This window comes from Escherichia sp. MOD1-EC5990 (assembly GCF_002965285.1).
In the GTDB taxonomy this organism is placed as follows: Bacteria; Pseudomonadota; Gammaproteobacteria; order Enterobacterales; family Enterobacteriaceae; genus Escherichia; species Escherichia coli_F.
Window position 1 is genome coordinate 1 of record NZ_PTRV01000018.1, and the last position, 57671, is coordinate 57671.

52 protein-coding genes and 3 pseudogenes (1 of these 55 running past the window's edge) are annotated in these 57671 nt (G+C 49.3%); 31 read left to right on the forward strand and 24 right to left on the reverse strand.

Annotated elements, in window-relative coordinates; translation table 11 throughout:
- Nucleotides 1–173: 173 nt before the first annotated feature.
- Nucleotides 174–701 carry a molybdopterin-guanine dinucleotide biosynthesis protein MobB gene (gene mobB, locus BEB42_RS18505; RefSeq protein WP_000101975.1) on the reverse strand — a complete coding sequence of 176 codons (528 nt, stop codon included), beginning with the start codon at nucleotides 699–701 and terminating at the stop codon, nucleotides 174–176.
- A complete protein-coding gene (gene mobA / locus BEB42_RS18510; RefSeq protein ID WP_105267490.1) occupies nucleotides 686–1267 on the reverse strand; it encodes a molybdenum cofactor guanylyltransferase MobA in 582 nt (193 codons plus the stop codon). Before mobA ends, mobB begins: the two co-directional genes overlap by 16 nt.
- 69 nt (nucleotides 1268–1336) lie before the next feature.
- Here mobA and BEB42_RS18515 point away from each other — a divergent pair, with 69 nt between their 5' ends.
- The 4 genes from BEB42_RS18515 (at nucleotide 1337) to BEB42_RS18530 (ending at nucleotide 4897) form a co-directional block, all read left to right on the forward strand.
- Nucleotides 1337–1606 carry a YihD family protein gene (locus BEB42_RS18515; protein ID WP_001295263.1) on the forward strand — a complete coding sequence of 90 codons (270 nt, stop codon included), beginning with the start codon at nucleotides 1337–1339 and terminating at the stop codon, nucleotides 1604–1606.
- Nucleotides 1607–1682: 76 nt separating this feature from the next.
- Nucleotides 1683–2669 (forward strand): stress response kinase SrkA, encoded by a 987-nt coding sequence (gene srkA, locus BEB42_RS18520; protein ID WP_001065499.1) that lies wholly within the window; start codon nucleotides 1683–1685, stop codon nucleotides 2667–2669.
- A 16-nt stretch (nucleotides 2670–2685) separates the two neighbouring features.
- A complete protein-coding gene (gene dsbA / locus BEB42_RS18525; protein ID WP_000725344.1) occupies nucleotides 2686–3312 on the forward strand; it encodes a thiol:disulfide interchange protein DsbA in 627 nt (208 codons plus the stop codon).
- 154 nt (nucleotides 3313–3466) lie between these two features.
- Nucleotides 3467–4897, forward strand: a complete 1431-nt coding sequence (locus BEB42_RS18530; protein ID WP_001353707.1) for a YdgA family protein — start codon at nucleotides 3467–3469, stop codon at nucleotides 4895–4897.
- A 40-nt stretch (nucleotides 4898–4937) separates the two neighbouring features.
- Here BEB42_RS18530 and BEB42_RS18535 read toward each other — a convergent pair whose 3' ends face one another.
- Entirely contained in the window at nucleotides 4938–5870 is a 933-nt protein-coding gene (locus BEB42_RS18535) for an acyltransferase (protein WP_001353708.1), read from the reverse strand.
- A gap of 363 nt (nucleotides 5871–6233) precedes the next feature.
- On the opposite strand from BEB42_RS18535, the gene polA reads away from it, so the two are divergent.
- Both polA and BEB42_RS27220 read left to right on the forward strand, forming a co-directional pair.
- Nucleotides 6234–9020, forward strand: coding sequence for a DNA polymerase I (polA, locus tag BEB42_RS18545; protein ID WP_000250000.1), 2787 nt, complete (start codon nucleotides 6234–6236; stop codon nucleotides 9018–9020).
- Between the two features lie 165 nt (nucleotides 9021–9185).
- Nucleotides 9186–9233 carry a spot 42 RNA, inhibition of DNA synthesis gene (locus BEB42_RS27220; RefSeq protein ID WP_071892919.1) on the forward strand — a complete coding sequence of 16 codons (48 nt, stop codon included), beginning with the start codon at nucleotides 9186–9188 and terminating at the stop codon, nucleotides 9231–9233.
- Between the two features lie 168 nt (nucleotides 9234–9401).
- On the opposite strand, the gene yihA is transcribed toward BEB42_RS27220, so the two are convergent.
- Nucleotides 9402–10034, reverse strand: a complete 633-nt coding sequence (yihA, locus tag BEB42_RS18550) for a ribosome biogenesis GTP-binding protein YihA/YsxC (protein WP_000183349.1) — start codon at nucleotides 10032–10034, stop codon at nucleotides 9402–9404.
- A 296-nt stretch (nucleotides 10035–10330) separates the two neighbouring features.
- Between yihA and BEB42_RS26785 the strand changes: the two are divergent.
- The 3 genes and pseudogenes from BEB42_RS26785 to hemN all read left to right on the forward strand — a co-directional run bounded on the left by BEB42_RS26785 (nucleotide 10331) and on the right by hemN (nucleotide 12687).
- Nucleotides 10331–10497, forward strand: a pseudogene (locus tag BEB42_RS26785) (hypothetical protein).
- A 118-nt stretch (nucleotides 10498–10615) separates the two neighbouring features.
- On the forward strand, nucleotides 10616–11125 hold the full coding sequence (gene yihI, locus BEB42_RS18555; protein ID WP_001295266.1) for a Der GTPase-activating protein YihI: 510 nt from the start codon (nucleotides 10616–10618) through the stop codon (nucleotides 11123–11125).
- 188 nt (nucleotides 11126–11313) lie between these two features.
- Nucleotides 11314–12687: an oxygen-independent coproporphyrinogen III oxidase gene (gene hemN / locus BEB42_RS18560; protein WP_000116076.1), complete on the forward strand. Its 1374-nt coding sequence runs from the start codon at nucleotides 11314–11316 to the stop codon at nucleotides 12685–12687.
- 228 nt (nucleotides 12688–12915) lie between these two features.
- Here hemN and BEB42_RS18565 read toward each other — a convergent pair whose 3' ends face one another.
- The 4 genes from BEB42_RS18565 to glnA form a co-directional block, all read right to left on the reverse strand.
- Nucleotides 12916–13026 (reverse strand): YshB family small membrane protein, encoded by a 111-nt coding sequence (locus tag BEB42_RS18565; protein ID WP_000893994.1) that lies wholly within the window; start codon nucleotides 13024–13026, stop codon nucleotides 12916–12918.
- Nucleotides 13027–13137: 111 nt separating this feature from the next.
- Nucleotides 13138–14547 carry a nitrogen regulation protein NR(I) gene (gene glnG / locus BEB42_RS18570; RefSeq protein ID WP_001353709.1) on the reverse strand — a complete coding sequence of 470 codons (1410 nt, stop codon included), beginning with the start codon at nucleotides 14545–14547 and terminating at the stop codon, nucleotides 13138–13140.
- 11 nt (nucleotides 14548–14558) lie between these two features.
- Entirely contained in the window at nucleotides 14559–15608 is a 1050-nt protein-coding gene (gene glnL / locus BEB42_RS18575; protein WP_000190577.1) for a nitrogen regulation protein NR(II), read from the reverse strand.
- A 174-nt stretch (nucleotides 15609–15782) separates the two neighbouring features.
- Nucleotides 15783–17192: a glutamate--ammonia ligase gene (gene glnA / locus BEB42_RS18580; protein WP_001271718.1), complete on the reverse strand. Its 1410-nt coding sequence runs from the start codon at nucleotides 17190–17192 to the stop codon at nucleotides 15783–15785.
- A 372-nt stretch (nucleotides 17193–17564) separates the two neighbouring features.
- Here glnA and typA point away from each other — a divergent pair, with 372 nt between their 5' ends.
- From typA to BEB42_RS18605, 4 genes are all read left to right on the forward strand, one after another.
- Complete coding sequence (gene typA / locus BEB42_RS18590; RefSeq protein ID WP_000570668.1) at nucleotides 17565–19388, forward strand: ribosome-dependent GTPase TypA; 1824 nt, start codon at nucleotides 17565–17567, stop codon at nucleotides 19386–19388.
- Between the two features lie 216 nt (nucleotides 19389–19604).
- Nucleotides 19605–20315, forward strand: a complete 711-nt coding sequence (locus tag BEB42_RS18595; protein ID WP_000829805.1) for a GntR family transcriptional regulator — start codon at nucleotides 19605–19607, stop codon at nucleotides 20313–20315.
- Between the two features lie 7 nt (nucleotides 20316–20322).
- Nucleotides 20323–21303 (forward strand): sugar phosphate isomerase/epimerase family protein, encoded by a 981-nt coding sequence (locus BEB42_RS18600; RefSeq protein ID WP_000256382.1) that lies wholly within the window; start codon nucleotides 20323–20325, stop codon nucleotides 21301–21303.
- A 102-nt stretch (nucleotides 21304–21405) separates the two neighbouring features.
- Entirely contained in the window at nucleotides 21406–22671 is a 1266-nt protein-coding gene (locus tag BEB42_RS18605; protein WP_000956330.1) for an MFS transporter, read from the forward strand.
- Between the two features lie 90 nt (nucleotides 22672–22761).
- Here the strand turns inward: BEB42_RS18605 and ompL are convergent, their stop codons facing one another.
- The 9 genes from ompL to yihU form a co-directional block, all read right to left on the reverse strand.
- The gene (ompL, locus tag BEB42_RS18610; protein WP_001353710.1) at nucleotides 22762–23454 is read right to left on the reverse strand and encodes a porin OmpL; all 693 of its coding nucleotides are present in this window, start codon (nucleotides 23452–23454) and stop codon (nucleotides 22762–22764) included.
- Between the two features lie 66 nt (nucleotides 23455–23520).
- Nucleotides 23521–24924 (reverse strand): MFS transporter, encoded by a 1404-nt coding sequence (locus BEB42_RS18615; RefSeq protein WP_001279684.1) that lies wholly within the window; start codon nucleotides 24922–24924, stop codon nucleotides 23521–23523.
- 40 nt (nucleotides 24925–24964) lie between these two features.
- Nucleotides 24965–26350 carry an MFS transporter gene (locus tag BEB42_RS18620; RefSeq protein WP_000018387.1) on the reverse strand — a complete coding sequence of 462 codons (1386 nt, stop codon included), beginning with the start codon at nucleotides 26348–26350 and terminating at the stop codon, nucleotides 24965–24967.
- Between the two features lie 45 nt (nucleotides 26351–26395).
- Nucleotides 26396–28432, reverse strand: a complete 2037-nt coding sequence (yihQ, locus tag BEB42_RS18625; RefSeq protein ID WP_000380850.1) for a sulfoquinovosidase — start codon at nucleotides 28430–28432, stop codon at nucleotides 26396–26398.
- Nucleotides 28433–28539: 107 nt separating this feature from the next.
- Nucleotides 28540–29415 (reverse strand): sulfite exporter TauE/SafE family protein, encoded by an 876-nt coding sequence (locus BEB42_RS18630; protein ID WP_000345431.1) that lies wholly within the window; start codon nucleotides 29413–29415, stop codon nucleotides 28540–28542.
- Between the two features lie 60 nt (nucleotides 29416–29475).
- Nucleotides 29476–30378, reverse strand: a complete 903-nt coding sequence (locus tag BEB42_RS18635) for an aldose-1-epimerase (protein WP_001167556.1) — start codon at nucleotides 30376–30378, stop codon at nucleotides 29476–29478.
- Between the two features lie 118 nt (nucleotides 30379–30496).
- Nucleotides 30497–31738, reverse strand: a complete 1242-nt coding sequence (yihS, locus tag BEB42_RS18640) for a sulfoquinovose isomerase (protein ID WP_000870914.1) — start codon at nucleotides 31736–31738, stop codon at nucleotides 30497–30499.
- Between the two features lie 15 nt (nucleotides 31739–31753).
- A complete protein-coding gene (gene yihT, locus BEB42_RS18645) occupies nucleotides 31754–32632 on the reverse strand; it encodes a sulfofructosephosphate aldolase (protein ID WP_001046456.1) in 879 nt (292 codons plus the stop codon).
- A 23-nt stretch (nucleotides 32633–32655) separates the two neighbouring features.
- Nucleotides 32656–33552, reverse strand: coding sequence for a sulfolactaldehyde 3-reductase (gene yihU / locus BEB42_RS18650; protein ID WP_000718879.1), 897 nt, complete (start codon nucleotides 33550–33552; stop codon nucleotides 32656–32658).
- 167 nt (nucleotides 33553–33719) lie between these two features.
- On the opposite strand from yihU, the gene yihV reads away from it, so the two are divergent.
- The 8 genes and pseudogenes from yihV to BEB42_RS26795 all read left to right on the forward strand — a co-directional run bounded on the left by yihV (nucleotide 33720) and on the right by BEB42_RS26795 (nucleotide 40648).
- Nucleotides 33720–34616: a sulfofructose kinase gene (gene yihV / locus BEB42_RS18655; RefSeq protein ID WP_000621624.1), complete on the forward strand. Its 897-nt coding sequence runs from the start codon at nucleotides 33720–33722 to the stop codon at nucleotides 34614–34616.
- A 33-nt stretch (nucleotides 34617–34649) separates the two neighbouring features.
- Entirely contained in the window at nucleotides 34650–35435 is a 786-nt protein-coding gene (locus tag BEB42_RS18660; RefSeq protein WP_000059678.1) for a DeoR/GlpR family DNA-binding transcription regulator, read from the forward strand.
- 98 nt (nucleotides 35436–35533) lie between these two features.
- The gene (gene yihX, locus BEB42_RS18665) at nucleotides 35534–36133 is read left to right on the forward strand and encodes a glucose-1-phosphatase (RefSeq protein WP_001315111.1); all 600 of its coding nucleotides are present in this window, start codon (nucleotides 35534–35536) and stop codon (nucleotides 36131–36133) included.
- Nucleotides 36127–36999, forward strand: a complete 873-nt coding sequence (locus tag BEB42_RS18670) for a virulence factor BrkB family protein (protein WP_000920762.1) — start codon at nucleotides 36127–36129, stop codon at nucleotides 36997–36999. Before yihX ends, BEB42_RS18670 begins: the two co-directional genes overlap by 7 nt.
- Entirely contained in the window at nucleotides 36996–37433 is a 438-nt protein-coding gene (gene dtd / locus BEB42_RS18675; RefSeq protein ID WP_000560983.1) for a D-aminoacyl-tRNA deacylase, read from the forward strand. Before BEB42_RS18670 ends, dtd begins: the two co-directional genes overlap by 4 nt.
- 44 nt (nucleotides 37434–37477) lie before the next feature.
- The gene (fabY, locus tag BEB42_RS18680) at nucleotides 37478–38419 is read left to right on the forward strand and encodes a fatty acid biosynthesis protein FabY (protein ID WP_001297068.1); all 942 of its coding nucleotides are present in this window, start codon (nucleotides 37478–37480) and stop codon (nucleotides 38417–38419) included.
- A 414-nt stretch (nucleotides 38420–38833) separates the two neighbouring features.
- Nucleotides 38834–39721, forward strand: a pseudogene (locus tag BEB42_RS26790) (hypothetical protein); the annotation flags it as partial.
- A 12-nt stretch (nucleotides 39722–39733) separates the two neighbouring features.
- Nucleotides 39734–40648 (forward strand): transposase, encoded by a 915-nt coding sequence (locus tag BEB42_RS26795; RefSeq protein WP_227456976.1) that lies wholly within the window; start codon nucleotides 39734–39736, stop codon nucleotides 40646–40648.
- Nucleotides 40649–40816: 168 nt separating this feature from the next.
- Here BEB42_RS26795 and BEB42_RS18695 read toward each other — a convergent pair whose 3' ends face one another.
- On the reverse strand, nucleotides 40817–41725 hold the full coding sequence (locus BEB42_RS18695; RefSeq protein ID WP_001353711.1) for an alpha/beta hydrolase: 909 nt from the start codon (nucleotides 41723–41725) through the stop codon (nucleotides 40817–40819).
- Nucleotides 41726–41953: 228 nt separating this feature from the next.
- Here BEB42_RS18695 and BEB42_RS18700 point away from each other — a divergent pair, with 228 nt between their 5' ends.
- The 4 genes from BEB42_RS18700 (at nucleotide 41954) to BEB42_RS18715 (ending at nucleotide 43193) form a co-directional block, all read left to right on the forward strand.
- On the forward strand, nucleotides 41954–42265 hold the full coding sequence (locus BEB42_RS18700; RefSeq protein ID WP_032269392.1) for a hypothetical protein: 312 nt from the start codon (nucleotides 41954–41956) through the stop codon (nucleotides 42263–42265).
- Complete coding sequence (nadS, locus tag BEB42_RS18705; protein WP_000356397.1) at nucleotides 42266–42556, forward strand: NadS family protein; 291 nt, start codon at nucleotides 42266–42268, stop codon at nucleotides 42554–42556.
- A gap of 84 nt (nucleotides 42557–42640) precedes the next feature.
- Nucleotides 42641–42853: a hypothetical protein gene (locus tag BEB42_RS18710; protein WP_000197771.1), complete on the forward strand. Its 213-nt coding sequence runs from the start codon at nucleotides 42641–42643 to the stop codon at nucleotides 42851–42853.
- Between the two features lie 61 nt (nucleotides 42854–42914).
- Nucleotides 42915–43193: a hypothetical protein gene (locus tag BEB42_RS18715; RefSeq protein ID WP_000102977.1), complete on the forward strand. Its 279-nt coding sequence runs from the start codon at nucleotides 42915–42917 to the stop codon at nucleotides 43191–43193.
- Nucleotides 43194–43260: 67 nt separating this feature from the next.
- Here BEB42_RS18715 and BEB42_RS18720 read toward each other — a convergent pair whose 3' ends face one another.
- Entirely contained in the window at nucleotides 43261–43800 is a 540-nt protein-coding gene (locus tag BEB42_RS18720; protein WP_000339828.1) for a hypothetical protein, read from the reverse strand.
- A gap of 248 nt (nucleotides 43801–44048) precedes the next feature.
- Between BEB42_RS18720 and BEB42_RS18725 the strand changes: the two genes are divergently transcribed.
- Complete coding sequence (locus tag BEB42_RS18725) at nucleotides 44049–44267, forward strand: CopG family transcriptional regulator (protein WP_000245495.1); 219 nt, start codon at nucleotides 44049–44051, stop codon at nucleotides 44265–44267.
- 216 nt (nucleotides 44268–44483) lie between these two features.
- Entirely contained in the window at nucleotides 44484–44726 is a 243-nt protein-coding gene (gene yiiF / locus BEB42_RS18730; RefSeq protein ID WP_001086392.1) for a protein YiiF, read from the forward strand.
- Between the two features lie 330 nt (nucleotides 44727–45056).
- Here yiiF and fdhE read toward each other — a convergent pair whose 3' ends face one another.
- From fdhE to fdnG, 4 genes are read right to left on the reverse strand one after another with little or no spacing between them, the layout of a single operon-like run.
- Nucleotides 45057–45986 carry a formate dehydrogenase accessory protein FdhE gene (fdhE, locus tag BEB42_RS18740; RefSeq protein WP_000027715.1) on the reverse strand — a complete coding sequence of 310 codons (930 nt, stop codon included), beginning with the start codon at nucleotides 45984–45986 and terminating at the stop codon, nucleotides 45057–45059.
- Nucleotides 45983–46618 carry a formate dehydrogenase cytochrome b556 subunit gene (gene fdoI / locus BEB42_RS18745; protein WP_000829013.1) on the reverse strand — a complete coding sequence of 212 codons (636 nt, stop codon included), beginning with the start codon at nucleotides 46616–46618 and terminating at the stop codon, nucleotides 45983–45985. The genes fdhE and fdoI overlap by 4 nt, the downstream gene beginning before the upstream one ends.
- On the reverse strand, nucleotides 46615–47517 hold the full coding sequence (gene fdoH / locus BEB42_RS18750; RefSeq protein WP_000331377.1) for a formate dehydrogenase O subunit beta: 903 nt from the start codon (nucleotides 47515–47517) through the stop codon (nucleotides 46615–46617). The genes fdoI and fdoH overlap by 4 nt, the downstream gene beginning before the upstream one ends.
- A 12-nt stretch (nucleotides 47518–47529) precedes the next feature.
- On the reverse strand, nucleotides 47530–50580 hold the full coding sequence (gene fdnG / locus BEB42_RS18755) for a formate dehydrogenase-N subunit alpha (RefSeq protein ID WP_015953878.1): 3051 nt from the start codon (nucleotides 50578–50580) through the stop codon (nucleotides 47530–47532).
- Nucleotides 50581–50773: 193 nt separating this feature from the next.
- Between fdnG and fdhD the strand changes: the two genes are divergently transcribed.
- The 4 genes from fdhD (at nucleotide 50774) to BEB42_RS18780 (ending at nucleotide 57331) form a co-directional block, all read left to right on the forward strand.
- A complete protein-coding gene (fdhD, locus tag BEB42_RS18765; protein ID WP_000753610.1) occupies nucleotides 50774–51610 on the forward strand; it encodes a formate dehydrogenase accessory sulfurtransferase FdhD in 837 nt (278 codons plus the stop codon).
- Nucleotides 51611–51921: 311 nt separating this feature from the next.
- Entirely contained in the window at nucleotides 51922–53757 is a 1836-nt protein-coding gene (locus BEB42_RS18770) for an ATP-binding protein (protein WP_000105777.1), read from the forward strand.
- 1 nt (nucleotide 53758) lies between these two features.
- Nucleotides 53759–56065, forward strand: coding sequence for a hypothetical protein (locus tag BEB42_RS18775; protein WP_000355936.1), 2307 nt, complete (start codon nucleotides 53759–53761; stop codon nucleotides 56063–56065).
- A gap of 210 nt (nucleotides 56066–56275) precedes the next feature.
- Entirely contained in the window at nucleotides 56276–57331 is a 1056-nt protein-coding gene (locus tag BEB42_RS18780) for a YiiG family protein (RefSeq protein ID WP_001353713.1), read from the forward strand.
- 101 nt (nucleotides 57332–57432) lie between these two features.
- Here the strand turns inward: BEB42_RS18780 and BEB42_RS26505 are convergent.
- Nucleotides 57433–57671 (reverse strand): annotated as a pseudogene (locus BEB42_RS26505) (putative frv operon regulatory protein) (its annotated part continues 34 nt past the right edge of the window); the annotation flags it as partial.

The window sequence follows — 57671 nt, forward strand, 5'->3', positions numbered from 1 at the left end:
CAGAAGTGAAACGCCGTAGCGCCGATGGTAGTGTGGGGTCTCCCCATGCGAGAGTAGGGAACTGCCAGGCATCAAATCAAGCAGAAGGCCATCCTGACGGATGGCCTTTTTGCGTTGGTGCAGAAAAAAAGGTCGGATGCGACGCTGGCGCGTCTGATCCAGACTACTCTTGCTTATCCGTCCTGATTTTGCATCCACTCCACCACAAAATCAGCCAGCCCCTCAACATCATTAATATCCAGTAATGTGGTATTAAGCTTAAGCGGCACATCACTGGCTACAGCAATAACATGTCTGTCTATCACTAATTCTTCCGGTCGATGTCCAGCCCCTTCACGAAAAAGCACAATCTTTGCGATCTCTTCATGCTTAAACCCTTCGACCAGAATCAAATCCAGCTTTGAGGTATCCATCCGGCTTGCGAGAAAATGTAGACCCAGCTCTTCTTCGTCTGGCGTTTCCGTCATCAAAGCCCATCGTTGCTGGCTGGCAACGATGGTTTGCGCCGCGCCAGCCTTGCGCAGTTCATAGCTATCTTTGCCTGGCTTATCAACATCCATATCATGATGCGTATGCTTAATCAGTCCCGGACGGATCCCTCTGGCGCATAATGCCGGGATCAGTTTTTTCAGCAGCGTAGTTTTTCCAGTGCCACTCCACGCGGCAAAGGCGAGTAGCGGTATCATTACTTTTCTTGCCATCGGGCAAGCTCCTCTGGCGTATTCACGTTCACAAATGCCTCTTTATGATCGCTGAAATCAACCGCATGACCGCCAGCCAGACGCATAAATGCCATTACCCGGCGTTCTCCTGCTTGCAGATATTCCAGTAATAAAGGCTCAATTGCGCGGTTTACCAGAGCAATAGTCGGGTGATCGCGTTCACCGTCGTGGACCCACACGACAGGCGCATCTTTGCGCTGATGATTAAGCCGGGCAGCTAAATCAGGGGGAATGTAAGGCGTATCGCATGGGCAAAACAAAAACCACTCCCCCGCTTCCTGCTGCATTACTGAAAGCATTCCTGCCAGAGGGCCTGGGTAATCCGCCAGTGTATCTTCAATCACTTTCAGACCGCTTGCCTGATAGATTTCCTGATGACGAGTAGCATTAACCACGACGTGAGAGAGCTGCGTCATAAGCGCGTCAGCGACATGTTGCCATAATGGTTTGCCGTTTAATTCAAGCAATCCTTTATCTACGCCGCCCATTCGTCTGGCTTTACCGCCCGCCAGCACAACGCCTGTTATCGTCGTCATCAGATTCACCGATATCGCCTCTTTTATTGTGGGATTGACCCTGCTAACGTGTCTGTCTCAAGAGTAAGGAGCATTACTATGAAATGTAAACGTCTGAATGAAGTTATTGAACTCCTCCAGCCAGCCTGGCAAAAAGAGCCAGACCTTAACCTGCTGCAATTTTTGCAGAAACTGGCGAAAGAGTCAGGTTTTGACGGCGAACTGGCGGATTTGACGGATGACATTCTGATCTATCACCTGAAAATGCGTGATTCCGCGAAAGATGCGGTGATCCCGGGTTTGCAGAAAGATTATGAAGAAGATTTCAAAACGGCGCTGTTACGCGCTCGCGGCGTAATTAAAGAGTAAAAGCTTGTAAGCGGTGCCACCAAAATCATCGTGAAATGATATCCTTCATCATTCGTAATGTTTTCCGGATGATGGGATGAACAACAGCGCTTTTACTTTCCAGACACTACACCCGGATACCATCATGGACGCTCTGTTTGAGCATGGGATCCGGGTGGATTCCGGTCTTACCCCGCTTAACAGCTATGAAAACCGTGTCTATCAATTTCAGGACGAAGATCGTCGACGTTTTGTCGTCAAATTTTATCGCCCTGAACGTTGGACAGCCGATCAAATCCTCGAAGAACATCAATTTGCGTTGCAGCTGGTTAACGATGAGGTTCCGGTCGCAGCGCCTGTGGCCTTTAACGGTCAGACTTTATTGAATCATCAGGGATTTTATTTCGCTGTTTTTCCAAGCGTCGGTGGTCGCCAGTTCGAAGCTGATAATATCGATCAGATGGAAGCTGTTGGGCGTTATTTAGGGCGTATGCACCAGACGGGGCGCAAACAGCTTTTTATCCATCGCCCGACCATCGGTCTGAATGAATATCTCATTGAGCCACGCAAGCTGTTTGAGGACGCTACACTGATACCTTCCGGGTTGAAAGCGGCATTCCTGAAAGCGACAGATGAGCTGATCGCCGCCGTTACAGCACATTGGCGGGAAGATTTCACCGTTCTGCGGCTACATGGAGACTGCCACGCCGGGAATATTCTCTGGCGTGATGGTCCAATGTTCGTTGATCTGGATGATGCACGTAATGGTCCAGCCGTTCAGGATTTGTGGATGTTGCTCAATGGCGATAAATCCGAGCAGCGGATGCAACTGGAAACTATTATTGAAGCTTATGAAGAATTTAGCGAGTTCGATACCGCTGAAATCGGACTGATTGAACCTTTACGCGCCATGCGTTTGGTTTATTATCTTGCCTGGCTAATGCGGCGTTGGGCTGATCCCGCGTTCCCGAAAAATTTCCCGTGGTTAACCGGGGAAGATTACTGGCTGCGACAGACGGCGACTTTTATAGAACAGGCAAAAGTTCTACAAGAACCCCCTTTGCAATTAACACCTATGTATTAATCGGAGAGAGTAGATCATGAAAAAGATTTGGCTGGCGCTGGCTGGTTTAGTTTTAGCGTTTAGCGCATCGGCGGCGCAGTATGAAGATGGTAAACAGTACACTACCCTGGAAAAACCGGTAGCTGGCGCGCCGCAAGTGCTGGAGTTTTTCTCTTTCTTCTGCCCGCACTGCTATCAGTTTGAAGAAGTTCTGCATATTTCTGATAACGTGAAGAAAAAACTGCCGGAAGGCGTGAAAATGACTAAATACCACGTCAACTTCATGGGCGGGGATCTGGGCAAAGAACTGACTCAGGCATGGGCAGTGGCGATGGCGCTGGGCGTGGAAGACAAAGTGACTGTTCCGCTGTTTGAAGGCGTACAGAAAACCCAGACCATTCGTTCTGCATCTGATATCCGCGATGTATTTATCAACGCAGGTATTAAAGGTGAAGAGTACGACGCGGCCTGGAACAGCTTCGTGGTGAAATCTCTGGTGGCTCAGCAGGAAAAAGCCGCAGCCGACGTGCAATTGCGTGGCGTTCCGGCGATGTTTGTTAACGGTAAATATCAGCTGAATCCGCAGGGTATGGATACCAGCAATATGGATGTTTTTGTTCAGCAGTATGCTGATACTGTGAAATATCTGTCCGAGAAAAAATAATTCAATGTAAATTACATAAAGCCCGTGAATATTCACGGGCTTTTTTTATTATTTAATAAATATAAATACATTCTGATAATGCGTCCTGCCGCTGGACATTATTTCAGCATAAGTGGATATTCAAAGTTTTGCTGTTTTATCAGGGAATATTTATATGATACGTAAGTCAGCTACAGGTATTATTGTTGCGTTAGCCGTAATCTGGGGTGGTGGCACATGGTACACAGGTACGCAAATTCAGCCTGGTGTCGAAAAGTTCATTAAAGATTTTAACGATGCTAAAAAGAAAGGTGAACATGCCTACGATATGACGTTAAGTTATAAAAACTTTGACAAAGGCTTTTTTAATTCTCATTTTCAAATGCAAATGACATTTGATAACGGTGCACCCGATCTCAATATCAAGCCAGGCCAGAAAGTTGCATTTGATGTGGATGTTGAGCACGGTCCGTTGCCCATCACAATGTTAATGCGTGGTAATGTCATCCCCGCACTGGCAGCGGCAAAAGTGAACTTAGTGAATAATGAACTGACACAACCGCTATTTATCGCCGCAAAAAATAAATCGCCCGTGGAAGCGACATTGCGATTCGCGTTTGGTGGCTCATTCTCCACGACATTAGATGTTGCCCCTGCAAAATATGGAAAGTTTTCTTTTGGTGAAGGCCAGTTTACTTTTAATGGTGATGGTAGCTCATTGTCTAACCTGGATATTGAAGGCAAAGTCGAAGATATTGTTCTGGAATTATCGCCATTGAACAAAGTAACGGCGAAAAGTTTTACCATTGATTCTCTGACGCGATTAGAAGAAAAGAAATTTCCGGTTGGCGAAAGCGAGTCGAAATTCAATCAGATTAACATTATCAATCAGGGAGAAGACGTTGCCCAAATCGATGCTTTCGTTGCAAAAACCAGGCTGGATCGCGTTAAAGACAAAGATTATATCAATGTCAATCTGACCTACGAACTTGATAAGTTAACAAAAGGGAATCAGCAACTCGGTAGTGGAGAGTGGTCCTTGATTGCGGAATCTATTGATCCCTCAGCGGTGCGCCAATTTATCATTCAGTATAACATTGCGATGCAGAAGCAGCTTGCTGCACACCCTGAGTTAGCAAACGATGAAGTTGCTCTGCAAGAAGTGAATGCTGCATTGTTCAAAGAGTATTTACCGTTATTACAAAAAAGTGAGCCGACCATTAAACAACCGGTAAGATGGAAGAACGCACTCGGCGAACTAAATGCCAATCTGGATATCAGTATTGCCGACCCAGCCAAATCTTCATCATCCACAAACAAAGATATTAAATCGCTCAATTTTGACGTGAAGTTACCGCTTAATGTTGTCACAGAAACCGCAAAACAGCTTAATTTATCTGAAGGCATGGATGCGGAAAAAGCGCAAAAGCAGGCTGATAAACAAATCAGCGGGATGATGACATTAGGTCAGATGTTTCAGTTAATCACGATTGACAACAATACCGCCTCGCTGCAACTGCGTTATACACCGGGTAAAGTTGTTTTTAACGGACAGGAAATGAGCGAAGAAGAATTTATGTCTCGTGCCGGACGTTTTGTTCATTAAAATACTCACTCGCCTCTGCTCATTCAGAGGCGAGTAAAACTTACTTATTCTGACGCTGTGATGACATCAACGACGTCAGAAGTCGGTCTTTTTCCTGCCACAGTGAGTTCAGCCATTGCTGAAAATGGCGCTTAAAGCTTTTGTCATTGATGTAGTCGCCATGTAAATCATCGGCAATAGGCTGTAAATCCACATGTACGACAATTCGCGTCAGTTTACCGCTTAACATATCGAAGAACGGCTGACGGTTATTGTCCGGATAACACAGCGTAACATTAAGCAGTTTATCGAATTGTTTACCCAGTACATTTAGCGCCATCGCAATGCCTGCCGCCTTTGGTGGCAACAAGTTTTGAAAAGTGGAGTGGGTTTGCTGATGTTTTTCTTGCGTGAAACGGGAGCCTTCAACGAAATTGACAATGGTGGTGGGGTGCAGGCGAAACTTTTCACAAGAACGCCGGGTGGTTTCAACATCTTTACCACGTCGTTCCGGATGACGTAATAAATAAGCGCGGGAATAACGCTTCATAAACGGCATATCCAGCGCCCAGCATGCCAGGCCAAGAAATGGCACCCAGGCAAGCTGCTGCTTGAGGAAATATTTATTCATCGGAATGTGCTTACGAAACAGCACGCACAGTACGACAATATCTGCCCAACTACGGTGGTTACAAATAAGCAGATACCAGTTCTTCTTACTTAACCCTTCCAGCCCGTGAACTTCCCATTGCAGGTGTGGGTTCAGATGCAGTAATACCGCCAGACTTTCACACCAGCAATACATCATAAAATCACAAAAACGCGAAACCTTTCGCCAAATGACTGGCACAGGTAGCAATAGTTTTACAATCCCGGCAATGATGATCGGGACGGAGCAAAAAATAGTGACCAAAATGGTCAATACGATACTCAGCAAAAGGGTTATCGCAGCGAGTATTCTCGTCATAATGAATTTATTCAAAAGGTTAGCCATAGACAGTGCGCTAAAGAAGCGCAAGGCGCCGATTTTAGCAGAAAACGCCCCAAATAACGGATGATCCTTAAGGAGAAAAATAATTCATATCTATCCACATTAGAAAAAATCCCATTATCACAATTATTAGGGATGGCTTTATATTTAACTGTATGAAAAGCAAAGACAAACATCATGCTGTAAAAAGCATGATAATAAATTAAAAGTGATGTAAATAATTTATGCACAAAGTTATCCACATGACGATTTGCGAGCGATCCAGAAGATCTACAAAAGATTTTCACGAAAAGCGGTGAAAAACTCATGTTTTCATCCTGTCTGTGGCATCCTTTACCCATAATCTGATAAACAGGCACGGACATTATGGTTCAGATCCCCCAAAATCCACTTATCCTTGTAGATGGTTCATCTTATCTTTATCGCGCATATCACGCGTTTCCCCCGCTGACTAACAGCGCAGGCGAGCCGACCGGTGCGATGTATGGTGTCCTCAACATGCTGCGCAGTCTAATCATGCAATATAAACCGACGCATGCAGCGGTGGTCTTTGACGCCAAGGGAAAAACCTTTCGTGATGAACTGTTTGAACATTACAAATCACATCGCCCGCCAATGCCGGACGATCTGCGAGCACAAATCGAACCTCTGCACGCGATGGTCAAAGCGATGGGACTGCCGCTGCTGGCGGTTTCTGGCGTAGAAGCGGACGACGTTATCGGTACTCTGGCGCGCGAAGCCGAAAAAGCCGGGCGTCCGGTGCTGATCAGCACTGGCGATAAAGATATGGCGCAGCTGGTGACGCCAAATATTACGCTTATCAATACCATGACGAATACCATCCTCGGACCGGAAGAGGTGGTGAATAAGTACGGCGTGCCGCCAGAACTGATCATCGATTTCCTGGCGCTGATGGGTGACTCCTCCGATAACATCCCTGGCGTACCGGGCGTTGGTGAAAAAACCGCGCAGGCATTGCTGCAAGGTCTTGGCGGACTGGATACGCTGTATGCCGAGCCAGAAAAAATTGCTGGGTTGAGCTTCCGTGGCGCGAAAACAATGGCAGCGAAGCTCGAGCAAAACAAAGAAGTTGCTTATCTCTCATACCAGCTGGCGACGATTAAAACCGACGTTGAACTGGAGCTGACCTGTGAACAACTGGAAGTGCAGCAACCGGCGGCGGAAGAGTTGTTGGGGCTGTTCAAAAAGTATGAGTTCAAACGCTGGACTGCTGATGTCGAAGCGGGCAAATGGTTACAGGCCAAAGGGGCAAAACCAGCCGCGAAGCCGCAGGAAACCAGTGTTGCAGACGACGCGCCAGAAGTGACGGCAACGGTGATTTCTTATGACAACTACGTCACCATCCTTGATGAAGAAACACTGAAAGCGTGGATTGCGAAGCTGGAAAAAGCGCCGGTATTTGCATTTGATACCGAAACCGACAGCCTCGATAACATCTCTGCTAACCTGGTCGGGCTTTCTTTTGCTATCGAGCCAGGCGTAGCGGCATATATTCCAGTTGCTCATGATTATCTTGATGCGCCCGATCAAATCTCTCGCGAGCGTGCACTCGAGTTGCTAAAACCGCTGCTGGAAGATGAAAAGGCGCTGAAGGTCGGGCAAAACCTGAAATACGATCGCGGTATTCTGGCGAACTACGGCATTGAACTACGTGGGATTGCGTTTGATACCATGCTGGAGTCCTACATTCTCAATAGCGTTGCCGGGCGTCACGATATGGACAGCCTCGCGGAACGTTGGTTGAAGCACAAAACCATCACTTTTGAAGAGATTGCCGGTAAAGGCAAAAATCAACTGACCTTTAACCAGATTGCCCTCGAAGAGGCCGGACGTTACGCCGCCGAAGATGCAGATGTCACCTTGCAGTTGCATCTGAAAATGTGGCCGGATCTGCAAAAACACAAAGGGCCGTTGAACGTCTTCGAGAATATCGAAATGCCTTTGGTGCCGGTGCTTTCACGCATTGAACGTAACGGTGTGAAGATCGATCCGAAAGTGCTTCATAATCATTCTGAAGAGCTCACTCTACGTCTGGCTGAGCTGGAAAAGAAAGCGCATGAAATTGCAGGTGAAGAATTTAACCTTTCTTCCACCAAGCAGTTACAAACCATTCTGTTTGAAAAACAGGGCATTAAACCGCTGAAGAAAACGCCGGGTGGTGCGCCGTCAACGTCGGAAGAGGTACTGGAAGAACTGGCGCTGGACTATCCGTTGCCAAAAGTGATTCTGGAGTATCGTGGTCTGGCGAAGCTGAAATCGACCTACACCGACAAGCTGCCGCTGATGATCAACCCGAAAACCGGGCGTGTACATACCTCTTATCACCAGGCAGTAACCGCAACGGGACGTTTATCGTCAACCGATCCTAACCTGCAAAACATTCCGGTGCGTAACGAAGAAGGTCGTCGTATCCGCCAGGCGTTTATTGCGCCAGAGGATTATGTGATTGTCTCGGCGGACTACTCGCAGATTGAACTGCGCATTATGGCGCATCTCTCGCGTGACAAAGGCTTGCTGACCGCATTCGCGGAAGGAAAAGATATCCACCGGGCTACGGCGGCAGAAGTGTTTGGTTTGCCACTGGAAACCGTCACCAGCGAGCAACGTCGTAGCGCGAAAGCGATCAACTTTGGTCTGATTTATGGCATGAGTGCTTTCGGTCTGGCGCGACAATTGAACATTCCACGTAAAGAAGCGCAGAAGTACATGGACCTTTACTTCGAACGCTACCCAGGCGTGCTGGAGTATATGGAGCGCACCCGTGCGCAGGCGAAAGAACAGGGCTACGTTGAAACGCTGGACGGACGCCGTCTGTATCTGCCGGATATCAAATCCAGCAATGGTGCTCGTCGTGCAGCGGCTGAACGTGCAGCCATTAACGCGCCAATGCAGGGAACCGCCGCCGACATTATCAAACGAGCGATGATTGCCGTTGATGCGTGGTTACAAGCTGAGCAACCGCGTGTGCGTATGATTATGCAGGTACACGATGAACTGGTATTTGAAGTTCATAAAGATGATGTCGATGCCGTCGCGAAACAGATTCATCAACTGATGGAAAACTGTACCCGTCTGGATGTGCCGTTGCTGGTGGAAGTGGGGAGTGGCGAAAACTGGGATCAGGCGCACTAAGATTCGCCTGAACATGCCCTTTTTTCGTAAGTAAGCAACATAAGCTGTCACGTTTTGTGATGGCTATTAGAAATTCCTATGCAACAACTGAAAAAAAATTACAAAAAATGCTTTCTGAACTGAACAAAAAAGAGTAAAGTTAGTCGCGTAGGGTACAGAGGTAAGATGTTCTATCTTTCAGACCTTTTACTTCACGTAATCGGATTTGGCTGAATATTTTAGCCGCCCCAGTCAGTAATGACTGGGGCGTTTTTTATTGGGCGAAAGAAAAGATCTGTAATGCCTGATGCGCCATGTTTATCAGGCCAACGGTAGAATCGTAATCTATTGAATTTACCGGCCGGATACGCCACATCCGGCACAAGCATTAAGGCAAGAAAATTATTCGCCGTCCTGCGTTTCTTCGACAGGCTGCATCTCGCTAAACCAGGTATCCAGTTTCTGCCGCAGCTTGTCCACGCCTTGCTTCTTCAGCGAAGAGAACGTTTCAACCTGCACATCACCGTTAAACGCCAGCACTGCTTCACGCACCATATTCAATTGTGCTTTACGTGCGCCGCTTGCCAGTTTGTCCGCTTTGGTCAGCAGCACCAGTACGGCGATATTACTGTCTACCGCCCACTCAATCATCTGCTGATCGAGGTCTTTCAACGGATGGCGAATATCCATGAGTACCACCAGGCCTTGCAGGCTCTGACGTTTTTCGAGGTATTCGCCGAGCGCGCGTTGCCATTTGCGCTTCATCTCTTCCGGGACTTCCGCGTAGCCATAGCCGGGCAGGTCAACCAGACGCTTGCCGTCAGCCACTTCAAACAGGTTGATAAGCTGGGTGCGCCCTGGGGTTTTTGAGGTCCGCGCCAGGCTTTTCTGGTTAGTCAGCGTGTTCAGCGCGCTGGATTTACCTGCGTTGGAACGGCCTGCAAAAGCCACTTCAATTCCGGTATCGGAAGGTAGGTGGCGAATATCAGGCGCACTCATCACAAAATGCGTCTGTTGATAATTCAAATTAGTCAAAGCGGTCGTCTCCGTCAGTCAAAGCTTTGCGGCGATTATACCTGAACCATAATAAAAGGCGGATTTTTCGGCGTGAGCGTTGTAAGTAAAAGCCATACGCTTTGTGAGACATTGCCGATAGTCTTTATGCGAAATAGCAGAGAAAATTCTGCGATGCATGTCAAATAAGCTATATAAATCAGTTAATTGCTTTTATATAAAACTCTGAAAATGTGCAAATACTGATGGCGGTTGATTGTTTGTTTAAAGCAAAGGCGTAAAGTAGCACCCATAGAGCGAGGACGCTAACAGGAACAATGACTCAGGATGAGGGTCAGGAGCGCCAGGAGGCGAAGACAGAGGATTGTCAGGAAGACAAACGTCCGGAGACGTAATTAAACGGAAATGGAATCAACACGGATTGTTCCGGCTAATGGAAAAACAGGGTGTGTTGGCGGCCTGCAAGGATTGTAAGACCCGTTAAGGGTTATGAGTCAGGAAAAAAGGCGACAGAGTAATCTGTCGCCTTTTTTCTTTGCTTGCTTTCTGTTAGATTCCGCCGCAAATCTATACTGAATAAAACGGCTAAAAGACGAACCATTATGAAACCATCATCTTCAAACTCACGCAGCAAAGGTCATGCAAAAGCGCGTCGAAAAACACGCGAGGAGCTGGATCAGGAAGCTCGTGACCGTAAGCGTCAGAAAAAACGTCGTGGTCATGCGCCGGGCAGCCGCGCAGCGGGCGGTAACACCACGTCAGGCAGCAAAGGCCAGAACGCACCGAAAGATCCACGTATTGGCAGTAAAACCCCTATTCCATTGGGCGTGACTGAAAAAGTCACCAAACAGCACAAACCGAAGAGTGAGAAACCTATGCTTTCACCGCAGGCGGAGTTGGAGTTACTGGAAACGGATGAGCGTCTGGATGCGCTGCTGGAACGTCTGGAGGCAGGCGAAACCCTGAGCGCCGAAGAGCAATCCTGGGTGGATGCCAAACTGGATCGTATTGATGAGTTGATGCAGAAACTCGGCCTCTCTTATGACGATGACGAAGAAGAGGAAGAAGACGAGAAGCAAGAAGACATGATGCGTCTGCTGCGGGGCAACTAACGGATTGCCGCCGTGGGCCTTCCCGTTCTGCTGATAACCCTTCCGGTTATATGTTATCTGGTGTGGTTATTCGTTAAACTACAGCGGTTGTCGCGGCGACAAAAGTGGCTGCGCAACCGGCTGATGACCCGAAACGGGCATCCGCCGGTACGCCGTAGCCGCCAGAGACGCCATCGGAAGGAGTGAGCATGTCTGTACAGCAAATCGACTGGGATCTGGCCCTGATCCAGAAATATAACTATTCCGGGCCACGATACACCTCGTACCCGACCGCGCTGGAGTTTTCAGAAGACTTCGGCGAACAGGCGTTTTTACAAGCCGTGGCGCGCTATCCTGAGCGTCCATTATCTCTCTACGTACATATTCCGTTCTGCCATAAGCTTTGTTACTTCTGCGGTTGCAATAAGATAGTGACTCGCCAGCAGCACAAGGCCGATCAGTATCTGGACGCACTGGAGCAAGAAATCGTCCATCGTGCACCGCTGTTCGCCGGGCGTCACATCAGCCAATTGCACTGGGGCGGAGGTACGCCGACGTATCTGAACAAAGCGCAAATCAGCCGACTGATGAAGTTGCTGCGCGAAAACTTCCAGTTCAATGCCGATGCGGAGATTTCGATCGAAGTCGATCCGCGGGAAATCGAACTGGATGTACTCGATCATTTACGCGCCGAAGGCTTTAATCGCCTGAGCATGGGCGTGCAGGACTTCAACAAAGAAGTGCAACGTCTGGTTAACCGCGAGCAGGATGAAGATTTCATCTTTGCACTGCTTAACCATGCGCGTGAGATTGGCTTTACCTCCACCAACATCGACCTGATTTACGGCCTGCCGAAACAGACGCCGGAGAGTTTCGCCTTTACCCTGAAACGCGTGGCGGAACTTAACCCCGATCGCCTGAGTGTCTTTAACTACGCGCATTTGCCGACCATTTTTGCTGCTCAGCGTAAAATCAAAGATGCTGACCTGCCGAGTCCGCAGCAAAAACTCGATATCCTGCAGGAAACCATCGCCTTCCTGACACAATCGGGCTATCAGTTTATCGGTATGGATCACTTTGCTCGCCCGGATGACGAGCTGGCGGTGGCCCAGCGTGAAGGCGTGCTGCATCGTAACTTCCAGGGCTACACCACTCAGGGCGATACCGATCTGCTGGGGATGGGCGTTTCCGCCATCAGCATGATTGGCGACTGCTACGCGCAGAACCAGAAAGAGTTGAAGCAGTACTATCAGCAAGTGGATGAACAAGGCAATGCGCTGTGGCGTGGTATTGCGCTAACGCGTGATGACTGTATTCGCCGCGATGTGATTAAGTCGCTCATCTGCAACTTCCGTCTGGATTACGCCCCCATTGAGCAACAGTGGGATTTGCACTTCGCTGATTACTTTGCAGAAGATCTCAAGCTGCTTGCCCCGTTAGCAAAAGATGGGCTGGTGGATGTGGATGAGAAGGGGATTCAGGTAACGGCGAAAGGTCGCCTGCTGATCCGCAACATTTGCATGTGCTTTGATACCTATCTGCGCCAGAAAGCGCGGATGCAGCAGTTCTCACGGGTGATTTAAATGGTGAATGGCGCTTCGTTTACAAAGTAGAAAACGAAAGCGCCATCAATGTGCTGAGAACAAGATTGCCTGATGCGCTGGTTAAGAAAACCTGTTGAAATTATTGCTTTTGTAGGCCGGATAAGGCGTTTACGCTGCATCCGGCATCTGAGCATGATGCCTGATGCGACGCTGGTCGCGTCTTATCAGGCCTACGACTTTCTCCGCATCCGGCATAAACAACGAGCTTCAGCTAAACAGCCCAATCATCGCAGCACACAGCACGGCAGCAACGGCAGTTTGCGGTGTGTGGCTGTCAACTGCGCCACTCGATACCAGATTAATTATTGATTCCAGCATAATGACTCTCCCCGTTTTCCGGGCAAGATCATACTGAACTTATCGGAACAGTAAAGCGCAAAATACCAGCAATTTGCGCTCAATAATCAATCTTTACACACAAGCCGTGAATCACTCCATCCCCAGCTCTTTTAACTTACGTGTCAGTGTGTTGCGACCCCAGCCAAGCAGCCGCGCCGCTTCCTGTTTATGCCCCTGCGTATGTCGCAACGCGGTCGTCAGTAACGTCCGCTCAAGCTCAGGCTGCGCTTCGGAAAGCAGGTTTTGATGACCGGAACGCAGCGCTCTGTCTGCCCACTGCGCTAACAGCGTTGCCCAACTGTCCGGCTGTAATTGCGAAGGGCTTTCCGCTACGGTTGATTCAAACAGTTCGCCAGGCAAATCCTGAATCAACACTTCCTGCCCGGCGGCCATCACCGTTAGCCAGCGACAGGTGTTTTCCAGCTGGCGTACGTTACCCGGCCACGCCAGACGCGTCAGCGCGGCTTCGGTTTCCGGATGCAGCAACTTCGCTTCTACGCCCAGTTCGCGCGCGGCAACCTGCAGGAAATGGCGCGCCAGGCGGGGAATATCTTCCCGACGCTCGCGCAATGGCGGCAGATGAACGCGGATAACGTTCAGGCGGTGGAACAAATCCTCACGGAACTTGCCTTCCTGTACCCGCTGTTCGAGATTCTGATGGGTCGCAGCGATAATCCGCACATCCACTTTCACCGGCGCATAGCCGCCAACGCGATAAAACTGACCGTCTGCCAGCACGCGCAGCAAACGCGTCTGTACATCGAGCGGCATATCGCCAATTTCATCGAGGAATAACGTGCCGCCATCGGCCTGTTCAAAACGCCCCTGACGAATAGTATTCGCGCCGGTAAACGCGCCTTTCTCGTGACCGAACAGTTCTGATTCGATCAAATCCTTCGGGATAGCCGCCATATTCAGCGCGATAAACGGCGCTTTGGCTCGAGGACTGTGGCGATGCAGGGCATGAGCGACCAGTTCTTTACCGGTGCCGGATTCGCCGTTAATCAGCACGCTAATAGAAGAACGTGAAAGCCGACCGATAATCCGGAACACGTCCTGCATGGCTGGCGCTTCGCCGATGATATCGGTCGTCGGGCCGTTAAGCTGAACATTACGCGGTTGCTGCTGTTCCTGATAATGGCTGATGGCGCGCTCAACCAGCGCCACGGCTTCGTCGATATCAAATGGTTTGGGCAGATAATCAAACGCCCCTTGTTGATAGGCGCTGACGGCAGCATCCAGATCGGAATGTGCGGTCATAATGATGACCGGAAGCATCGGATGGCGCTGTTTAATCTGCTTGAGCAGCGCAAGCCCGTCCATTCCCGGCATACGGATATCTGAAAGCAGCACATCCGGCGTTTTGCTCGCCAGCGCCTCCAGTACTTCCGCGCCGTTCTCAAATGTCGTACAGGTTAAACCCGCTCCAGCGAGCGCACGTTCAAGCACCCAACGGATGGAACTATCGTCATCGACTACCCAGACTATCCCTCGTTGCATAAACGTCACCTTTATTTCCTGATAGGCAGGTAAACCGAGAACTCGGTATGACCTGGCCAACTGGTAAATTCAATTTTGCCTGAATGCTGATCAATCAAATTACGGGCGATGGATAAGCCAAGCCCGGTGCCACCTTCGCGGCCGCTGACCATCGGGTAAAACAGCGTATCCTGCAAATGAGGCGGAATGCCTGGCCCGTTATCTTCCACATCAATCCGCGCCGCCAGCCGATAGCGCTCGCCGTGTAAGGTCAGTTGAAACGCGGTGCGGGTACGCAGAATGATTTCACCACCTTCCGGCCCCAGCGCCTGTAGCGCATTGCGCACAATATTCAGCAATACCTGTTCAATTTGATCCGGATCGTGCGCCAGTTCCGGCAGGCTGGGGTCGTAATCACGAATCAACCGCACGTTGTCCGGCAGTTCCATCGACACCAGCGTCACCACGCGTTCAGCCACTTTGTGAATACTTTCGGTAACGCGCGTACCGGGCAGTTGCGGCCCCAACAGACGGTCGACCAGATTTCGCAGCCGATCCGCCTGTTCAATAATCACTTTGGTATATTCCAGCAGTGACGGGTCAGGTAATGCTTTGCTGAGCAGCTGCGCTGCACCACGTAAACCGCCAAGCGGATTTTTAATCTCATGTGCCAGGCCGCGCACTAAATCACGGGCAGCAACCTGCTGGGCGTGCTGTAGCTGTTCCTGACTTAAGCGGCGCTGGTTATCCATCGGTGCCATCTCCAGCAGGATCATGCCGTCCGGCATACGCTGGGCCGTCACAGAAAGGATATGCGAGCGCCCGTCGATGACCAGCGTCACTTCGTTATCGGTAAAACCTTGCCCCGCCTCCAGACTTTCTTGCATCAGCTCGATATTTAATGAGAAGTAGCTCAACAGTTCCGGTAACGGTGTACCAAACAATTTGCGGGAGCTTTGGGCGAGCAGTTGTTGCGCGGCGGGGTTGGCGTAATGGATCGCCAGGTTGTCATCGATTAACAAAATACTGTTAATCAGCGAGTTGAGGATCTGCCCAGCATCGGGCTGCGTGCCTGTTGCCATAAAGCAGTCTCCTGAACAGGTTGCACCATTTTAGTGCATTATAGCTTTTTACGGATAAAAAGCGCGAAGCATCAAAGAAGTTACGGAGAAAAAAGCCCATGCAGAGATGGGCTGAAAGTTTCCACGGCAACTAAATCCCGGCCTTCTTTGCACCGGGTAGTACAACTTCAACTATTAGACGCTGTAGTACAGCTCAAACTCTACCGGATGCGGAGTCATACGCACGCGGTCATTTTCTTCGCGACGCAGAGCGATGTACGCATCAATGGCTTCGTCAGTGAACACGCCACCGGCTTTCAGGAACTCGCGGTCCAGATCCAGTTCGTTCAGTGCTTCTTCCAGAGAGCCTGCAACCTGTGGGATCTCTTTCGCTTCTTCTGGCGGCAGGTCATACAGGTTTTTGTCCATGGCTTCGCCTGGGTGGATCTTGTTCTTGATGCCATCAAGACCGGCCATCAGCAGGGCAGCAAAGCACAGGTACGGGTTAGCCGCTGGGTCCGGGAAACGGACTTCGATACGACGTGCTTTCGGAGAAGAAACCACCGGAATACGGATAGACGCAGAACGGTTGCGTGCAGAGTAAGCCAGCATTACCGGTGCTTCGTAGCCCGGGACCAGACGCTTATAAGAGTTGGTGGTCGGGTTTGCCAGGGCGTTAATCGCTTTAGCGTGTTTGATTACGCCGCCAATGTAGTACAGCGCCTGCTCAGACAGACCTGCGTATTTGTCGCCTGCGAACAGGTTAACGCCGTTTTTAGACAGCGACATGTGGCAGTGCATACCGGAGCCGTTATCACCGAACATCGGTTTTGGCATAAAGGTCGCGGTTTTACCGAAGCGGTGCGCCACGTTGTGCACAACATATTTGTAGATCTGAATTTCGTCAGCTTTTTTGGTCATGGTATTGAAGCGGGTAGCCACTTCGTTCTGACCAGCAGTCGCTACTTCGTGGTGATGGGCTTCAACCACCAGACCCATCTGTTCCATCACCAGACACATTTCAGAACGAATATCCTGAGCAGAGTCTACTGGTGGCACCGGGAAGTAACCGCCTTTCACTGCCGGACGGTGACCTTTGTTACCACCTTCGTATTGGGTGGAGGAGTTCCATGCGCCTTCGATATCGTCGATAGCAACGTGGGAACCGGAGATAGAAGATCCGAAACGGATGTCATCGAACAGGAAGAATTCAGGTTCTGGCCCGAACAGTACGGTGTCGGCAATGCCAGTAGAACGCAGGTAATCTTCAGCGCGCTTCGCGATGGAACGCGGGTCACGGTCATAGCCTTGCAGGGTGCCTGGTTCAAGGATATCGCAACGGATAATCAGGGTAGAATCGGCGAAGAACGGGTCAATCACTGCGGTGGATGCGTCTGGCATCAGCACCATGTCGGATTCGTTAATGCCTTTCCAGCCGCCAATCGAGGAGCCGTCAAACATTTTGCCTTCTTCGAAGAATTCAGCATTCACCTGATGAGCAGGGATAGTGACGTGCTGTTCTTTACCTTTGGTATCGGTGAAGCGCAAATCAACAAACTTCACTTCGTGCTCGTTCAGCATCGTCAGTACGTGTTCAGCGGACATACTTTAACTCTCCTGGATTGGTCATGGTCGTCGTGGTAACGAAATCTGCAATTATTTTGGCCGTGTCGCCGTAAAAAAGATAAAGCGAAAACTGTGCCAACTTTTAAATTGCCCCTAAAAGGCGTTATCATGCTTAACATCGTGCAAAAGGGCTGCACCATGATGTGAATGTTGCACCAATATAGTGCTTCAATGGAAACATTAAGCACCATATTGGTGCAATGACCTTTGGATAACCCTTTTTATGCTCCGTGAAAGCGATCACAAAGGGACTCTGCAATACTTGTTTGCGGAGGATGTTTGTGATCCTGTTTTGTAGTGCGATTAATCCGTGTACAATAACGCGCTATTTCTAATGCCTGAGGCAAAGTTGTGATCGAAAAATTGCGTAATATCGCCATCATCGCGCACGTAGACCATGGTAAAACCACCCTGGTAGACAAGCTGCTCCAACAATCTGGTACGTTCGACTCTCGTGCCGAAACCCAAGAGCGCGTGATGGACTCCAACGATTTGGAGAAAGAGCGTGGGATTACCATCCTCGCGAAAAACACCGCTATCAAATGGAATGATTACCGTATCAACATCGTTGATACCCCGGGGCACGCCGACTTCGGTGGTGAAGTTGAACGTGTAATGTCCATGGTAGACTCAGTGCTGCTGGTGGTTGACGCATTTGACGGCCCGATGCCGCAAACGCGCTTCGTAACCAAAAAAGCGTTTGCTTACGGCCTGAAGCCAATTGTTGTTATCAACAAAGTTGACCGCCCTGGCGCGCGTCCTGATTGGGTTGTGGATCAGGTATTCGATCTGTTCGTTAACCTCGACGCGACCGACGAGCAGCTGGACTTCCCGATCGTTTACGCTTCTGCGCTGAACGGTATCGCCGGTCTGGACCACGAAGATATGGCGGAAGACATGACCCCGCTGTATCAGGCAATTGTTGACCACGTTCCTGCGCCGGACGTTGACCTTGACGGTCCGTTCCAGATGCAGATTTCTCAGCTCGATTACAACAGCTATGTTGGCGTTATCGGCATTGGCCGCATCAAGCGCGGTAAAGTGAAGCCGAACCAGCAAGTTACTATCATCGATAGCGAAGGCAAAACCCGCAACGCGAAAGTCGGTAAAGTGCTGGGCCACCTCGGTCTGGAACGTATCGAAACCGATCTGGCGGAAGCTGGCGATATCGTGGCGATCACGGGCCTGGGCGAACTGAACATTTCTGACACCGTTTGCGACACGCAAAACGTTGAAGCGCTGCCGGCACTCTCCGTTGATGAGCCGACCGTTTCTATGTTCTTCTGCGTTAACACCTCACCGTTCTGCGGTAAAGAAGGTAAGTTCGTAACGTCTCGTCAGATTCTGGATCGTCTGAACAAAGAACTGGTACACAACGTTGCGCTGCGCGTAGAAGAAACTGAAGACGCCGATGCGTTCCGCGTTTCTGGTCGTGGCGAACTGCACCTGTCTGTTCTGATCGAAAACATGCGTCGTGAAGGTTTCGAACTGGCGGTATCCCGTCCGAAAGTTATCTTCCGTGAAATCGACGGTCGTAAACAAGAGCCGTATGAAAACGTGACGCTGGACGTTGAAGAACAGCATCAGGGTTCTGTGATGCAGGCGCTGGGCGAACGTAAAGGCGACCTGAAAAACATGAATCCAGACGGTAAAGGCCGCGTACGTCTCGACTACGTGATCCCAAGCCGTGGTCTGATTGGCTTCCGTTCTGAGTTCATGACCATGACCTCTGGTACGGGTCTGTTGTACTCCACCTTCAGCCACTATGACGACGTACGTCCGGGTGAAGTGGGTCAGCGTCAGAACGGCGTACTGATCTCTAACGGTCAGGGTAAAGCGGTCGCGTTCGCGCTGTTCGGTCTGCAGGATCGCGGTAAGCTGTTCCTCGGTCACGGTGCAGAAGTTTACGAAGGTCAGATTATCGGTATTCATAGCCGCTCTAACGACCTGACTGTAAACTGTCTGACCGGTAAGAAACTGACCAACATGCGTGCTTCCGGTACTGACGAAGCCGTTGTTCTGGTTCCGCCTATCCGCATGACTCTGGAACAAGCGCTGGAGTTCATCGATGATGACGAACTGGTAGAAGTGACTCCGACCTCTATCCGTATTCGTAAACGTCACCTGACGGAAAACGATCGTCGTCGCGCCAACCGCGCACCGAAAGACGATTAATTTCGTTTTTTAGTCATAAAAAACCTGCCAGTGATGGCAGGTTTTTTTTTGCCTGTCGTAAGTTCTCACCAGTGCGAGTATCTCCCTTATAAGTTTGTGGTTACGTCAATAGAGAGCTTTGTCACAATTATCTGCAAAGTCATACGCTGTTAATTGCTTTCTTTTTTGGCGTAAGCGTAAGATGCCTCATCTGGTTTAAACCAAAAGGATTAAACAATGGCGGAGAATCAATCCACCGTAGAAAATGCAAAAGAGAAACTGGATCGGTGGTTGAAAGATGGCATCACCACGCCGGGTGGAAAACTCCCTTCAGAAAGAGAGCTGGGAGAGTTGCTGGGCATTAAACGTATGACGTTACGCCAGGCGTTGCTGAACCTTGAGGCAGAATCCAAAATTTTCCGTAAGGATCGTAAAGGGTGGTTCGTGACTCAGCCGCGATTTAATTACAGTCCGGAGCTGTCGGCGAGCTTTCAGCGGGCCGCAATTGAGCAAGGGCGGGAACCTTCCTGGGGCTTTACTGAGAAAAGCCGTACCAGCGACATTCCCGAGACGCTCGCGCCACTGGTTGCAGTGACGCCATCAACTGAACTCTATCGCATTACCGGCTGGGGGGCGCTGGAAGGACATAAAGTTTTCTATCACGAAACATATATTAATCCTGAAGTTGCCCCAGGTTTTATAGAGCAACTTGAAAACCACTCATTTTCTTCAGTCTGGGAAAAATGCTACCAAAAAGAGACGGTAGTAAAAAAACTGGTTTTCAAACCCGTAAGAATGCCGGGTGATATCAGTAAATTTCTTGGCGGTTCAGCGGGCATGCCTGCGATCTTAATTGAAAAACATCGCGCTGACCAGCAAGGCAATATTGTCCAGATAGATATTGAATATTGGCGATTTGAGGCCGTGGATCTCATCATTAATCTGTAGGTGTTTTATGGTGACAATAAATAACGCAAGAAAGATTCTACAACGTGTCGATACTCTTCCTCTTTATTTGCATGCCTACGCTTTTCATTTAAATATGCGGCTGGAAAGAGTATTGCCAGCTGATTTACTTGATATTGCGAGTGAAAATAATCTGCGAGGCGTAAAAATTCATGTTCTGGATGGCGAACGTTTTTCTTTGGGCAATATGGCAGATAAAGAACTCTCTGCCTTTGGCGATAAAGCCCGCCATCTGAACCTTGATATTCATATTGAAACCAGTGCCTCAGATAAGGCATCTATTGACGAAGCCGTTGCCATTGCGTTGAAAACTGGGGCATCGTCAGTGCGTTTTTATCCGCGTTATGAAGGTAATTTGCGCGACGTATTATCGATCATCGCTAACGACATTGCCTATGTGCGGGAAGCGTATCAGGACAGCGGCCTGACCTTTACGATCGAACAGCATGAAGATTTAAAAAGCCATGAACTGGTGTCGCTGGTCAGAGGGAGTGAGATGGAGTCTCTTTCCTTACTGTTTGATTTTGCGAACATGATCAATGCAAATGAACATCCCATAGACGCTTTAAAAACGATGGCACCACATATTACCCAGGTCCATATCAAAGATGCCTTGATTGTTAAAGAACAAGGTGGCCTGGGCCATAAAGCCTGTATTTCAGGTCAGGGTGATATGCCATTCAAAGAGTTATTAACACACCTTATCTGCCTTGGCGATGAAGAACCGCAGGTGACAGCGTATGGCCTGGAAGAAGAGGTTGATTATTATGCTCCGGCGTTCCGCTTTGAAGACGAAGATGATAATCCGTGGATCCCTTATCGCCAGATGAGTGAAACACCACTGCCAGAAAATCATTTACTGGATGCGCGGTTACGTAAAGAAAAAGAAGATGCAATTAATCAGATAAATCATGTGCGTAACGTACTACAACAAATCAAACAAGAGGCAAGCCATCTTCTGAACCACTAATAAGCTTTAACTCATCCGCTGTTAATAAAAACCATTCCATAAGAATGGCCGGTATCTTATTGCCTTTAGAACAGTGATTTTCAAAATCGCTTAGGGGATGTTATGCTCACGAAAAAGAAATGGGCGTTATTTAGTCTATTAACATTGTGTGGCGGTACAATTTATAAATTACCGTCGTTGAAAGATGCGTTTTATATCCCGATGCAGGAATATTTCCATTTGACCAATGGTCAAATTGGTAATGCTATGTCGGTAAACTCATTTGTCACGACAGTAGGCTTTTTTCTGTCTATTTATTTTGCCGATAAACTACCGCGCAGATACACCATGTCATTCTCCCTCATTGCGACGGGATTACTGGGTGTTTATTTGACGACAATGCCGGGGTATTGGGGCATCCTCTTTGTCTGGGCGCTATTTGGCGTTACCTGCGACATGATGAACTGGCCTGTCTTGCTCAAGTCGGTAAGTCGACTGGGCAATAGCGAACAACAAGGTCGTTTGTTTGGCTTCTTCGAAACAGGGCGTGGCATTGTCGATACTGTGGTGGCATTTTCTGCGTTGGCAGTATTTACCTGGTTTGGCAGTGGCTTGTTGGGCTTTAAAGCGGGTATCTGGTTCTATTCCCTTATTGTGATTGCCGTGGGCGTTATCATTTTCTTTGTACTCAATGACAAAGAAGAGGCACCGTCCGTGGAGGTGAAAAAAGAAGACGAAGCATCGCAAAACACCAGTATGACTTCGGTGCTGAGAGATAAAACCATCTGGCTTATCGCTTTCAACGTCTTCTTCGTTTACGCGGTTTACTGTGGCTTGACATTCTTCATTCCATTCCTGAAAAACATCTATCTGCTGCCCGTTGCGCTGGTGGGTGCTTACGGCATCATTAACCAATACTGTCTGAAAATGATCGGTGGACCGATTGGTGGCATGATTTCAGATAAGATCCTGAAATCGCCGAGTAAATATCTATGCTACACCTTTATCATCAGTACCGCTGCGCTCGTACTGTTGATTATGCTGCCGCACGAAAGTATGCCGGTCTATTTAGGGATGGCCTGTACATTAGGCTTTGGCGCGATAGTCTTTACACAGCGAGCCGTATTTTTTGCACCTATCGGCGAAGCAAAAATTGCTGAAAATAAAACAGGCGCGGCGATGGCGTTGGGTAGCTTTATCGGTTACGCCCCGGCGATGTTCTGCTTCAGTCTGTATGGCTACATTCTGGATTTAAACCCGGGGATTATTGGCTACAAAATCGTGTTTGGCATTATGGCCTGCTTCGCATTCTGTGGTGCGGTGGTTTCCGTAATGCTGGTTAAGCGAATTAGCCAACGTAAGAAAGAGATGTTGGCGGCTGAAGCTTGATTAATGGCCGGATGTGTTTAATCCGGCCAATGAAAACCGTATCAACCGTAGGCCGGATAAGGCGTTTACGCCGCATCCGGCAGTTTCACATCAGAAGAAATACTTCGTCCCGATACGAATCTGGTTTTGCTCGCGGTGGTATGGTTCTATATTACGATCTAACCAGCGTAATTCGAAATAAGGGAGCCAGTTTTCGTTAATACGGTAACGGAAGGTATTAGTGATTTCCCAATGATGATCTTTTCCATTGCTGCTATTAAAGTCATTTACGCGTATAAAATAATGTGGCTCAAATGTATAGGAGAATTTCTCGGTGATTTTAAAATTCCAGTAGGTACCAATTTCATAGGTGTCATTATTATCCAGCTCCCCGTTCAAATCTGTTGAACTGTAGTTATTATGGTTATAGCGATTTCGCACTGTCAGATTAAACCATGGTACAAATTTATAGTTGACGTCCAGATATACTGCACCACCGGAACCGGTGCTTTTATCATTAATTAAGCCACCGGGCTGGATGGTTAATTTATCAGTTGGTTTGAATAACGGATACCAACCTTCAATTTCATTGTAGCCATGTTTTAGTTCATCTTCTCGCTGAAAGGTGTAGGTATTGGTTAACATAATACCCGCGCCCATATCGAAGTTATAACCCACACGTAGCATAACCTCGCCCTGATCGGAGGCGAGATTATATGCCTCCCTGTTTTCGACGTATGCGCCAGCAAATACCGAGGCAGAGGTCAGAGAGGATAATAGAATTATTGCATTAATCTTTTTCATAATAAGTCCATTTTTAAACGTAGGGAGGCCGCCACCCACCAGGATGGAAATAGCGGCTATTGACATTTATAACGTTAAGGAAGCCGTTTTTTCTTCTGTCGCCATCTCTTTATTTTTGCGTTGGTTAACTTCCTCAATAATCATCGCAAAACGTTTTTCATTGAGCGTGTAAAAGAATCCCATCGTCAATGCAGCAATTATCGCCAGCGCACAAGGCCAAATAAAAATGAGCTGACGCAAACCCTGTAATGTTGCATCGCTTTGCGCGATGTTGGGAACATAACCGATTTGCGTCAGCATAATGCCTGGCAAGAAGCCAGCAAGTGCGGCTGAAATTTTACGAAAGAAGGTATAACCGGTATAAATAGAACCTTCGGCACGTATACCTGTTTTCCATTCACCATAATCTACGGTATCCGGTACCAGCGCCCAGTTCAGGCTGTTTACAAAGGCCGTACCAAAAAAGGCGACACAAGAGAACATGACGAAAGTGAAAGAGTTACTGCCCCAGAAATAATTCAGGATATCCCCCACCGCCCACAGCACCATGCCAGCTAAATAAACCTGTTTTTTACCAAAACATTTTACAGTTAATGGCACCAGCAATACGCCGATGAGGATGCATCCCATACTGAAGAATCCCATCCACGACAATAAATTAATATCATTCAGCACATACTGGGTGTAATAGACCTGAATTGCCAGTTTGATATTAAATGCCGCCAGGGTACACAGGTTAGCAATGCATAAAACCAGCAATGGCGGATTACGAAATATCGCGCAAAAAGATTTGAGAATACTGGCTTTATGTCCGGTTGGCGTCGTGTCCACATAATGCTCTTTGACGCCTCTGTAGCACAGCATCATAAAAATAAAGCCACCAATGGAGAACATCAGTGCCGCGCAGGCATAACCGACAGTGGAGTCAGAAAAAAGCGACTGCAATGGAATAAATGCTACGGTACAAATCAATAGCCCTATGGTTGCACCACCCTGGCGGTAAGCCGCAAGCTGCGCGCGCTCATTGGGGTTTTTGGTAATTGCTGGGATCATCGCGCCATACGAGCAGTTCATCAGACTGTATGAAAGTCCAAACATCATAAACAGCGCGGTGGCAATCGTCGTTTTAATCGGCAAACTAAAAGTGGTGGCGATAAACTGGAGCGTTGCAATTAACGCCGCCGGAACCGCTGCATATAAAATAAAGGGACGAAATTTGCCTTTAGGCCCAATATTTTTTCGCGAGTCGAGTAAAAATCCGGTGAGCATATCGGTAAACGCGGTAAAGAATTTCGCCACCAGAAAGATAATCCCGCCATAGTAAGCAGGCATCCCTAATTCATCGGTATAAAATTTGAGGAGATACAGAGTGCCGATGCTAAGCATTAAATTCGAACCGACGTCGCCCATGCCATAAGCGATTTTTTCCCGCAGATTCAGTTTTAATGTCAGTGGATTATGGTCAGACATAATCACTCCTTATAACGCCCCGCAGGGCGTTGTTTATTATTTATGCCGTGCGTTTACGGGCTTCTATTTCTTCAACAATGCGGACGTACATTTTCTCGTTCAGACTGTAGAAGCAACCCATCGCCACAATGGTGACTACCGCCAGTGCGCTTGGGTAGATGAAGATCAGCTGGCGTAAACCTTCGATGGTATGGTCAGCCTGCGCCACGTTTGGCACATAGCCGATTTGCGTCAGCATCCAGCCTGGGAAGAAACCTGCCAGCGCCTGAGATACTTTGCGAAAGAAGGTGAAGCCGGTGTAGACCGTACCTTCCGAACGAACGCCGGTGCGCCACTCGCCGTACTCGACGGTGTCGGAAACCAGTGCCCAGTTCAGGCTGTTAACAAACGCCGAGCCGAAGAATGCCAGGCAGGAGAACGCCACAAAACTGACCGAGCCGCCGCCGAAGAAATAGTTGAGCAGATCGCCCAGCACCCAAATCAGCAGGCCGCCGATATAGACCTTCTTCTTACCAAAACGTCTGACTGCACCAGGCATCAGGAACACGCCGATGAAAATACAGCCCATGCTGAAAAATCCCATATACGACAACAGGATGGGATCGTTAAGTACGTACTGGGTGTAATAGACCTGGATGGCGAGCTTGACGTTAAACGCCCCTAAGGTGCAGAGGTTGGCAATACACAGAATGAACAGTGGGCGGTTACCCGCAATTGCGCGGAAAGACTGCAACAAGCCAGGCTTTTGCGCTGGATTGGTAGGTTGGGTTTCGACATAACGCTCTTTCACGCCCGAGTAGCAGATCCACATAAACAGCAGGCCGAACAGTGAAAATAGCGTGGCGGCGAAGATATAGCCAAGTTGCTGATTACCTTCGATAAGATTCATAACTGGTACGAATCCCACCGTACACAGCAGCAGGCCCAATGTAGCGCCACCCTGACGCCATGCTGCCAGCGATGCGCGTTCGTTGGGGTTTTTGGTGATAGCGGGGACCATTGCGCCGTAGGAGCAGTTCATCATGCTGAAAAACAGTCCGTAAAGCATAAACAGAATGGTGGCCATCACCGTTTTACCGGTGACATCAAACGGTGTGCCGACAAAGTTGGCGATCGCCAGCAGAGTGACCGGGAATGAGGCGTACAAAATGAAAGGGCGGAATTTGCCTTTTGGACCGATCTTACGCCGGGAATCGAGCATGATGCCGGTACCCATATCGGTAAAGGCGGTAAAGAATTTCGAGATCAAAAAGATAATACCGCCATAGGTGCCGGGCAGCCCCAGAACGTCGGTATAAAACTTCAAAAGATAAAGCGTACCGATATCCAGCAGGATGTTAGAGGCCAGATCGCCGATACCGTAAGAGAGTTTCTCTTTAAAGGGCAGACGTAAAGTAGCCGGATCTTCCGTTGTGATGTGACTCATCGTTGTTCTCCCTTTGCCCGTGAGTTTCCCCACGGGCGGACGTGATTAGATGCTTTTTAACGACGCGAACAGTGCCGCCCATTCGCTATCGGCGCGATAAAAGACCGGCGGTTTACCGATGGGCGCATTAACGGTAACTTCCCCGCCCCGGAACGCTTCACCTGTCCAGGCGTGGACCCAGTTATCCTCCGGCAGATAGAGCGTCCAGTCGCTACGGCCTTGTTCATGCACCGGAGCGACCAGAATGTCGCGGCCTAACAGGTACTGATATTTCAGGGTGTAGGTGTGTGTATCGTCTTCGTAATGCAGGAACAGCGGGCGCATAACCGGCAGGCCGGACTTCGCATTCAGCGCGACGGCCTCTTTCAGGTAAGGTTTCAGGGTGGTGAAGACGGTGGTCATACGGGCAAAATGGGCAATAGTTTCCGCGTCGCCGTCAAACTGCCAGTTGTCGCCCGGACGGTTGCCTTCGTGGGTGCGCATCATCGACGTGAAGGCGCTGAAATCACACCAGCGCAGCAGCAGCTCTTTGCTGCGCTTCATCTCAAACAGGGTGGTATAACCGCCAATGTCACTGTGATGCAAACCATGTCCGGTCATTGCCAGCGACAGCGCTGCCGGGACGACCGACGCCAGGCCATCGTCGAGACTCCAGTCGACGTTCTGGTCGCCCGCCCACATCATGGTGGAGTATTTCTGGCTACCGGTAGAACCGGCGCGCATAAAGAAAAGGATCTCGCCAAGCTTGCCCGTTTCTTCAAGGGCTTCGTAGTTACATTTCGCCCACAGTGCGGGCCAGGCGTTATGCATAATTTCGGCGCTAACGCCGTTATGCAGGTACGTGTCGGTGGGCAGATACTCGCCGAAGTCAGCCATCCAGCCGCCGCAGCCGAGTTCAATCATGTTCTTTTTGATCACTTCCTTGAACCAGGCGTAGGCTTCCGGATTAGTGAGATCGACAACGCCGCCGTAAAACTCCCCAAATTCCACCAGATAGTCACCGCCAGAGGCATCTTTTGCCAGATAGCCATGTTGCGCCGCTTCTTCGCAGAGATCTTTATCGCTGGCAACATACGGGTTGATGTAGGCGAGGAACTGCACGCCTTCTTCTTTCCATTGCTTGATGCGGGAATCTAACTGTGGGTAGTTTTCACTGTTCCACTTCCAGTTCCACATCACACGTTTGCCAAAAGAGGTCATACGGATCCCGGACCAGTCCTGCGCCCAGATGCCGTTAACCTTCACACCCGCGTTACGCATGGTGTCCAGTTTTTTCTGGCACACTTCCGTCCCGCCCTGAATACCGAGCGTTACTCCGTCATAAATCCAGTCGGGCAGTTCTGGCTGGCGTCCCAGCAGTGCGGTTAATTTTTCCAGCAGGGAGATGTATGTATCAGCACATTCAAAACGCAGCGTTGCTTTGTCTTCCCACAGCGCCAGTTCATGGTATTCCGGGGCACTAAAGTCGAAGTTCATATAGCAACTGTTATCAACATGGCAGTAATACTTCTGCGTGCTGACAAAGGTTGGCTGCGGGAAAAAGGTCCAGTAGTAATCACCGCCCGCATTCTCTTTGCAGTCGGCCTGCCAGGTGACATAGCTTTGTTTGTTGCGACCAACACCCTGCTCGCTGGTCCACAGTGGGAACGGTTTGCCGCGTAGATCAAAATAGGAAAACTGTTCACCGCAGCCGTAGATATGGTCCTCCGGCTGTGCGGCGAGACGCAGCCAGATGCGGTTATGGTGACGATCATCGTTTTGCAGTTTCAGCACTAAACGGCCTTGTTCGTCAGTAGAGATATGCAGCGTGGCGCTAATGTCAGAACCACGGCAGAAATGGATTAACCAGCCATCCGGTGACTGGCTGACGATGGCGTCGGTCAGCGCAATCTTCTCCTGCAATTTATCTTTAATGCTGAAATTACCGCGGAACATATCGATATCCGCTATACCTGAGCCAATCGATAAGCAAGGATTATCTTTGCTATGGATTAAAATAAGACGGTCTTGAAAACGTAGAGTAAAACTGTCGTTATTCTGATGAAATTGAAAATCTAATAACTGTGGGCGTGGCGTATCCATAAATAATCTCCATAGAGTATAAAACTAATATTTCATGCCATCCTGTTATTACAGGTTTCATTAATCAAAGAATGTGTGCGGGTATAAATTAAAACCCGCGCAAGTGATTATTTACTTTCTTCAGCTCGGCGGATTGCCGCCACTTTTTTACCAAATGCCAGTTGCAGTATAACTAACAAGGTAAACGGAGGCAGAAGTGCGGCAGCGGCGGGAATTCCCAACGCACCTTTTATCAACATAGAACCGGAGGCAATCAACAATAAAAAGACCATCACACGAAACACTTTGACCGAAATGCGTTTATGCACATATTGTCCAATCAGTGAACCGAGGATCATGGTGGGAATACAAAACAGCACCAGTTTAAAGATAGAAACAGTCAAAATTCCGCTGGTCGCCAGCCCGCCGATCACCGCGATGTTGTTTGCGGTGAAGAAGGCGTTCAGTGTGCCGCGAAATGCCGCCGGACCTAAGTTACGCAGCATCCCGTAGATAACCATCGGCGGCCCGTTGGTTGAGAACGCCGCGCCTAATGCGCCAGCTACTGCGCCGATAGGTGCGGCGATCCAGTTACGGTCATAAATCGGCAGGCGAGGAATAAACATGCTGTAAAAGGAGTAGAGGATAAGAAATCCACCTAAGCCCACTTTCATAAAATGGTCGGGTAAATATGACAGCGCATATAAACCGACGGGTATTCCCAAAAATGAGAAAATAATCAGCACCATTGCCGAGCGCCAATCCGTTTCTTTGCGTGATAGCCAGGTGGCGTACAAGGCGGTTGCGGTGCCGACAATTACCGAAAGTGGTGTTGCCATTTTTACGGGGAGCATTAACGTGACGAGTGGCATGGTGGTTAAACCGCCACCAAATCCCGCGCATATCCCCACAAAGGTATAAAGAAACATCAACGCGATAACGATACATACCACGTTTGTTTCCAGCATGGCCCCATCTGGCGAAAATAACGTAAAAAAGTCCATAATATTTCCTGTTGTGTAAATACAACCCTAAACAATGATCTCGTTTTTTTCTTAATGAAATTAATTGTGCTGCCCGTGAATATTAAAAAACAGGCGATGCGTTTTTCCTGGTTCCAGTAATAATAAATCGGTGCCGGAATTAAAGGCGTTAGGCGGGCAACTCATAGGTTCAATTGCCAGTCCCTGACGCTGTAATTTTTCGCCGCTATAAACCTGCACCCAGGGTTGATCGGAACAAAGACTCACCGAAAGTGCCTGCTGTGGATGGGTAATGGTCATTTCCCACAGATCATTAGCGGTTTTAAAGGTATGGTCTATTTTTGTCGCGGCTATTTTTGTCGCCCGCGTGAAATTTAAATTCAGCTCATCAACGTGGTGAAGCGTTGTCGGATTTGCGTGCTCATCGACGGCATAAACCTGTTCTGCCGGAAGCTGGAAAAGATAGTCATCAACAGATGTTAAGTTGCAGGTTAAATAAGGATGAATACCCACACCATAAGGTGCGGTCACAGTACCAATATTCTGGCTTGCGATCTCAACGGAAAGGCCCGTGCGAGCATTGAGCGAATAAACAACCTGCGAAGCCAGCATAAACGGATAGCCGTAACTGGGCGGTAGAAAAGCTGTCAGGGTAACGCTGGTGGCGGTTAATTCGCTAATTTGCCAGTCTCGCCAGGCAAGCAGCCCGTGAATAGCGGCTTTTGAACTATGTTCATTAATGGGTAACTGATATTCCTGTCCCCGATAGCGGTAACAGCCGTTGGCGATCCGGTTCGGCCACGGAATAAGCACTTTACCCAGATGCGCCAGCGGCATCTCTTCGGGTTTGTGCGGGATGACTAAATGACAACCCTGAAAAGTTAATTCAGCCAGACCAGCACCAACCGTCACGATAGTCGCGTGATAATCCCCCGCGGCAAGTGAAACGGTTTGTCCACTGCAATGCATGTTGGTGATTTGCATACGAGGCACCTTAATTAAAAAACGGCATACAGCCTCCCATGAGGCTGATGTCAAACCAAAAAACTGCGCCGGGCGGTCCCCTCTCCCCTTTGGGGAGAGGGTTAGGGTTTTCAGTCAGTTATTTGGCATTCACGTCCAGCAGACCCGCCGCAACTGCCGGAGCCAGGCCTGGCGCTAACGGGATACGCGGGATCACCAGGCAATGCAGCAGGTGATAAATATCCTGTTTACCGTCCCAGACTTTGGTGGTGACCTTATTGTCCGCATCCAGCTCCTGCCACCAGGAACCATTTTCATAGTCCATCAGGTACTTAATGCAGTAGTCCCACCATGTCTGATACCAGGTTTCGTACTGGCGATCGCCGGTAACGGTGTAGAGCGCATAAGCTGTACCCATCGCTTCGACGATAGGCCAACGCACACGTTCGCGGACCACCGGTTTGCCTTCCCAGTCAACGGTATAAACAATCCCGTCGGCACCATCGGGCGCCCAGGCATCGCGCACGGTAGCGTTGAACAGACCTTTGGCATCTTCTAGCAACCAGGCCGGAGGCTGTTCGCAACGGGCTTCCAGGGCAGCGTGGATATGCAGCATTAAACGGCCCCATTCGATCCAGTGGCCCGGCGTGCCTCCGAATGCGCGGAAGCGGTGCGCCGGGTTATCTTTGTTGTAATCCGGCAGCGGATTCCACTGGGTATCGAAGTGCTCGTTAACGCGATAATGATTATTTCTGGCGACGTCGTGGATAATGACGGAAGCCACGCGAATCGCGCGATCCAGCCATTTTTTGTCATGCGTTACGTCATAAACAATCAAGAAAGCTTCCACCGCGTGCATATTGGCATTGCCGCCGCGGTACTCTTCGGTTTTGCTGAAGGCTTCGTCCCAGGATTCCAGGCACATCTGCTCTTCTTCGCTCCAGAAGTATTTCTCGATAATTTCAATGGTGTAATCGAGCAGCTTACGCGCTTCCGGGTGACCCGTTGTGACGGCACTGGCGGCACCCAGCAGGGCAAAGAAATGTTGATAGCCCTGTTTGGAGGCATCCACCACGCCCTCGTCATTGACACAGGCATACCAGCCGCCATATTTTTTATCGCGCAGTGCGCCGTTCATGGCTTTGATACCATGATCAACCAACGAGTAAGCGCCAGGTCGACCCATCGCCGCAGCAACGGAATACACGTGCAACATACGGGCGGTGATCCACAGATGGGTGCCCATCTCTTCTTTGATTTGCCCTTTATTGCCTAACCAGCCAAAGCCAGTCGGTACTACGGAATTTTTACCAAAATCAAAGATGCGATCGGTTTCCTGTTCCAGCCAACGGTTGTGACTTAAGGTGTTAAACCATTTCATTTTTGTATCCTCATGTTAACGGCGTTTAGCCATCATTTCGTCGACGATATCGCCAAGTTGTTGTAATTTCGGTGCGCAAACGTCACGCAGCATCAGTTCGTTGTCTGGTAAACCGACGACCGATGCCCAGACGGCCCGACCGGCCAGGAAGCCCGATGCGCCCGCCGTCATCGCCACGCGCACGGCACGCGGGAACAGTTTTTCGTCGACGCCGGAAGAGAGGATCACCCACGGCATATTGATATGGTCATTCAGACGTTGTGAAGCACTGAGAAGCTCTTGTTGCGGACCTTTTCCGTAAAGCGGCATTTCAACTTTGTAGAGGTCAGCGCCACTGTCGCCCAGTTCTTTGGCGGCATCGATGATCGCTTGTTCGCGATCGAATTTATCGCCACGACGCGGCGGGCGAACAACCGGCTCAATGATGCTCACCAGACCGTTTGAATGGCACAGTTCGTTGAACTCTTTCACCATATCCAGGCGTTGCTGCGCATCTTCATCGCTACGCCACAGCACCAGTAGTTTCAAGGCTTTACCGCCGTCTTGTTTGATTTGTAGCGGGTTGATTTTGCGGTCAATGACTACGCTATCTACCGGAATACCGTTGCCAGGGATGAACTCATCGGCGGCGACAATCATGGCGCAACTTTTGGCAATCGCGTTTTGCTCAACCACCTGGCGGTAGCAGAATTGTTGATCTACCAGAATCGCCGATGCATAAGGTGAAAGGGCCTTCGCGGCGTTAACTTTGAAATCAGTTAAAACGCTATCGGCTACTGGAGCGGGTGCGCCAGCCGCGGCAAACATCATGCGCATGGCTTCGCGCTGATCGACTGCCAGCATGGCAAAACCGCCCGATGCGCGCGTAATGTCGTTGATGGTGTACTTATTCATTCATTTATTCCTTTATCCAGTCGTTACATTTTTACTTTGGCAGTCATCCCGGCACTGACACGGACCTGCTCCAGAATGGCGGACCAGTCCTGGCGACCTCGACCCGCTGCGCGCGCCTGGCTATAAACCTCCCGTGAGGCGGCCCCCAGCGGCATCGGCACATGCAACTGGTTGGCGACATCGAGGGCGATGCCAAGATCCTTATGGGCAAGATCGATCATGAAGGCGGGAGAAAGATCTCCACTGAGGACTTTGTTCGGCCAGGAAGTGGTGAAGTGGCCTTTACCGGCGGCAGTACCGCTCATTACCTTGACGGCAACATCGAAGGGAAGATTGAGGGCTTCGCACAAAACGGCGGCTTCTGCCGACAGCGCATTGAGCGCGATGCTCATGTAGTTGTTGATAAGCTTAACGCGGATCCCCATGCCCGGACCGCCCGCGTTGATCAACTCGCTGCCCATCGCCATCAGGATCGGCGTGGCGCGTTCAACTTGTTCAGCGGTGCCGCCAGCCAGCAGTAACAGAGTACCGGTAATGGCATTTGCAGAAGTACGGCCTACCGGAACATCCATCATGCTGAAGCCTTTGGCTTGCATATCGGCAATCAATTTATCGGTTTGCAGCGGATGGATGGTCGACATATCAATGACCAGCGCATCGGTAGATAAGCTTTCGCAAATGCCGTTTTCACCGAACAACACGCTGCGCACCAGATCGCCATTCGGCAACATGGTAATGATAAATTCGGCATCTTTAGCGGCCTGCGCTGGGTTAGCAGCGGGAGTCGCCCCTTTGTCTACCAGATGCTGTACGGCTTCGGCATTCACATCGAAGACGCAAAGTTGATGCCCTTGCTGCAATAAATTGCTCGCCATTGGCGAACCCATTTGTCCTAAACCGATAAACGCGATTGCTGCCATAACCCTCTCCTGAATACAGTGATGTCACTTTTTGTCATTTATGACATGCCTTGCTTGTCTGTTTTTGATCGTATTTGTAATTTATCGTCAAAAAATTGACAGCCGTCACTTTTTAAACAATTGGTGAAATTAAAATGAACGCATCCCAAAATGCTTAAGGAATGACCATGATTCGTGTTGCTTGTGTAGGAATTACCGTGATGGATCGCATCTATTACGTGGAAGGGTTGCCGACGGAGAGCGGTAAGTACGTGGCAAAAAATTATACGGAAGTTGGCGGCGGGCCAGCGGCTACAGCAGCAGTTGCGGCGGCCAGACTGGGTGCGCAGGTCGATTTTATTGGTCGCGTCGGTGACGACGACACGGGCAACAGCCTGCTGGCAGAGCTGGAATCCTGGGGCGTTAACACCCGTTACACCAAACGGTATAACCAGGCGAAATCTTCGCAATCCGCCATCATGGTGGATGCCAAAGGAGAGCGAATCATCATTAACTATCCCAGCCCGGACCTGCTGCCTGACGCAGAGTGGTTGGAGGAAATTGATTTCTCTCAGTGGGATGTGGTGCTGGCAGATGTACGCTGGCATGACGGCGCGAAAAAAGCCTTCACTCTGGCGCGGCAGGCGGGCGTGATGACCGTGCTGGACGGTGATATTACGCCGCAGGATATCAGTGAGCTGGTGGCGTTAAGCGATCATGCAGCTTTTTCAGAACCGGGTCTGGCGCGGCTAACGGGCGTGAAAGAGATGGCGAGTGCCCTAAAACAGGCACAAATGCTCACAAATGGACATGTCTATGTTACTCAGGGCAGTGCAGGCTGTGACTGGCTGGAGAATGGCGGGCGACAGCATCAGCCAGCTTTCAAAGTTGATGTGGTAGATACTACCGGTGCGGGCGATGTTTTTCACGGCGCATTGGCGGTGGCGCTGGCAACAGGTGGAGATTTAGCGGATTCCGTCCGCTTTGCCAGCGGTGTGGCGGCGTTAAAATGCACGCGTCCCGGTGGGCGTGCCGGGATCCCTGACTGTGATCAAACCCGATCTTTTTTGTCACTTTTTGTATAAAATGCCAGGGTGATGGTTTTTCGAGGAATTTTCATGAGCCTTACCGAACTGACCGGTAACCCGCGGCACGACCAACTCCTCATGCTGATCGCCGAGCGTGGGTATATGAATATTGATGAGCTGGCAAATCTGCTGGATGTTTCCACGCAGACGGTCCGCCGGGATATTCGTAAATTAAGCGAGCAAGGGCTGATCACGCGCCATCACGGTGGCGCGGGTCGGGCCTCCAGCGTCGTTAATACGGCGTTCGAACAGCGTGAGGTTTCGCAAACTGAAGAGAAAAAAGCGATTGCCGAAGCGGTGGCAGACTATATTCCTGATGGTTCAACAATATTTATCACCATTGGTACGACCGTTGAACATGTCGCCCGGGCGTTACTTAACCACAATCATTTGCGGATAATCACCAACAGCCTGCGTGTGGCGCATATTCTTTACCACAACCCGCGCTTTGAAGTGATGGTGCCCGGCGGTACGTTGCGCTCTCATAATAGCGGGATCATTGGCCCTTCAGCGGCGTCCTTTGTGGCCGATTTTCGGGCTGATTATCTGGTAACAAGCGTTGGGGCGATTGAGAGCGATGGCGCGTTGATGGAGTTTGATGTAAACGAAGCTAATGTGGTGAAAACGATGATGGCGCACGCGAGAAATATTCTGCTGGTCGCCGATCACACTAAGTATCATGCTTCGGCGGCGGTTGAAATTGGTAATGTGGCACAGGTCACTGCGCTCTTTACCGACGAGCTGCCGCCCGCTGCGCTAAAATCACGCTTACAAGACAGCCAAATTGAAATCATCCTTCCCCAGGAAGACGCGTAGAATTTTGTGACCGTTGACCTTGCTTCATACCTGACCACATAGCCAAACCCATCCTTTCCCGCTACAGTTAATTTCTTGTGGCGCGAAAGGAGGCAAAAATGCTCTATATCTTTGATTTAGGTAATGTGATTGTCGATATCGACTTTAACCGTGTGCTGGGAGCCTGGAGCGATTTAACGCGTGTTCCCCTGGCTACGCTTAAGAAGAGTTTCCACATGGGCGAGGCGTTTCATCAGCATGAGCGTGGGGAAATTAGCGACGAAGCGTTCGCAGAGGCGCTGTGTCATGAGATGGCTCTACCGCTAAGCTATGAGCAGTTTTCCCACGGCTGGCAGGCGGTGTTTGTCGCGCTGCGCCCGGAAGTGATCGCCATCATGCATAAACTGCGTGAGCAGGGTCATCGTGTGGTGGTGCTTTCCAATACTAACCGCCTACATACCACCTTCTGGCCGGAGGAATACCCGGAAATTCGTGATGCTGCTGACCATATCTATCTGTCGCAAGATCTGGGGATGCGCAAACCTGAAGCACGAATTTACCAGCATGTTTTGCAGGCGGAAGGTTTTTCACCCAGCGATACGGTCTTTTTCGACGATAACGCCGATAATATAGAAGGAGCTAATCAGCTAGGCATTACCAGCATTCTGGTGAAAGATAAAACCACCATCCCGGACTATTTCGCGAAGGTGTTATGCTAAAAACCATTCAGGACAAAGCCAGGCACCGTACCCGTCCGCTATGGGCCTGGCTAAAACTACTCTGGCAACGCATTGATGAGGACAACATGACAACCCTGGCAGGTAATCTTGCCTATGTGTCGTTGCTCTCTCTTGTGCCGCTGGTTGCCGTTGTTTTTGCGCTTTTCGCCGCTTTTCCCATGTTTTCCGACGTCAGTATTCAGTTGCGTCACTTCATTTTTGCCAACTTTCTGCCCGCAACTGGCGATGTTATTCAGCGATATATCGAACAATTTGTTGCCAATTCCAACAAGATGACCGCCGTTGGGGCGTGTGGGCTGATCGTCACAGCATTATTGCTGATGTACTCCATCGATAGCGCGTTGAATACCATCTGGCGCAGTAAACGAGCGCGACCAAAAATTTACTCGTTTGCCGTGTACTGGATGATTTTAACGCTGGGGCCGCTGCTGGCAGGGGCCAGTCTGGCGATCAGTTCCTATTTGCTCTCCCTGCGCTGGGCGAGCGATCTCAATACTGTCATCGACAACGTGCTGCGTATTTTTCCGTTGCTGTTGTCGTGGATCTCCTTCTGGTTGCTGTACAGCATTGTTCCTACTATCCGCGTACCTAATCGCGACGCGATTGTCGGCGCGTTTGTCGCCGCACTCCTGTTCGAAGCAGGAAAGAAAGGTTTCGCGCTTTATATCACCATGTTCCCCTCATATCAGCTCATTTACGGTGTGCTGGCGGTGATCCCCATTCTCTTTGTTTGGGTCTACTGGACATGGTGTATCGTCTTGCTTGGTGCGGAAATTACTGTCACTCTCGGGGAATACCGCAAACTAAAACAAGCAGCTGAACAAGAAGAAGACGACGAACCATGATTGCATTAATTCAACGCGTAACCCGTGCCAGCGTCACCGTGGAGGGAGAAGTGACGGGCGAAATTGGCGCGGGACTTTTGGTGTTATTGGGTGTCGAAAAGGATGACGACGAACAGAAAGCAAACCGTCTGTGCGAGCGTGTGCTCGGCTATCGCATCTTTAGCGATGCCGAAGGCAAGATGAACCTCAACGTGCAACAGGCGGGCGGCAGTGTGCTGGTGGTTTCCCAGTTTACCCTCGCCGCAGATACCGAACGGGGGATGCGTCCAAGTTTCTCCAAAGGCGCATCACCGGATCGCGCAGAGGCGTTATATGACTATTTCGTCGAACGCTGCCGTCAGCAAGAGATGAACACGCAAACAGGACGCTTCGCTGCGGATATGCAGGTATCGCTGGTCAATGATGGCCCCGTAACATTCTGGTTGCAGGTATGAGCCAGCTTCCAGGGTTGTCACGGGAAACAAGAGAGAGTATCGCTATGTATCACCTTCGGGTTCCACAAACAGAAGAAGAATTAGAGCGTTACTATCAGTTTCGCTGGGAAATGTTGCGTAAGCCCCTGCATCAACCGAAAGGTTCGGAACGCGACGCGTGGGATGCGATGGCGCATCACCAGATGGTCGTCGACGAGCAGGGTAATCTGGTGGCGGTAGGCCGACTGTATATTAATGCCGACAATGAAGCGTCCATTCGCTTTATGGCCGTTCATCCCGACGTGCAGGACAAAGGGTTAGGAACGCTGATGGCGATGACCCTGGAGTCGGTGGCGCGCCAGGAGGGCGTTAAGCGCGTGACCTGCAGCGCCCGTGAAGACGCGGTGGAGTTTTTCGCCAAGCTGGGGTTTGTTAATCAGGGAGAAATTACCACACCTACCACTACGCCGATTCGCCATTTTCTGATGATTAAACCCGTCGCCACTCTGGATGATATTTTGCATCGCGGCGACTGGTGCGCGCAGTTGCAACAGGCGTGGTATGAACACATCCCGTTAAGCGAAAAAATGGGTGTACGCATTCAGCAATATACCGGGCAAAAATTTATCACCACCATGCCGGAAACCGGCAATCAGAACCCGCATCATACGTTGTTTGCCGGGAGTTTATTTTCACTGGCAACGCTTACCGGTTGGGGGCTTATCTGGCTGATGCTGCGCGAACGCCACCTCGGCGGAACGATTATTCTGGCCGATGCGCATATCCGCTACAGCAAGCCGATTAGCGGTAAACCGCATGCGGTAGCCGACCTCGGTGCCTTAAGTGGCGACCTCGACCGTCTGGCGCGCGGACGTAAAGCACGGGTGCAGATGCAGGTCGAAATCTTTGGCGACGAGACGCCGGGGGCGGTGTTTGAAGGCACGTATATCGTTCTGCCCGCGAAGCCATTTGGCCCGTATGAAGAGGGCGGGAACGAAGAAGAGTAGCTGATGGAGAGGGGCGGTGTAGCCTCTCTCACTCATTCAGGTCATTTACATCAGCCCCTGACTATTCCGGTTATATTGAATAAGAACGCTATAAATTTTTATTCTTCGTTGGCACCATACGTGTCTTGCTACATCACTGTTCAGGAGCATTTAAATATTATTTGTAGAGGTGAGTGACAATTATCGCCGATAATGCTTAATTCATCATCTTACTTCAGGTTTGAGCGATTTTTGATAGCCAAACCCCCCTCTGGTGCCATACTTTTCTCATAAATATTTTTAAAATCTATAGCTAACAAACATTATGCAAAGATAATGGACTGGCATCATTGTCAGTATCATTCATTTACTGCTCTGGATGTTGTAAATAATTATGTTGCATGTTTGCTCTTAAACCGTGGGAAGGAGGCTGTAATGGTTGCCAATATTAATCTCATTAAACAAGAAGGTTATTCTATTGTTAATTTAGAAAAACAACTAACGAGTAATGAATCACCGAAGCAAACGCTATTAAATCATTTTTCACTTTGCCTTAAAATGGAAGGTGAGGAGCAACTGTGCGATTGTGTTAACGAACTGAAACTCGGGTTGTCGAGTAATAATGAATATGACCTGTTCAAAAATAGAGAAACCTCACTGTGGAAACGCAAAGTACCAGAAAGCGCAGCGCTGGCAATGACGGGAACAGTATATAAATTATTTGGTAGTCGCTTACTCAACGCCCGCAATCAGTTAGATAAAAACCTCCTCGAAATGGCTATGCAAATGGTTTATGGCAAAGATATGGTGACAAAGTCAGGGGATATATTGATTGATATACAATTAAATAAGGATGGCAGCCTCCAGAGTAAGCACTACACATTTGATGTAGGTGAAGTTATAAACAGTTATAATATTGACCTCTTTGTGAATGCCTCGAGTATTAATCAAACTTACTTACATGATAAAAAGCCTGGTGACGTTATTAACCTATATGGCGCTTTAGATAACGTTCCCCTTGTAGTTAAGGAATGCACAGGTAAAAATCATCAAATCAATGTTAAAGCCAAATTGCCACAAGAACGAAGTGAAAAAGTTGAGGATATGTGTGAAAGAATGAGAGGTGGCATCTCTATGTTTAACCACACCACAAAAACAGCTGATAATATAGAGCATAATTTGCAGCTAAGTTTTCTCGTGGATTCACGACCGTCGATCACCAATAAATACTCAGCCAAAGATGTAAGTCCAGATATACTTACATTGCCCGTCAACGTATATCGGGCAGATTTTAAAATTAAAATCAATAACGAAGTAGAGAAGGCTTCGTCAATTGTGTTATGTGCTGTGCAAAAAAATCTCCATGCAGCAAGGAAGGTTCTTAGCGGGATAATAGGAAATGTGCCAAAAAATAATAAACCAAAAACAATCATTTTTGATTTGCGTTTTCTTAGTGCAATTAAGCAGAAAGTTTTTTTTGGCAATGAAAAACCGTTGTTTGTAAAACATACCGCAATGATGAGGGAGGCATGCCAGGATTTACCGCAGCCAGTGGAATATATTCCTTTAGACTGTGAAGCGCATAGCCATCGCAGCGTCGCCTTTGCCAAAACCGTGGTTGCACCTATCATGGTGACAGGTGTGGGCGCTGCTTTAATGTATGCAACATCATCAGGCCCGTATTATGCGAAAAGTATTTCTGACTCGCCGGATATCGAGATGATAAAAAATCGTATGGCTGGATTATTTAACCACATGGGTAATTCTGTACAAACAAAATATCGGCCGGTTTTTGATAAATGGAATGAATTGGTAGATAAGTTAAACCACGAAAGAAATACAGTACCGTTTGCGTGTTTGACCACCATTTTAGCAACAGCGTTAAATGAAACCCCTGAGGGGGATACGAATGTTGCCGTTGTGATGGGGTGTAAATCTGCGAAAGATCGCACGATATCCATTGTCCTTGGCAACTCGATGTTGCAAACACTCATTGAAAAACGCCTCGCCTATGGTGGAGAAATTGAAAACCTTTTTGATCAACAGGGATATTTTAGTTGCGAGTCATTAACAGCTGAAGAATTAATGATGTTAAAAGACCTGTTTGATATTCGAATTCTTCATGTCTCTAACAAATTCAATGTTGGTTTGCAAGGTAATATCAACACGGATGTTTTACAAGATTCGTTTTTTAAAAATGTCGATTTCATTCATGAATCTAACTCGTATACCGTAGGGATGGGAGTCTGAAGAGTAAAACTCATTTGAATTACCAGAATTCGGCCAATGCATTGCAAAAATGACATACAAAGAGAGAAGTGTGCAGGCACTTAGCCGCGAGGGGCATGGTTATGCCATACAGAAAGCACCAGCATTCAGAACTCCTGTGAAAGCGGCATAGTGCCGCCTGCTCAGGAGTTACCTTCCCGCTCTCCAGGCCACATCCCGTAGCGCCGATCGCGCAGCCTCACTGATACCACCTAACTGAAAAAATCCGTGGATAACGCCAAGGTAGCGTTGGCAGGTGCATTGCACTCCTTGCTCTGTCATGCGGTGATACAACGCTTCACCTTCATCGCAAAGTGGGTCGTATTCAGCGGTAATGATATGTACAGGCGGCAAGCCATTGAAATCATCGCGCCAAAGAGGGCTGGCTTCAGGATGCCTGCGTTCAATGCCTGGCAGGTACATCTCAAAGCCGCTCAGTAAAGTGTCGCGTGTGATGATGTAATCGTGACCATTGCGTATGTAGCTTTCGAAATGCGCAGTCGCATCAAGCATAGGATAAATTAAGATGAGTTGTGCTGGTTGCCACTCGCCAGCACGCTTTAATCGCAAAGCAGTTACCAGCGCCAGATGCCCACCTGCACTGTCACCGGCGAGAGTTATCCGTTGTTTATCAACGCCGAGTCGTTCGGCGTGTTGCCAGACTAATTCTGCACCTCGCTGCGCATCATCATGGGCGGCGGGGAAAGTATGTTCCGGTGCCAGCCGATACTGGACGGCAATAACCCGACATTGCCCGTAATAGGCTAACTGGCGCAGCTGGTTGTCGTGAGTTGCGAACCCGCCGCTAACAAAACAGCCACCGTAGTAATAAATTATCGTCGGGAGTAATGTAGGGGCATTCAGCGGCGACACTATTCGTAAGGTCATCGCTTCAAGTTCGATAGTCTGAATATCTACCCGCGTTTCTGTCTCACCCGCAAGGACAGCGCTGGCGATATAGCCCTCCCTGCGCTGCGCAATACTTTGTTGACGCGATGAGGGGCGACCCGCAGCGATAAACTCTTCGACTAACTCTGCAATTCCTTTTTCCAGTGCCATAGTAGAACTCATTTTGCTGTATGAATGTACAGTTTTATACACCCGTTTTTACTGGATGGATACAGGGAAATTCACGGGCGTGGAAAATCTGGAAAGCGCCTCGCAAATGTAAAGACAAACCCGGCAGAGACGTGGTTTTGCTGTAGCACTATCAGTAAGCTAGTGGTTTCAGGGGTACGTCAATGACGTACAAAAAGGATTGTTACTCTAAGCCAATGGCGTACAGTTATACTCTTCATCGAAACGGAAATTTTCCCAGAAGATGTTCAAAAACTGCTGAATGACGATGAATTCAGTCGTTTTCAGTTTTTCCTGGCCTTGAATCCTGACTACGGTGAGGTAATACCTGAAACTGGTGGGTTAAGAAAGGTTCGATGGGTCTCAGGAGAAAAGGGGAAACGTGCTGGTGTCAGGGTTATTTACTTTCATCAGGTTAAACATTATGAGATCAGATTACTGCTTATTTATCGTAAGGGTATTAAAGATGATCTGTCTCCCCAGGAAAAAGCAATGCTCCGGTTGTTAAATACGAGGTGGTAAATGGATAAGGCACTTTTTGAGCGGTTGACTCACAGCATGGCCCAGATGAATGAAATTATTGAAGGAACGCGACAGCCTTCACGGACTTTTGAAGTTGATGCTATGAAAATCAAAGAAATACGCCGTGCTTCAGGGTTGTCACAATCTAAATTTGCCGATCTTATTTCCGTAAGCGTAGACACGTTGCGTAACTGGGAGCAGGGGCGGCGTTCACCGACCGGGCCTGCAAAGGCTTTGCTGCGAGCGATTGCCAATGATCCGCAACATGTGCTGCAAGCACTTAACCGTTAGAGGCATGGTTATGCCATACAGAAAGCACCAGCATTCAGAACTCCTATGAAAGCGGCATAGTGCCGCCTGCTCAGGAGTATTGCTATGACCCGTAATCGTGCTGAACGTCGCCATCATATGGCGCGATTAAAAAAAATCCGCCGTCGTTATCGCACAGCAGGCGATGGAAGCAAAAAAGCATCAGGTGTTTGCTTTCGTACTCCCTGTATGTGCTCTTGTTGGATGTGTGGACATCGACGTTATCATAATGGTCCCCGCGTATCGGAAATTCGTGCAAAAGCACGCTATTCGAATTAAGGGAAAATGATGAACTATTTTAAGGAAGCACATTTTTAGAACTCTTAGCAGGAGACTAAAAATGTCCACATTTAATACGCGTAAAGACCGGGATCGTAATGGTAAAGCGAAGCCGCATAAGCATTCAGGGATCCCAACACTCACAGGTAAATGGCGTCATCCTTCAATGGATTGTTGGGTAAACTACAGTACACCGGGCGATCATGAATGGAAGCGGCTCTACACTACGCTTCGCCGTCGTGCCGATGATCGACGCCAATGTTATCGGGTAATGCAGGGGGATGATCCGCAAGGAATCGTCTGGTTCCCGGACTGTTATCCGCAAATTTACTACTACTAGAAATTAAAGACCGGTTGGTGGCAGCACTGACCGGTCTGCGATGGATGCAGTGCAGTCATCTCTGCCATTAACTTACTTGCGGAATAATAAGTAACCCTATCGCAATAAAAACAAGGATCCAACCGGGGATGGTTTTCATCATCTGTTTTCCAAGTGAGATATAGTTAATGATCTCCACTTTATAGGTGTCGTGAATGACCTCCGGATTAGTACAGATAATGTCGTAATTTGCCGGAGTTTGATGACAGTGAAACAGGCCAATAATATGGCTATTATTGCCACTGAAATCTTTGTTACACGAGTAAGCTCCCCACTTCCCTGTTCTTTGCAGCGCAATATCTTGCTGCCTACCAGTCGTAGATATACTAAATTGCGCTGAATAAAAACTCGCGCCGGGCAGGTTTGACGCAATGCCGCTATTATGTGGGAGTGTAATAGTTACCGCGTAGTCTCCTGCTTTTGGCAGGGTAACGGTCCCGCTAAACCCTGGAGCGGTAAAAACGCTGATTTTTTTCGGGTACATCATGCGGATGAGGTAACCGAAGATCCATGCAAAACCAATAAAGAAAATAAATATTACTGAGCAAAACATATTCATGGCATCCATAACTCATCCTTATTATTTACCACTTCTTTCCTGTGAGGGCGCCAGCATCTGATGAAGAATAGTAAATCATCCCTGACGATAGCTGAACCGTTTTTCAATAATAATTGAAAGGAATGCAACTGTAGCATTATTTCTGGAAAACGTCTCGCAAAAATAAAACAAGATACAAAAATCAGCTTTTATTAATTAAATTTTCGGCGTAATTTTCGCACCATGCATTGATGAACGATATATGTAAGGTGGTGGCGATGGTGATGAGTACGGTTTTTCTTCATTTATCAGACGAGGCAATTAAACGGCTGAACAAGCTTCGGGGCTGGCGTAAGGTTTCACGATCTGCAATTTTACGCGAAGCGGTAGAGCAATATCTGGAACGTCAGCAATTCCCGGTGCGTAAAGCAAAGGGAGGCAGGCAAAAGGGGGAGACAGTGGGGGTCGATGATCAGTGTAAGGAGCATAAGGAATGACAAAAAATTTTTTATTCTTGAATATAAAAACCAGATGCCCTTATTCTGGTATTAATACAAGGTTGTTTTACTTGAACTTATAATAACTGCAACTGTTACATCATATCTGGAAAACGCCTCGCAAAAATAAAAGTGATACGTAAATGCACTTTCTTTAAGCATTCGACAAAGGTACTTTTCTCTCCATAGATTCAAAATGATATTGGCGAGATATTTATGAACTCTCTGGCAGGTATGGATATGGGCAGAATTTTACTCGATTTATCGAATGAGGTGATTAAGCAACTTGATGATCTTGAGGTGCAGTGTAATCTTCCTCGTGCGGAATTATTACGGGAAGCGGTAGATCAATACCAGGTAAATCAATCGCAAACAGCAAGAACCAGTGCTTTTGGCATCTGGCAAGGATGTGAGGAAGATGGTGTCGAATACCAGCGTAAGCTGCGCGAGGAATGGTAATGGGAAAAAATGATATCAATCAGATTGCTGACAACGTGCGAGTTGTTCATGCCGGATGCGGCGTGAACGCCTTATCCTGCCTACAAAGTCGTGCAAATTCAACATATTGCAGTTTATTGGTAGGCCTGATAAGCGCAGCGCATCAGGCAATCTTACGCTTGTCATCAGTGACATACCAATAACCTTATCGATGTGTTGGCGGGAAGAATGAGGCCAAACAGGCACTAACAGCATGGTCTTGAATGGGTAACGCGGAATACGAGAGATGGTGTCGTCATACCCTATCAACTGTAATCCGGGCGACCTGCGCCACCCGGAAAACGTCAGAGATTACTCCCCTTCACCCGGAAACAGGAACGGGTTAATGGAACTGCGGGCGTAGCCTTCTTGCTCCATTCGCGCATCCAGTACCAGAGAGGCGAGGTCATCTGCCACGGCTTCAACTTTCGGCTCTTTTTCCTGATAAAGAATCTTCAGGTAAGTGCCGCAGTCATCGCAGCTTTCGGCTTTAATCGCGGCCTGTTCGTCATCCAGCGACCAGTAATGCAGTTTGCCGCTCTGTTCACAGTTGCTGCATTTTACGCGCACTACGTGCCATTCAGTTTCACACAGGTTGCAGTGCAGGTAACGCAGACCCTGAGTGGTGCCAATTTGCACCATACTGGACACCGGCATAGAACCACAAACCGGGCAATATTGACGTTGTTCGCCGTATTCAGCGCGGGCTTTGCCCGGGATCAGATTGGCCATCTGCGCCCAGTAGAGTGACAGTGCAGCCCAGATAAACGGCGCTTTATCGCTGCTGACGGACGAGAAATCAGAGGCAAACAGTGCGCTGGCCATATCTTCCAGCTCCTGGCTTGATGCCTTCTCCAGATTCTCAATCACTGCCAGCGCCGGGCCGCTCATTTCAGGTTTCAGCTCAGCAATCATTGCCATCAGCAGCTTTTGCCAGTGCTTATCACGCGGCAAAACGTGAATATCCAGCGGTGGCTTGCCTTGTGCGCTGGCTTCTTTAATGCGCGCGGTCAGATCCATCTCCAGCGGATGGTCGTACAGCACCACTTCCTGGGCGTGGGCGATAAGCGCAGCAAAACGCAGGTAATCACCCAGCGGATTATTTTCTGCCAGCTCGCGCAGACGTTCAGCGCGGCGGTTGTATAAATTTTTGAGCCGAGGGAACAATAACGGCGGAATCATATCCGCCGTACGTTTCTCGCTCGAACCCAGCTCATCTTGCGGGATTATGCGAATACTCATTCAGCTTTCTTTTCCGTTGTCTTGCGGACCTCACGGTACCAGCGTGGGTGATGTTTCTTCGCCCAGGCGCTGGTAACCCATCCTTCCACCATGGCGGTAATCGTGCCTTTCACCCAAAGGGCGGCGTAGATATGCACCATGATAACCACAATTAACGCCACTGCGGCAAATGAATGCAGCATTAACGCGAATCGGATCACCGGGATTGAGAAAGCAGGCGCAAAATAAGGACGCCAGATAATCACACCGCTCACCAGCAGCAGGACCAGGAAAATAATCGCCGCCCAGAAAACGCATTTCTGACCGAAGTTATAACGCCCGGTGTCACCTACTTCCTCGTTGACGACGATCTTACGAATATTCTTCGCCCAAAAGATATCATCCCGATTGATTAGGTTGTGATGCCAGTAACGGAAAAACATGATGATGAACGAGGCAAACATAACCACGCCGACAAACGGGTGCAGAATGCGCGCCAGCTGCGGTGTGCCCATGATTTGCATCAACCAGTTGAAGGAAGGGAACAAAAAGCCCAGCCCGCTCACCGCCGCCAGGATGAAGCAGAAGGCGGTGATCCAGTGGTTGATACGTTCCGGCGCGGTGTAGCGCACGATGGTGTCACGTCGTTTCATTTGCGCTCCTCGTCTTTCTCTTCGTGCAGATTATTCTCTTCCTCATCCGCACGGTTCGGACCGACACCCACGTAGTGGAAGATACTGGCCGCAAAGGTAGCCGCAAAGCCAACAGCCGCGAGCGGTTTCCAGATGCCTTTCCAGAACTTCACGGTTTCGCTGATTTCCGGGTTCTCCGGCAAGCCATGATACAGATTTGGCTTGTCAGCATGGTGCAGCACGTACATAACATGCGTACCACCCACGCCTGCCGGATCGTACAGACCCGCATTGTCGTAACCACGGGTTTTCAGCTCAGCCACGCGCTCGCTCGCCAGCGTTTTCATCGACTCTTTCGTACCGAAGTGAATCGCCCCCGTCGGGCAGGTTTTCACACAGGCCGGTTCTTGCCCAACCACTACGCGGTCAACGCACAGTGTACATTTGTAGACGCGGTTGTCTTCCGGGTTGAGGCGCGGAATGTCGAACGGACAGCCCGCAATGCAATAACCGCAGCCGATGCACTGCTCGGACTGGAAGTCGACGATACCGTTGGCATACTGAATAATTGCTCCTTCCGCCGGGCACGCTTTCAGGCAGCCTGGATCGGAACAGTGCATACAGCCGTCTTTGCGGATCAGCCATTCCAGTTTGTCGTTCTGCTCCACTTCCGAGAAGCGCATTACCGTCCACGATTTGGCGCTTAAATCATTGGGGTTGTCGTACACCCCAATGTTATTGCCGACGGTATCGCGAATGTCGTTCCACTCTGAACACGCCACCTGACAGGCTTTACAGCCGATACAGGTGGTGACGTCGATGAGTTTCGCCACTTCTTCCTGGAAGTCCCGCGCCTGAGGCGCGGGGGTCAGACCGTTAGTCGCGGAACGACGAATGATATCTTGAGATTGATAAGCCATATGTCGTCTCCGTTACACCTTTTCCACATTCACAAGGAAGGACTTAAACTCCGGCGTCTGCGTGTTCGCATCACCAACGAATGGCGTTAACGTGTTGGCAATAAAGCCTTTTTTCGCAACACCTTCATAGCCCCAGTGAATCGGAATACCGATGGTATCGATATCTTTGCCGTTCGCTTTTAGCGTACGAATACGTTTGGTCACCACCGCTTTGGCTTTGATATAGCCACGGTTGGAGGAGACTTTCACGGTATCGCCCTGGGCAATGCCAAGTTTATTCGCCAGCGACTCCCCGATTTCCACAAACTGCTCTGGCTGCAAAATCGCATTCAACAGCGCGTGTTTGGTCCAGTAGTGGAAGTGCTCGGTCAGACGATAGGTGGTTCCGACATACGGGAACTTATCGGCTTTACCCAATGCTTCGGCATCGTCTTTAAAGATTCGCGCCGCCGGGTTCGAGATAACGTTTGGATGCAGTGGGTTAGTTCCCAGCGGCGTTTCAAACGGCTCGTAGTGTTCCGGGAACGGACCTTCCGCCATCTTATCGAGGGCAAACAGACGCCCCATGCCTTCCTGCTGCATGATAAACGGCCCGACGCCACTGCCCGGAGGCGCTGCGCTGTAGTCCGGAATATCCCAGCCGGTCCATTTGGTGCCGTCCCATTTCAGCAACTGACGCTTCGGATCCCACGGGTTACCCTGCGGATCTGCGGAGGCGCGGTTATACAGAATGCGGCGGTTAAGCGGCCATGCCCATGCCCAGCCCAGCGTGTTACCGAGGCCAGACGGATCGGCGTTATCACGGCGTGCCATCTGGTTGCCCTCTGGCGTCCAGCTACCGGCGAAAATCCAGCAGCCACAGGAGGTGGTACCGTCATCGCGCAGTTGGGCGAACGAGCTAAGTTGTTGGCCTTTCTTGACGATAACCGCCCCGGTTGCCGGATCGGTAATATCGGCCAGCGCCTTACCGTTGCTCTCCATCGCCACTTCTTCCGACTTCGGCTCATGCGGGATGGCGTAGTTCCAGGTCATGTTCAGCACCTGGTCCGGGTTCGCGCCACCCTGTTCGGCGTACATCTTGCGCAAGCGCAGGAAGATACCGGAGAGGATCTCGCCATCAGTCAGCGCAATCCCTGGGGCGTCCGCACCTTTCCAGTGCCACTGCAACCAGCGACCGGAGTTAACGATTGAACCGTTCTCTTCCGCGAAGCAGGTCGATGGCAGACGGAACACTTCGGTCTGGATCTTCGACGAGTCCACTTCGTTCAGCTCACCGTGGTTCTGCCAGAAGTTAGAGGTTTCAGTGTTCAGCGGGTCGATAGTGACGAGGAACTTCAGTTTCGACAGACAACCGATCACTTTGTTTTTGTTCGGGAATGAGGCAACAGGGTTAAAGCCCTGGCAGATATAGCCATTGACCTTGCCCTCTTTCATCATCTCGAAGTATTGCAGGACGTCGTAGCCTTTATCCCACTTCGGCAACCAGTCAAAGCCCCAGCTGTTTTCTGCCGTCGCTTTATCACCAAAGAAGGCCTTCATCATGGAGACGAAGAATTTCGGGTAATTGCCCCAGTAGTTAACCTGGCCTTCCAGCAGCGGTTTCGGCGTATTGGCGGCAAGGTAGGTTTGCAGATCGGTCTGCTTCTCGCTTGGCAGCGTCATGTAACCTGGCAGGCTCTGCGACAGCAGCCCCAGGTCCGTCAGCCCCTGAATGTTGGAGTGACCGCGCAGGGCGTTAACGCCGCCGCCTGCCATCCCCATATTGCCGAGCAGTAGCTGGATCATCGCCATCGTACGAATGTTCTGCGCACCAACGGAGTGTTGCGTCCAGCCGAGCGCGTAAAGGAACGAGGCAGTTTTATCGTGAGCACTGGTCTCTGCGATGTATTCGCAGACTTTCAGGAACGCGTCTTTCGGCGTGCCACAGATGTTTTCAACCACATCTGGCGTATAACGGGAAACGTGCTGTTTCAGCAAGTTCCACACGCAGCGCGGATGTTGCAGCGTGGTATCGCGTTTGGCGAAGCCGTTTTCGTCCAGCTCGTAGGTCCAGCTGGATTTATCGTACTTGCGTTTTTCCGCGTCGTAGCCGGTGAACAGGCCATCTTCAAAGCCGTAATCCTCACGCACGATCAGGCTGGCGTTGGTATAGGCTTCGGTGTATTCGCGGTTGAATTTTTCATTGTTCAGCAGGTACAGCAATACGCCTGACAGGAAAGCAATGTCAGTACCGGAACGAATAGGGGCATAGTAGTCAGCCACCGCCGCCGTACGCGTAAAGCGAGGATCGATCACAATCAGCTTCGCGCCGTTGTGAATTTTGGCTTCCATCGCCCAGCGGAACCCGACCGGGTGAGCTTCAGCGGCGTTACCGCCCATCACCACGACGAGGTTGGCGTTCTTGATGTCGACCCAGTGGTTGGTCATCGCACCGCGACCAAATGTTGGAGCAAGACTTGCTACCGTTGGTCCGTGTCAGACACGCGCCTGGTTGTCGACCGCGAGCATACCCAGCGCGCGGGAGAATTTTTGCGTTAAATAGCCGGTTTCGTTACTCGACGCGGAAGCACACAGCATTCCGGTGGAGAGCCAGCGGTTAACAGTCACGCCTTCGGCGTTTTGCGCAATGTAGTTAGCATCGCGGTCTTCTTTCATCAATTTGGCGATGCGATCAAACGCTTCTTCCCAACTGATTTGCTGCCATTTATCAGAACCAGGGGCACGGTATTCCGGGAACTTCAGACGGCTTTCGGAGTGGATGAAATCCACCAGGCCAGCGCCTTTCGGACAAAGTGCACCGCGGTTGACCGGGTGATCCGGGTCACCTTCGATATGGAAGATAGATGCTTTGGCGTTTTTTGCTCCGTCACCGAGGCTGTACATCAACAGCCCACAGCCTACGGAACAATAGGTGCAGGTATTACGGGTTTCGCGGGTGCGCAGCAGTTTATACTGCCGGGTTTCCGCGAGTGCTACGCTGGGTGCAAAACCCAGTGCCGCTGCCGTGGTGCCTGCCATACCGCCAGCGCAGATCTTAAAGAACTGCCTTCTGCTGACCTGCATGGATTGCTCCTTGTTTCGACATTGTCACGTCCCATTTACATTCGCTTGCTGCGTGTGCAGGGAGTGGGAGTTATTTTTCTTTGCGGAAGGGGCCGCAAAGGTCCAGAATTGGCTCAATTTCCCTCCATCCAGGAAGGGTTTGTAACAGAATACCATAATGTTGGTGTGTGTGTTCTTATCCGGTTAATAGAAAGTGAAAAAAACACAGCAAAAAGAAATCAAAAATGTGACAAATGTCACAGGTGTTCGTCAAATTGAGTTATGGCGGCGTGACGATTTACAACACCCACGGTTAGATGAGGTGGCGGAAGAGGTTCCCGTTGCGCTGGTCTACAACGGCATTTCGCATGTGGTGATGATGGCGTCGCCCAAAGACCTTGAATACTTTGCGCTCGGTTTTTCGCTTTCCGAGGGGATTATCGAAAGTCCGCGCGATATCTTTGGCATGGATGTCGTTCCTTCCTGTAATGGTCTGGAAGTGCAAATTGAGCTTTCCAGCCGCCGCTTTATGGGGTTGAAGGAGCGTCGTCGGGCACTGGCGGGACGTACGGGATGTGGCGTGTGCGGCGTGGAGCAACTTAATGACATCGGTAAACCGGTGCAGCCGCTGCCGTTCACTCAGACATTTGATCTCAACAAACTGGATGATGCATTACGCCATCTCAATGATTTCCAGCCAGTGGGGCAACTGACTGGTTGTACTCACGCCGCTGCCTGGATGTTGCCATCTGGCGAACTGGTAGGCGGGCATGAAGACGTGGGTCGCCATGTGGCGCTGGATAAACTGTTAGGCCGCCGGTCACAAGAAGGGGAAAGCTGGCATCAAGGTGCGGTGCTGGTTTCCAGTCGTGCCAGTTATGAAATGGTGCAAAAGTCAGCGATGTGCGGCGTAGAAATTTTGTTTGCGGTGTCTGCCGCGACCACGCTTGCCGTAGAAGTGGCTGAGCGCTGTAATTTGACGCTGGTGGGCTTTTGTAAGCCGGGTCGGGCAACGGTTTATACCCATCCGCAGCGTTTGATTCATAATTAAAGAAATACCGCAATTCTGATTCTGGATTGCGGTTTTATTTTTCTATTAAATAATCCTCAATATATTATTCAGCATTTAAATAATAATTTCACCACAAGAAATTATCTCGTTAATTCCAGTTTATATCGATATACTCCAGTCGCATTAATCCTTTAAGAATTAATCATTATTTATATAAGACATTTTGTTTTAATCATCGCGTCAATAAATAAATGTTTCCGATGAGTGAATGCAAATAACAAACCTTGCACCGGTTGTAAAAAACAGCAATGTATTTTCAATAGTAGGTGATGGATTATGAGTATTGAAAAATGAGTACATTACAGTTACCTGGCAGTTCATATTCTACAGAAGTTAATTTAAACGGTTTAATTGAGGTGCTCAGTAAGCATCTTTACTCCACTCCCGTAGTTGCCGTGCGCGAGCTGGTGCAGAACGGCCATGATGCGATCGTTCGCCGCAGGATTGAGCAGCCCGATGCGCCAAAGGATAACCAAATTCGTGTAGTGGCAGACGTGGCGAAGTCCACCATCACCATTACCGATACCGGTGCGGGTCTGACAGAAAGCGAAATTCACGGCTTCCTGGCGACAGTGGGCGTGGGTTATACCCGAATGTTGCGCCAGCAGGATGACAACACCGGTTTAATTGGTATGTTCGGCCTCGGTTTTTTGTCGGCCTTTGTGTTGGCGAAAGAGGTCACGGTGTTGACCACATCCTGGCAAACGCCGGATCAGAGCTGGAAATACCACTCTACCGACGGGCAAAAATATACCGTTACGCCGCATCAGTCCTCGGCGCCGGGAACGCAGGTGATTCTGACGCTCAAAGAAGAGTACAGCCATCTGGCGAGTAATAATCTGCTGAACCGCGTTCTTTCCCGCTACTGCATATTGCTGCACGAACCGGTCTATGTCGGCGATGCCAGCGAGCCGGTAAATAAACTTCAACCACCGTGGCGTGAAGTTGCCCCCGAAGGCGTAACCATACACCGCGCGCTGGTGCAGCGTAAAAATCTCGCCTTTGCCGCCCAGTTTGAATCCTCCTTTGAACCGATTTGCACCATTCCGGTGGTGCCAGCGGGTATGAGCGATGCGGTCGGGATTTTATGGATTCAGGATGGCGCAACCTACGGCACCAGCGATAACCGCAACCTGTCGCTGTTTTTGCGCGGTATGTTACTGGATGATGAAGCGCGTGAGTTGTTACCTCCCTGGGCCGGATTTATTGGCGGCGTGATTGAGTCATCGAAACTAACGCCTACGGCGAGCCGGGAAGATCTCCAGCGGGACGAAACCTGGGTTGCGGTGCAGGAGGCGTTAAAAGAGGCGCTGATTTCTGGTTTGTCCGATCTCGCACAAAATCAGCCAGAAATCTGGCGGCGTGTATTAATGCGCCACAACGAAGCGTTGCTCGGTGCGGCATTATGTGATGACCGTCTGTTTGATTTGCTCAAAGATCGCTTGCAGGTGCCAACGTCAAAAGGGGCGTTGCTGGCGAAGGATTTACGCGTTAATAACAGCATTCATATTCTGTTAAGCCGCGACGGCGGTTTTGAAGAGATGTTGTTTCATATTCTGCAACGGCCCGTAGCCCGTGGCGATCGTTATGCGGTGGTGCCATTTTTACGTCGTTGGGCGCTGTTATATCACTGCCGGATTATCGAAGTCGGTACGCAAACGGGTAATGAGCAGTTGTTCAGCCTGGCAGAATTACCTGAAGAGCAGGTTGCTTATCTGGAAGAGCATCTTTGCGACGGCGAGCAATTAATTATCTCCCGCTTCGAACCAGCGGTTTTACCGCTCGTGGTCACGCCAGACCGCGAAGCAGAATTAAAACAAATTCTCGAACAGGATGACGCAGATAAACGCATCAGCACCGCAGCGTTAATGCTGGCGCGGCAATTTACCTCGCAAATCCAAAAGACTAAAACTTCAAGTCTGTATATCAATCTTAATAACCCCTGTGTCATGCAACTGGTGACGGCATTACAACACCATCAACAGCCAGCGGCAGCATTACGGTTATTAAAATCGCTGAAAGTGATTTTGTGCTCCAGTGGTAATAAAGAACAGCAGTGGGATTTACATCAGGCACTGGAAGATTTTACTCAGGTTATTCCTGTCTTAATTAATCAAGGAAAATAAAATGGATATATGGGAGTGGTATCACAAATATACTAAGGAGTTACGCGATGCCGGGCAGGAATATATTCCGCAACTTATCGATGATTATTCGGAAGGCGTTATGCACCTGCAAATGGAAAAGTGCGATTCGCTGTTACCTGAAGTAAAAGCACTTACCCAGGTGGCAAAAAATCCGTGGCTGGAGATTTTTATTGGTCACTGGGAAATGCGCCATCGCCTGACTAACCGCGAAGAAGGTGAAAAAGTACTGCCTGACGTAGTGGCGCTGTTTGAAAAAGCGCACCGGGAAGAGACAAAAGATTGCCCACAATCTATCTGCGTTACCCAGGATTTATCCGCCTGCTACGAAAATATTGATGCACCTGGCTGGGCGAATGAACGTATGGCGGTATGTGAAGAAACCATCGCGCGGATTGATCCGACCTGGAGCTGTTTTCAGTGTTTGTCCACTGAATATGCCAGTGCACTGATAGATTCCAAAAGAATAGAGGAGGCATTGGCTTATCTGGATCGACAAATCGACGCAGTTAAAGCAGCCGGGGAAGATGATATTGATGCATTACTTTATACTCGTGCCGATATTCTGATTGAACTTCAGCGTTATGATGAAGCACGCATACTGATTGATGAGCTGACAGAAGCCAATGATTACTGGGGCCGCGACCGCATTAGTAATCACCTCAAAAAACTGTACATCATGGCGTTATGCGGGCAGGACGAAGAAGTCTGGGAGGAATTACCGCGTTGGTCAGATCTGACTCCCCATTCATGGGGGTCATGGCTGAAAATCATTACTGTGTTACTTCCCCGTCATCCACAAAGAAACAACTGGCAACTGGCGCGCATCATCCAAAAAATGCTGGAGCACCGCTCGCAGGCCGGAGCGCACCGCAAAGTGGTTGATCTGGCGAAACTGCAAATTACCCTGGCGCTGGAGCGTGAATCCGTCTGGGTTGCCAAAATAGCGATGAAACTGGCCCAGCGACACATGCCAAAATTACGCGTGTTACTGGGGGTTGATCGTGAGTTTCTCGAACTGAGTGAAAAAATCGCCGCCAAAGAAGCAGAGTTGCTTGCTCGTCCGGTTGTAGAAGTACCTGAAAATAGCGATGAAGAAACGCAACCAGATCCAGAAAAAGACGTCGAAACATTCCGCCGCGCTTACCTGAACGCGCCAGATGATGCGGAATTGCTGGGCAAACTGGTCAATGCGTTAAACGCCTGTAATGCGATTGATGAGTCGATTGAACTTCTGCAACGCTACGTCGAAAGCCACATCCAGGAAGATAATGGTCTTTGCTTCGATCTGTTGGATTTATTGCTCCACCGTGACGATCTGCAAACCATTGAGCACCTGGCGAAGCAGTATGAACAGGCGGGGCTGCTACATATGGCCTTGTGGTTCCGTGCGCGAGTGCTCAACCAACAGGAAGACTGGAGTGAACTGGAGTCGATTGGGCAACAGTTGCTGCAACACGAAAAAGGGCGTGAGTGGGTTGGCGTTTATCGCATGTGCTCTTGGGCAGCACAAAAACAGGAAGCCTGGGATCGACAGCTGGATTATTTACAACAATTGCAGCAACTGATGATTAGCCGTGAAGAAGATATTCGCAATCTCCAGTGGGATATCATGGCGACCGCCAGCATCCTGCAACAATGGGATTTGGTTCGTGCTATTGCTGCTGAACTGGAAATCGAGCTCACGGAAGGCGAAGGTTTTATTGACGAAAAATGGGGGCTGTTAAACATCCGCTTCCGGGAAAATTATGAATACCGCTATTACTATGCTCAACGTATTGGGCCGGTAACAGCAAGGATCATTGAGCCAACTTACCGGACCGATTATCCGCAACATGTTGATGAAGTTGTGGTATTCGATGCAGAAATATTGAACACCCAACCAGAGGATGAGGAAGAACGGAAGAATTTCACTCCGCTTTATGGGTGCCTGAACACCATTATCCCGACCGAATACGGCGAGTCCTGGTTCTGCGAAGGTGTCATGCCTGGTGAAGAAGAGTTTAATACTTTCCGTGAGGCGCTCCGTGAACGAAACTGGTACTACTGGAGCAACAGTAATGACGACTATACGTTAACGGACAGTCATCAGGGTGAAGATGCGCAGCCACTTCCCGCATTCTACTTTGTTATCAGTGCGCCGCGTTCAATTTCTAAAGGTGATATCGATAAGACCTTGCACGAATTGACCGCTGACTGGGAACATCCGTTGTGCTGGTGGCGTCTCGCCAAAGAAGCCGGGGCGAATGAAGAGAAACATGCCACTATTGCCGAACGCTACGGGATGTAGTGCATGATTAATGGTGGGGGACATGACACTCCCTCCCGCAAAGGTTGTGCCGTTAATTAAAATAAGTCCTGTGATTTAGAAATTAAATTACAGGACTTATTCATTTTATGAATATTATCGATTTATTTATAAACAAAACGCGTGTAGTGACATTTTCTTTTTTCATTTATTATATTCACACTCTTATTTATCTATTTATAAGGCAATTAAATGAAAAGGAATTTATTATCTTCCGCTATTATAGTCGCCATAATGGCCCTCGGTCTCACGGGTTGTGACGATAAAAAATCCGAAACAGAAACGCCCCCGCCTGCCAATAGTCAACCTGCCGCACCAGCTCCTGAAGCGAAACCTGCTGAAGCTCCCGTTGCAAAAGCAGAAGTTAAACCTGAAACGCCTGCTCAACCGGTGGTCGATGAACAAGCGGTTTTCGACGAAAAAATGGATGTCTATATCAAGTGCTACAACAAGTTACAGATCCCTGTACAGAGCAGTCTGGCGCGTTATGCTGACTGGCTGAAAGATTTTAAACAGGGCCCTACCGGTGAAGAGCGTACTGTTTATGGTATCTACGGTATTAGTGAATCCAACCTCGCTGAGTGTGAAAAAGGCGTAAAAAGTGCTGTGGCGTTAACGCCTGCGCTGCAACCTATTGATGGCGTGGCGGTGAGTTATATTGATGCTGCCGTGGCGTTGGGTAATACCATTAACGAAATGGATAAATATTACACCCAGGAAAATTATAAAGACGATGCGTTTGCGAAAGGGAAAACGCTGCACCAGACATTCTTAAAAAATCTTGAAGCCTTTGAACCTGTAGCAGAATCTTATCATGCGGCGATTCAGGAAATTAACGATAAGCGTCAGCTTGCGGAACTGAAAAATATTGAAGAAACAGAAGGAAAAACATTCCACTACTACTCCCTGGCAGTCATGATTTCAGCGAAACAAATTAATAACCTGATTTCGCAAGAGAAGTTTGATGTTGATGCGGCAATGAAGAAAGTCTCTGAACTGGAAACGCTGGTGGCGCAGGCCAAAGAAGCGGATAAAGGCGGTATGAATTTCTCGTTCATTAATTCGGCAGACCAGTATCAACTCGAGGCTAAAAAATATGTTCGCCGCGTCAGAGATAAAGTTCCGTATTCTGACTGGGATAAAGAGCAACTTCAGGATGCAAACACAAGTTGGATGGTCGACGACTCTTTCCCGAGAGCATTACGTGAGTACAACGAAATGGTCGATGATTATAATCGCCTGCGTTAAACGTTTTTATTTTTGCTGAGAAATACAAGGTCGGATGCGGCGTAAACGCTTTATCCGACCTACACGTCGTTAAGCCGTGTCAAACGTGGATCCGACATCATTCACTCCTGACGAAGTAACGCTATACACCCTTCATATCCCGTTAGCCCGGCAATAGTCTCCGCCGGATACGTACATAGTACGCTTGCCAGAGAGCTGAATATTTTCAACTCGTGGCGCGCATCAGCGGCGGCACAGGCGATCAACACATGGTTAATGACTTCGTTATTCACCTCGAGCGGTTGGGCGAGGGTAATAAAAAATCCACGAAAACGGCGTTCCTGTTCGCTCCAGCCATGTG

Excerpts from the sequence above, each read along its gene's own strand:
- BEB42_RS18535 (WP_001353708.1), bottom strand. The coding sequence starts at position 5,870 with ATGGCTAACCTTTTGAATAAATTCATTATGACGAGAATACTCGCTGCG.
- yihT (WP_001046456.1), bottom strand. The coding sequence starts at position 32,632 with ATGAATAAGTACACCATCAACGACATTACGCGCGCATCGGGCGGTTTT.
- BEB42_RS18595 (WP_000829805.1), top strand. The coding sequence starts at position 19,605 with ATGGCGGAGAATCAATCCACCGTAGAAAATGCAAAAGAGAAACTGGAT.
- BEB42_RS18605 (WP_000956330.1), top strand. The coding sequence starts at position 21,406 with ATGCTCACGAAAAAGAAATGGGCGTTATTTAGTCTATTAACATTGTGT.
- hemN (WP_000116076.1), top strand. The coding sequence starts at position 11,314 with ATGTCTGTACAGCAAATCGACTGGGATCTGGCCCTGATCCAGAAATAT.
- mobB (WP_000101975.1), bottom strand. The coding sequence starts at position 701 with ATGGCAAGAAAAGTAATGATACCGCTACTCGCCTTTGCCGCGTGGAGT.
- yihV (WP_000621624.1), top strand. The coding sequence starts at position 33,720 with ATGATTCGTGTTGCTTGTGTAGGAATTACCGTGATGGATCGCATCTAT.
- BEB42_RS18620 (WP_000018387.1), bottom strand. The coding sequence starts at position 26,350 with ATGAGTCACATCACAACGGAAGATCCGGCTACTTTACGTCTGCCCTTT.
- BEB42_RS18530 (WP_001353707.1), top strand. The coding sequence starts at position 3,467 with ATGATACGTAAGTCAGCTACAGGTATTATTGTTGCGTTAGCCGTAATC.
- BEB42_RS18565 (WP_000893994.1), bottom strand. The coding sequence starts at position 13,026 with ATGCTGGAATCAATAATTAATCTGGTATCGAGTGGCGCAGTTGACAGC.
- srkA (WP_001065499.1), top strand. The coding sequence starts at position 1,683 with ATGAACAACAGCGCTTTTACTTTCCAGACACTACACCCGGATACCATC.
- yihU (WP_000718879.1), bottom strand. The coding sequence starts at position 33,552 with ATGGCAGCAATCGCGTTTATCGGTTTAGGACAAATGGGTTCGCCAATG.
- dtd (WP_000560983.1), top strand. The coding sequence starts at position 36,996 with ATGATTGCATTAATTCAACGCGTAACCCGTGCCAGCGTCACCGTGGAG.
- glnG (WP_001353709.1), bottom strand. The coding sequence starts at position 14,547 with ATGCAACGAGGGATAGTCTGGGTAGTCGATGACGATAGTTCCATCCGT.
- BEB42_RS18695 (WP_001353711.1), bottom strand. The coding sequence starts at position 41,725 with ATGGCACTGGAAAAAGGAATTGCAGAGTTAGTCGAAGAGTTTATCGCT.
- yiiF (WP_001086392.1), top strand. The coding sequence starts at position 44,484 with ATGAACTCTCTGGCAGGTATGGATATGGGCAGAATTTTACTCGATTTA.
- BEB42_RS18515 (WP_001295263.1), top strand. The coding sequence starts at position 1,337 with ATGAAATGTAAACGTCTGAATGAAGTTATTGAACTCCTCCAGCCAGCC.
- BEB42_RS18615 (WP_001279684.1), bottom strand. The coding sequence starts at position 24,924 with ATGTCTGACCATAATCCACTGACATTAAAACTGAATCTGCGGGAAAAA.
- yihI (WP_001295266.1), top strand. The coding sequence starts at position 10,616 with ATGAAACCATCATCTTCAAACTCACGCAGCAAAGGTCATGCAAAAGCG.
- BEB42_RS18710 (WP_000197771.1), top strand. The coding sequence starts at position 42,641 with ATGACCCGTAATCGTGCTGAACGTCGCCATCATATGGCGCGATTAAAA.
- ompL (WP_001353710.1), bottom strand. The coding sequence starts at position 23,454 with ATGAAAAAGATTAATGCAATAATTCTATTATCCTCTCTGACCTCTGCC.
- fdoI (WP_000829013.1), bottom strand. The coding sequence starts at position 46,618 with ATGAAACGACGTGACACCATCGTGCGCTACACCGCGCCGGAACGTATC.
- fdhE (WP_000027715.1), bottom strand. The coding sequence starts at position 45,986 with ATGAGTATTCGCATAATCCCGCAAGATGAGCTGGGTTCGAGCGAGAAA.
- yihX (WP_001315111.1), top strand. The coding sequence starts at position 35,534 with ATGCTCTATATCTTTGATTTAGGTAATGTGATTGTCGATATCGACTTT.
- dsbA (WP_000725344.1), top strand. The coding sequence starts at position 2,686 with ATGAAAAAGATTTGGCTGGCGCTGGCTGGTTTAGTTTTAGCGTTTAGC.
- nadS (WP_000356397.1), top strand. The coding sequence starts at position 42,266 with ATGGATAAGGCACTTTTTGAGCGGTTGACTCACAGCATGGCCCAGATG.
- BEB42_RS18775 (WP_000355936.1), top strand. The coding sequence starts at position 53,759 with ATGGATATATGGGAGTGGTATCACAAATATACTAAGGAGTTACGCGAT.
- BEB42_RS18660 (WP_000059678.1), top strand. The coding sequence starts at position 34,650 with ATGAGCCTTACCGAACTGACCGGTAACCCGCGGCACGACCAACTCCTC.
- BEB42_RS18770 (WP_000105777.1), top strand. The coding sequence starts at position 51,922 with ATGAGTACATTACAGTTACCTGGCAGTTCATATTCTACAGAAGTTAAT.
- yihS (WP_000870914.1), bottom strand. The coding sequence starts at position 31,738 with ATGAAATGGTTTAACACCTTAAGTCACAACCGTTGGCTGGAACAGGAA.
- glnL (WP_000190577.1), bottom strand. The coding sequence starts at position 15,608 with ATGGCAACAGGCACGCAGCCCGATGCTGGGCAGATCCTCAACTCGCTG.
- BEB42_RS18725 (WP_000245495.1), top strand. The coding sequence starts at position 44,049 with ATGGTGATGAGTACGGTTTTTCTTCATTTATCAGACGAGGCAATTAAA.
- polA (WP_000250000.1), top strand. The coding sequence starts at position 6,234 with ATGGTTCAGATCCCCCAAAATCCACTTATCCTTGTAGATGGTTCATCT.
- glnA (WP_001271718.1), bottom strand. The coding sequence starts at position 17,192 with ATGTCCGCTGAACACGTACTGACGATGCTGAACGAGCACGAAGTGAAG.
- fabY (WP_001297068.1), top strand. The coding sequence starts at position 37,478 with ATGTATCACCTTCGGGTTCCACAAACAGAAGAAGAATTAGAGCGTTAC.
- yihQ (WP_000380850.1), bottom strand. The coding sequence starts at position 28,432 with ATGGATACGCCACGCCCACAGTTATTAGATTTTCAATTTCATCAGAAT.
- BEB42_RS18630 (WP_000345431.1), bottom strand. The coding sequence starts at position 29,415 with ATGGACTTTTTTACGTTATTTTCGCCAGATGGGGCCATGCTGGAAACA.
- BEB42_RS18715 (WP_000102977.1), top strand. The coding sequence starts at position 42,915 with ATGTCCACATTTAATACGCGTAAAGACCGGGATCGTAATGGTAAAGCG.
- BEB42_RS18780 (WP_001353713.1), top strand. The coding sequence starts at position 56,276 with ATGAAAAGGAATTTATTATCTTCCGCTATTATAGTCGCCATAATGGCC.
- fdoH (WP_000331377.1), bottom strand. The coding sequence starts at position 47,517 with ATGGCTTATCAATCTCAAGATATCATTCGTCGTTCCGCGACTAACGGT.
- BEB42_RS18600 (WP_000256382.1), top strand. The coding sequence starts at position 20,323 with ATGGTGACAATAAATAACGCAAGAAAGATTCTACAACGTGTCGATACT.
- BEB42_RS18635 (WP_001167556.1), bottom strand. The coding sequence starts at position 30,378 with ATGCAAATCACCAACATGCATTGCAGTGGACAAACCGTTTCACTTGCC.
- BEB42_RS18670 (WP_000920762.1), top strand. The coding sequence starts at position 36,127 with ATGCTAAAAACCATTCAGGACAAAGCCAGGCACCGTACCCGTCCGCTA.
- BEB42_RS18720 (WP_000339828.1), bottom strand. The coding sequence starts at position 43,800 with ATGGATGCCATGAATATGTTTTGCTCAGTAATATTTATTTTCTTTATT.